The 57671-nt window shown below is 33.5% G+C and carries 46 protein-coding genes (2 of these 46 running past the window's edge); 44 read left to right on the forward strand and 2 right to left on the reverse strand.

All coding sequences use genetic code 11. The features are described 5' to 3' along the window. The 14 genes from CVU84_07260 to CVU84_07325 all read left to right on the forward strand — a co-directional run. A protein-coding gene (locus CVU84_07260) for a hypothetical protein (protein ID PKM95112.1) crosses the window boundary here: on the forward strand, positions 1-982 show its 3' portion. The gene continues 149 nt to the left of window position 1, outside the view; 982 of the gene's 1131 nt are visible here — the last part of the coding sequence; its start codon lies off the left edge, out of view; the stop codon is at positions 980-982. Between the two features lie 250 nt (positions 983-1232). Then, positions 1233-2444: a hypothetical protein gene (locus tag CVU84_07265; GenBank protein PKM95113.1), complete on the forward strand. Its 1212-nt coding sequence runs from the start codon at positions 1233-1235 to the stop codon at positions 2442-2444. A 46-nt stretch (positions 2445-2490) separates the two neighbouring features. Then, the gene (locus CVU84_07270) at positions 2491-3750 is read left to right on the forward strand and encodes a hypothetical protein (protein ID PKM95114.1); all 1260 of its coding nucleotides are present in this window, start codon (positions 2491-2493) and stop codon (positions 3748-3750) included. 659 nt (positions 3751-4409) lie between these two features. Next, the gene (locus tag CVU84_07275; GenBank protein PKM95115.1) at positions 4410-6398 is read left to right on the forward strand and encodes an excinuclease ABC subunit B; all 1989 of its coding nucleotides are present in this window, start codon (positions 4410-4412) and stop codon (positions 6396-6398) included. Positions 6399-6410: 12 nt separating this feature from the next. Then, entirely contained in the window at positions 6411-9248 is a 2838-nt protein-coding gene (gene uvrA / locus CVU84_07280; protein ID PKM95116.1) for an ABC-ATPase UvrA, read from the forward strand. 219 nt (positions 9249-9467) lie between these two features. Further along, entirely contained in the window at positions 9468-11840 is a 2373-nt protein-coding gene (locus CVU84_07285; protein ID PKM95117.1) for a hypothetical protein, read from the forward strand. Positions 11841-12114: 274 nt separating this feature from the next. Further along, the gene (locus CVU84_07290; protein PKM95118.1) at positions 12115-12753 is read left to right on the forward strand and encodes a hypothetical protein; all 639 of its coding nucleotides are present in this window, start codon (positions 12115-12117) and stop codon (positions 12751-12753) included. A 221-nt stretch (positions 12754-12974) separates the two neighbouring features. Continuing rightward, positions 12975-14261, forward strand: coding sequence for a hypothetical protein (locus CVU84_07295; protein PKM95119.1), 1287 nt, complete (start codon positions 12975-12977; stop codon positions 14259-14261). Further along, on the forward strand, positions 14251-14823 hold the full coding sequence (locus CVU84_07300; GenBank protein ID PKM95120.1) for a hypothetical protein: 573 nt from the start codon (positions 14251-14253) through the stop codon (positions 14821-14823). Before CVU84_07295 ends, CVU84_07300 begins: the two co-directional genes overlap by 11 nt. A 55-nt stretch (positions 14824-14878) precedes the next feature. Then, a complete protein-coding gene (locus CVU84_07305; GenBank protein ID PKM95121.1) occupies positions 14879-16552 on the forward strand; it encodes a manganese-dependent inorganic pyrophosphatase in 1674 nt (557 codons plus the stop codon). A gap of 157 nt (positions 16553-16709) precedes the next feature. Next, positions 16710-18164: a spore germination protein gene (locus CVU84_07310; GenBank protein ID PKM95122.1), complete on the forward strand. Its 1455-nt coding sequence runs from the start codon at positions 16710-16712 to the stop codon at positions 18162-18164. Further along, complete coding sequence (locus CVU84_07315) at positions 18161-19309, forward strand: hypothetical protein (protein PKM95123.1); 1149 nt, start codon at positions 18161-18163, stop codon at positions 19307-19309. The genes CVU84_07310 and CVU84_07315 overlap by 4 nt, the downstream gene beginning before the upstream one ends. Position 19310: 1 nt before the next feature. Continuing rightward, the gene (locus CVU84_07320) at positions 19311-19499 is read left to right on the forward strand and encodes a hypothetical protein (GenBank protein PKM95124.1); all 189 of its coding nucleotides are present in this window, start codon (positions 19311-19313) and stop codon (positions 19497-19499) included. 13 nt (positions 19500-19512) lie between these two features. Then, positions 19513-20607 carry a hypothetical protein gene (locus CVU84_07325; GenBank protein ID PKM95125.1) on the forward strand — a complete coding sequence of 365 codons (1095 nt, stop codon included), beginning with the start codon at positions 19513-19515 and terminating at the stop codon, positions 20605-20607. Positions 20608-20644: 37 nt separating this feature from the next. On the opposite strand, the gene CVU84_07330 is transcribed toward CVU84_07325, so the two are convergent. Then, a complete protein-coding gene (locus tag CVU84_07330) occupies positions 20645-21712 on the reverse strand; it encodes a hypothetical protein (protein ID PKM95126.1) in 1068 nt (355 codons plus the stop codon). 215 nt (positions 21713-21927) lie between these two features. Between CVU84_07330 and CVU84_07335 the strand changes: the two genes are divergently transcribed. From CVU84_07335 to CVU84_07360, 6 genes are all read left to right on the forward strand, one after another. Next, a complete protein-coding gene (locus CVU84_07335) occupies positions 21928-23523 on the forward strand; it encodes a DUF342 domain-containing protein (GenBank protein ID PKM95127.1) in 1596 nt (531 codons plus the stop codon). 574 nt (positions 23524-24097) lie between these two features. Further along, a complete protein-coding gene (locus CVU84_07340) occupies positions 24098-25741 on the forward strand; it encodes an ATP-dependent RNA helicase (protein PKM95128.1) in 1644 nt (547 codons plus the stop codon). A gap of 27 nt (positions 25742-25768) precedes the next feature. Beyond that, complete coding sequence (locus tag CVU84_07345) at positions 25769-27643, forward strand: excinuclease ABC subunit C (protein PKM95129.1); 1875 nt, start codon at positions 25769-25771, stop codon at positions 27641-27643. Positions 27644-27702: 59 nt separating this feature from the next. Continuing rightward, the gene (locus CVU84_07350; protein ID PKM95130.1) at positions 27703-28815 is read left to right on the forward strand and encodes an HD-GYP domain-containing protein; all 1113 of its coding nucleotides are present in this window, start codon (positions 27703-27705) and stop codon (positions 28813-28815) included. Between the two features lie 78 nt (positions 28816-28893). Continuing rightward, positions 28894-29847, forward strand: a complete 954-nt coding sequence (locus CVU84_07355) for an HPr(Ser) kinase/phosphatase (GenBank protein ID PKM95131.1) — start codon at positions 28894-28896, stop codon at positions 29845-29847. Between the two features lie 13 nt (positions 29848-29860). Further along, on the forward strand, positions 29861-30817 hold the full coding sequence (locus CVU84_07360; protein PKM95132.1) for a glucokinase: 957 nt from the start codon (positions 29861-29863) through the stop codon (positions 30815-30817). A gap of 195 nt (positions 30818-31012) precedes the next feature. Here CVU84_07360 and CVU84_07365 read toward each other — a convergent pair whose 3' ends face one another. Further along, complete coding sequence (locus CVU84_07365) at positions 31013-31525, reverse strand: ferritin (GenBank protein ID PKM95133.1); 513 nt, start codon at positions 31523-31525, stop codon at positions 31013-31015. Positions 31526-31742: 217 nt separating this feature from the next. Here CVU84_07365 and CVU84_07370 point away from each other — a divergent pair, with 217 nt between their 5' ends. From CVU84_07370 to CVU84_07485, 24 genes are all read left to right on the forward strand, one after another. Next, positions 31743-32171 carry an NfeD family protein gene (locus CVU84_07370; GenBank protein PKM95134.1) on the forward strand — a complete coding sequence of 143 codons (429 nt, stop codon included), beginning with the start codon at positions 31743-31745 and terminating at the stop codon, positions 32169-32171. A 48-nt stretch (positions 32172-32219) separates the two neighbouring features. Continuing rightward, complete coding sequence (locus tag CVU84_07375) at positions 32220-33149, forward strand: peptidase (GenBank protein ID PKM95135.1); 930 nt, start codon at positions 32220-32222, stop codon at positions 33147-33149. A gap of 329 nt (positions 33150-33478) precedes the next feature. Then, positions 33479-34612 carry a galactosyldiacylglycerol synthase gene (locus tag CVU84_07380; protein PKM95136.1) on the forward strand — a complete coding sequence of 378 codons (1134 nt, stop codon included), beginning with the start codon at positions 33479-33481 and terminating at the stop codon, positions 34610-34612. After that, positions 34602-35714: a hypothetical protein gene (locus CVU84_07385; GenBank protein ID PKM95137.1), complete on the forward strand. Its 1113-nt coding sequence runs from the start codon at positions 34602-34604 to the stop codon at positions 35712-35714. The genes CVU84_07380 and CVU84_07385 overlap by 11 nt, the downstream gene beginning before the upstream one ends. Positions 35715-35893: 179 nt before the next feature. Then, a complete protein-coding gene (locus tag CVU84_07390; protein PKM95138.1) occupies positions 35894-37438 on the forward strand; it encodes a hypothetical protein in 1545 nt (514 codons plus the stop codon). An 8-nt stretch (positions 37439-37446) separates the two neighbouring features. Then, on the forward strand, positions 37447-39576 hold the full coding sequence (locus CVU84_07395) for an RNA degradosome polyphosphate kinase (GenBank protein PKM95139.1): 2130 nt from the start codon (positions 37447-37449) through the stop codon (positions 39574-39576). A gap of 64 nt (positions 39577-39640) precedes the next feature. Then, the gene (gene argF, locus CVU84_07400; protein PKM95187.1) at positions 39641-40576 is read left to right on the forward strand and encodes an ornithine carbamoyltransferase; all 936 of its coding nucleotides are present in this window, start codon (positions 39641-39643) and stop codon (positions 40574-40576) included. 26 nt (positions 40577-40602) lie between these two features. After that, a complete protein-coding gene (locus CVU84_07405) occupies positions 40603-41586 on the forward strand; it encodes a biotin--[acetyl-CoA-carboxylase] ligase (GenBank protein PKM95140.1) in 984 nt (327 codons plus the stop codon). 106 nt (positions 41587-41692) lie between these two features. Next, a complete protein-coding gene (locus CVU84_07410; protein PKM95141.1) occupies positions 41693-42019 on the forward strand; it encodes a hypothetical protein in 327 nt (108 codons plus the stop codon). Between the two features lie 54 nt (positions 42020-42073). Continuing rightward, positions 42074-43231 (forward strand): hypothetical protein, encoded by a 1158-nt coding sequence (locus tag CVU84_07415; GenBank protein ID PKM95142.1) that lies wholly within the window; start codon positions 42074-42076, stop codon positions 43229-43231. A gap of 502 nt (positions 43232-43733) precedes the next feature. Beyond that, the gene (locus CVU84_07420) at positions 43734-44474 is read left to right on the forward strand and encodes a DNA-binding response regulator (GenBank protein PKM95143.1); all 741 of its coding nucleotides are present in this window, start codon (positions 43734-43736) and stop codon (positions 44472-44474) included. Between the two features lie 347 nt (positions 44475-44821). After that, positions 44822-47056 carry an ABC transporter permease gene (locus CVU84_07425; protein ID PKM95144.1) on the forward strand — a complete coding sequence of 745 codons (2235 nt, stop codon included), beginning with the start codon at positions 44822-44824 and terminating at the stop codon, positions 47054-47056. Between the two features lie 85 nt (positions 47057-47141). Then, the gene (locus tag CVU84_07430; GenBank protein ID PKM95145.1) at positions 47142-47522 is read left to right on the forward strand and encodes a hypothetical protein; all 381 of its coding nucleotides are present in this window, start codon (positions 47142-47144) and stop codon (positions 47520-47522) included. 330 nt (positions 47523-47852) lie between these two features. After that, positions 47853-48035: a hypothetical protein gene (locus tag CVU84_07435; GenBank protein PKM95146.1), complete on the forward strand. Its 183-nt coding sequence runs from the start codon at positions 47853-47855 to the stop codon at positions 48033-48035. A gap of 514 nt (positions 48036-48549) precedes the next feature. Beyond that, on the forward strand, positions 48550-49026 hold the full coding sequence (locus CVU84_07440; GenBank protein ID PKM95147.1) for a hypothetical protein: 477 nt from the start codon (positions 48550-48552) through the stop codon (positions 49024-49026). Then, positions 49019-50149: a hypothetical protein gene (locus tag CVU84_07445; protein PKM95148.1), complete on the forward strand. Its 1131-nt coding sequence runs from the start codon at positions 49019-49021 to the stop codon at positions 50147-50149. Before CVU84_07440 ends, CVU84_07445 begins: the two co-directional genes overlap by 8 nt. A 17-nt stretch (positions 50150-50166) precedes the next feature. Next, on the forward strand, positions 50167-52176 hold the full coding sequence (locus CVU84_07450) for a hypothetical protein (protein PKM95149.1): 2010 nt from the start codon (positions 50167-50169) through the stop codon (positions 52174-52176). 711 nt (positions 52177-52887) lie between these two features. Next, positions 52888-53175: a prevent-host-death protein gene (locus CVU84_07455; protein PKM95150.1), complete on the forward strand. Its 288-nt coding sequence runs from the start codon at positions 52888-52890 to the stop codon at positions 53173-53175. Then, positions 53168-53422 (forward strand): type II toxin-antitoxin system RelE/ParE family toxin, encoded by a 255-nt coding sequence (locus tag CVU84_07460; protein PKM95151.1) that lies wholly within the window; start codon positions 53168-53170, stop codon positions 53420-53422. Before CVU84_07455 ends, CVU84_07460 begins: the two co-directional genes overlap by 8 nt. 329 nt (positions 53423-53751) lie before the next feature. Further along, complete coding sequence (locus tag CVU84_07465) at positions 53752-54480, forward strand: hypothetical protein (GenBank protein PKM95152.1); 729 nt, start codon at positions 53752-53754, stop codon at positions 54478-54480. A gap of 11 nt (positions 54481-54491) precedes the next feature. Continuing rightward, the gene (locus CVU84_07470; protein ID PKM95153.1) at positions 54492-54929 is read left to right on the forward strand and encodes a MarR family transcriptional regulator; all 438 of its coding nucleotides are present in this window, start codon (positions 54492-54494) and stop codon (positions 54927-54929) included. 9 nt (positions 54930-54938) lie between these two features. Continuing rightward, a complete protein-coding gene (locus CVU84_07475; GenBank protein ID PKM95154.1) occupies positions 54939-55562 on the forward strand; it encodes an SAM-dependent methyltransferase in 624 nt (207 codons plus the stop codon). Positions 55563-55820: 258 nt separating this feature from the next. Then, positions 55821-56591: a pantothenate kinase gene (locus CVU84_07480; protein ID PKM95155.1), complete on the forward strand. Its 771-nt coding sequence runs from the start codon at positions 55821-55823 to the stop codon at positions 56589-56591. Positions 56592-56841: 250 nt separating this feature from the next. Next, positions 56842-57671: the 5' portion of a hypothetical protein gene (locus tag CVU84_07485; GenBank protein PKM95156.1), read on the forward strand. 34 nt of this gene lie beyond the right edge of the window; the window shows 830 of its 864 coding nt (coding positions 1-830); its start codon is at positions 56842-56844; the stop codon falls past the right edge of the window.

A 57671-nucleotide genomic window follows, 5' to 3' on the forward strand; every position in this document is an offset into this window, starting at 1 on the left:
TAAAGAGGCCTCGTTAGAGGAACTAAATGCAAGCCTAGAAAAGATTAATACTGAGCTACAACAAACTTCATTAATTGTTGAAGGTTTTGAAACACAACTCGTTGCGAAGCAGACACAAATTGAGGAAGAACAAAAAAGGTTGGACCAAGCTATTTTGGATCAAGAAAAGTACAAGACACAAGCGATCGAACGTATCAAAGTTATGTATGAATATGGTGATTCTGGCTATATTGATGTATTAATTGAATCAAAGAATATAACTGATTTTTTTACTCGTTTAGAATATTTAAATGAAATAGTTGAATATGATGATCAAATGTTTGAGAAGCTAGCACAGATTGAATTAGAAATTCAAACAACAAAAGCAAAGCTAGTTACTGAACATGCAGAATTAGAACACTTAAAGGCAGAAGCAGAACTACATAAAAATTCACTAGAAGCTTTGGTTTCGCAACAAAATGCACTTATGAAGACGATAGAAAATGATAAAGAATTGCTGTTACAACAACTTGATGAGTGGAAAAAAGCGGAAGCAGAACTTGATCAACTCATTATTAAAAAGCTAAACGAAAGTAATTTAAAATATGCTGGTGGTGAACTAAGTTGGCCAGTTGGAGGCCATTATTACATATCCTCTTACTTTGCTACAAGAATACATCCCATATATGGGTATGTTGAATCGCACACGGGACTAGATATTCCAGCCCCTTATGGAACGAATGTTACCGCAGCTGCAAATGGAGTTGTTATTTCTTCAAGATGGAGCAATTCCTATGGAAATGTAATCGTTATTGACCATGGTAGTGGATATGCTACTTTATATGCTCATAATTCGAAACGTTTGGTTAGCGAAGGAGATACTGTCACGAGAGGTCAAGTGATTGCTAACATTGGTAGTACTGGCTGGTCAACAGGAAATCATCTCCATTTTGGTGTTCAGGTGGGTGGTAAATGGGTCAACCCATTAGATTATTTTGAATAGTAAAGACTTTATAATATTGTGGCATTCAAACAATCAACGGAGTTCTTTGCGTTGATTGTTTTTGTTTTACACTAAAAAAGTTATCAATTTGCAATTGGAAAAGCGGCAGAAGTGTAACGAGGGTTTTAACTCGAGCAGCCTATTTATTAAAATGCATTTACATATAATATGGTATAATAATAAAACGAGAAAAATAAAATGATATAAGTATGGTGCGTCGGCCACTATCTTGTTAAGTGAGGAGAATAAAATGAACAAAAGAGCTTATTTATATGGTATGATGACGGGTGTTTTATTAATGGGGATATTATGGGTTGTTGTTTTAGGAGTAACTAAAATAAACAACAATATTCCAAGTGTGCTTGATGCAGTTGATGAGAAGGAATATGAAGATTTAACGGATAAGCTTGAGGACATTGATAAAGTCTTAGAATCAAAGTATTATGAAGAATACGATAATGATGCGTTAATAGAAGCAGCATACGAAGGATATGTAAGTGGAATAGGGGATCCGTACACCAGCTATTTTTCTAAAGAACAGTTTAATTTGTTTTTAGAGGATTCAGCTGGGAGCTATGAAGGAATTGGTGTCGTGGTTACTTTTGGAGAAAATGGAGAAGATATTGAGGTGCTTTCACCTTTTGCAGGATCTCCTGGCGAGAAGGCTGGTGTACATCAAGGAGATCGTATTTTAAAGGTAGACGGTGCAGAAATATCCGGTATGACGTTAGAGGAAGCGGTAAAGTTGATCAAGGGACCTAAAGGTTCTACAGTTGTTTTGTCAGTTTACAGAAAGCAAGATGATAAGATATTAGACCTTAGTATAGTCAGAGATGTAATTAATATGGAAACAGTAGCTTACGAAATGCTTGAGGGTGATATTGGATATATGAATATAAGTGGTTTTCAAGAAGTTACTTATGATCAATTTATGGTGGCGTTTCAAGCTTTAGAAGAACAAGATCAAAAAGGAATGATTATTGATTTGAGAAATAATCCAGGTGGTCTTGTTTATATTGTTTCTCAAATCGCAGATGAATTGTTGAAGGAAGGACTAATTGTATACACTGAAGATAAAGATGGAAAGAGAGAAGAAATTTTCTCTGATAAAGAGCATCAATTTAGTAAGCCACTCGTTATTCTTGTGAATGAATACAGTGCAAGTGCCTCCGAAATATTGGCAGGAGCTGTAAAAGATCATAAAGCTGGAAAAATAGTTGGAACAAAGACCTTTGGAAAAGGCTTAGTGCAAGGTTCCTATCAATTGGATGATGGTTCAGCAATTAAGGTTACTATTGCTAAATACTTCACTCCAGCAGGTAATTACATTCATAAAATAGGGATTCAACCTGACGTAGAAGTTAAGTTGCCGGATGATATTAAAAATAAATTTAAAATTGATAGAGATAAAGATACACAACTCATTAAAGCGATAGAAGTTATGAAAGGATTGTACAAATAAGAAGTAAAGGTGCATTAAATTATTGGTTACAATGGGGGGACAGAGTATGAATCAGCTATTAGAGATTATTCATATTACGTTAATTGCCATTTCTAAATCAGTTTATAATTATTGGTTTTTGATGGTGGTTTGGACTGTGTATTTTCTAATAAGAAAAATCTACAATACAAACATATATAATATAGAAAACGCTAAGTCGCCTATTGGTTCACTCATTGAATCTGTGCTTCAAGGTATACTAGTAGGGATCATTGGAAGTTTAATCATTATATTAACAGGTTTGCCTGTTAATTCTACAGTATATATAATTTATTTATTGCCTATATCATTAGCGCTGTCCTTAATTCAGGTAAGGTATTTATGTATATCTTATTCTGCAGCAGTTATGGGCCTTTTGGCGTTAATATTGAATGGGCAAATCATATTTGGATATGCATTACCAAATATGAATATGAATGTATCGGGATTAATTACACTAGTTGGTATTCTTCATTTAATGGAGAGCCTATTAATCTATTTTGTTGGTGCAGATGATTGCATGCCTATCATTTGTAAAAAAGAAGGTAAGATTATTCAAGGGCACATCCTTCAAAAATATTGGCCAATACCTCTAGCGATACTATTTGTTACAGCAGGAGAAGCATCTGGAAACGTGATCCAAATGCCTGATTGGTGGCCACTACTGAAGCCCTCTAATCCATTATTGAACTCATTGTTTTTTGGTCTAATGCCCTTTGTGGGTATTCTTGGATATAGCACGGTAACCTTTTCTGAACAACCAGAAAAGAGAGCTAAGAAAACAGGGATTATGTTATTTTTATATAGCATGCTGATTATTGCAATAGCAGTTTTAGGGAAAGAAGACAGGGTACTAATGGTAATTGGGTTGGTTTTAATGGCAGCCCTACATGAAGCAATTATGCTTCTTGAACAAAGACATGAAAAACGGCATGAACCAATCTACACAGTACCAGATCGAGGTATCAGAATTATGAGTATCATCCAAGGAGGTATTGCTGAAAAGGTTGGAATGAAAAAAGGGCAAATTATCAAAAAGATTAATGACTTGGAAGTTGTGAATGCGCAGCACTTTAAAGAGTTGATGGATAATAAATGGACATTTATGTGGATAGAGACGGAAAATTTTAATAGAGAGTTGAATACTCATGAGATAAAGGCGTATCCGGCTGGACTTGATAATCTTGGGATTAAGATATTGCCGGAGAATCCGAGGGTGTTGTTTAAGTATGAGAGTTTGAAGAAGGTTGGAGTGCTTGATTTGCTTAGGTATAGAAAGCGGAGGTAAAAGTTCGTAGGATAGAAGATTGGGTTGTCGATAAAAAGGCGATGTAGTAGAATGTAAGACAGTCAACAAAGAGGTTATACTAAGTGTTTTTTTCGCTCCAACCCGCGTCCATGCGGGTTAAGTCACGCCGTTCCGCATCCTGCTCCACTAACAAACACATAGTATAACCTCTTTGTCTCTACCGATGGTAGAGCCTTTTTATCTCTGTAATGAAGAAGTATAGTTTGCCGATCATTTTAGGATTTTAAAAGGTTTTAGGATTTCACCCCACAGTGTTACTTACTATTTCGTTAAATCGCTATCCTTCTTTAAGACATTGTTCAATATAATTACGCTCTTCAAGGTTGAGGTTCTTACGGTTGCCACTAGTTATTTGTTCTTGCATATGAACTCCTTCCTAGCGCAGGCAGGCAACTTAACCTTTGTTATACTAGAAATGTGTGCAAGACTTAATGTCACTTTTGCTATTCTGAACCAGACATTAATGGTTTTCATTTAAATGATTGATGTACATAATTTTGAATTTGGAACATATGTTTGCATTTGTGAAATTTTGTGATATAATAATAGGCATAGAAATTAGTATGAATGAACAATCATTGGTGATTCTGGTTATAGGGAAGTAAATAATGATGTAATCCGAAAGGTAGGGTGATAAAATGGCGGAATTTAATTTGGTAGCGGAATTTGAGCCTACAGGCGATCAACCTCAAGCGATTGAGGAATTGGTGGATGGGTTTGAAGCGGGGAATATATATGAAACATTGTTAGGGGTTACAGGATCTGGGAAAACTTTTACTATGGCAAATATTATAACGAGGCTTAAGAAGCCTACGTTGATATTAGCACATAATAAGACTTTGGCTGCCCAGCTTTATAGTGAATTTAAAGAGTTTTTCCCGAATAATGCAGTAGAGTATTTTGTAAGCTATTATGATTATTATCAACCTGAAGCTTATGTGCCTTCCACGGATACCTTTATTGAGAAGGATTCATCAATAAATGATGAAATAGATAAGCTTAGGCATTCAGCGACTGCGTCATTATCTGAGAGGGATGATGTTATAATTGTTGCCAGTGTATCGTGTATATATGGGCTTGGTAGTCCGATTGATTATAAGGAAATGGTGTTGTCCTTAAGACCGGGGATGACTAAGGATCGAGATGCGGTACTTCGTAAATTGGTCGACATTCAATATGATCGAAATGATTTGGATTTTTCTAGAAGTACCTTTCGGGTAAGAGGAGATGTTGTTGAAGTGTTTCCGGCTACATCAGATGAGAATGCAATCAGGATTGAATTTTTTGGGGATGAGATAGAAAGAATTACAGAAATTAATTCATTGACGGGACATGTGCTTCGAGATCTTTCGCATGCAGTTATATTTCCGGCATCTCATTATGTTACAGCTCCAGAAAACCTTGATAGAGCAATAAAAGCGATTGAAGAAGAAGCGGTATTAAGAGTAAAGGAATTTAAGGAAGAGGATAAGCTAATTGAAGCTCAAAGAATAGGTGAGAGAACAGGCTTTGATATAGAAATGTTAAGAGAAACGGGGTTTTGTTCAGGAATAGAAAACTATTCAAGACATTTGACAGGACAAGCAGAGGGAGCGCCTCCGCATACGTTGATAGACTATTTTCCAAAGGATTTCTTAATGATTGTTGACGAGTCACATATGTCGATACCTCAAATTAGAGGAATGTATGCGGGTGACCAAGCAAGAAAACAAAACTTGGTTGATTTTGGTTTTAGGCTTCCATCAGCAAAGGATAATAGACCATTGAATTTTAATGAATTTGAATCTAAAATAAATCAAATATTATTCGTTTCAGCTACACCAGGACCATATGAAAAAGAACATGAGCAGATGTATGCAGAGCAAATAATTAGACCAACAGGATTGGTGGATCCACAGGTTGAGGTAAGGCCTGTAAAGGGGCAAATAGATGATTTAATACATGAGGTTAGGAAGGAAATTGAGGAGGGCAGAAAAATATTAATAACTACCTTAACCAAGAAAATGTCTGAGGACTTAACGAATTATTTGAAGGAGATAGGAATAAGAGTTAGATATCTTCATTCTGATATTGATACCTTAGAGAGGATTGAGATTATACGTGATTTACGCTCTAATATTTTTGATGTGTTAATTGGAATTAACCTTTTAAGAGAAGGCTTAGATATACCGGAAGTTTCTCTTATTGCCATTTTAGATGCCGATAAGGAAGGCTTTTTGCGTTCTGAAACAGCATTAATTCAAACAATTGGGCGTGCTGCAAGAAATGAACGCGGAAGAGTAATTATGTATGCTGATAGAATGACAGGTTCCATGGAGCGTGCCATAGGTGAAACGAATAGGCGTAGGAAAATTCAAGAAGACTATAATATTGAACATGGCATAACACCAACGACTATTATCAAAGCAGTAAGAGATATCATTAGAATAAGCAAGGTTTCTGAAGAAAAGAGCAGATATTCCCTTGATAAAGATCCTGAATCCATGAGTATAGATGAGCTAATGGAATCAATTAAAAAGGTTACAACTGATATGAAAAAAGCAGCAGCTGATTTAGATTTTGAAAAAGCTGCTCAATTTAGAGATGAACTTATAAAACTTAAAAAATATTTACAGGAAAACCATTAATGAGGTGTGAAAATGGCTAAAGATGAAATTATCATTAAAGGTGCTAGAGAGCACAACTTAAAAAACATAGATTTAACACTGCCAAGAAATCAGTTTATCGTCTTTACTGGATTAAGCGGGTCAGGGAAATCTTCGTTAGCTTTTGATACATTATATGCGGAAGGACAAAGGCGATATGTCGAATCCTTGTCTTCCTATGCTAGGCAGTTTTTAGGACAGATGGAAAAACCAGATGTCGATAGTATAGAAGGATTATCTCCGGCAATTTCTATAGATCAAAAATCAACAAATAGAAATCCACGATCAACTGTGGGTACGGTAACAGAGATTTATGATTATTTTAGATTGCTATATGCGAGAGTTGGTATTCCCCATTGTCCTCAATGTGGAAAAGAAATAAAAAAACAATCAATAGATCAAATTGTAGACAGCATATTAGAATTGGAAGAAGGAACAAGGATTCAACTATTGGCTCCGGTAGTAAGAGGTAGAAAAGGGCAACATACGAAGCTTTTAGAGCAATCTAAGAAAAGTGGATATGTTAGAGTCATGATTGATGGCAATTTATATGAGCTATCTGAAGAAATTACTTTGGATAAAAATATAAAACATACGATTGAGATTGTAATAGATAGGCTCATAGTGAAGAAAGGTATAGATAGAAGATTATCGGATTCTATTGAAAGCGTAATGAAACTTACTGGAGGGCTCTTAACAGTTGATGTTATTGATAAGGATAGATTAGACTTTAGTCAGAACTTTTCATGTATTGATTGTGGTATTAATATAGACGAAATTGAACCTAGGATGTTTTCCTTTAACAATCCATTTGGTGCTTGTCCGGAGTGTCATGGATTAGGTTATAATATGAATTTTGATCCCGAGCTTATTATCCCCAATTCTCACCTAAGTATTTCGGGTGGGGCTATTGTTGCGCCTGGTTGGGCAGCTTCATCGACGGGAGATAGTTATGTTCGAGCCATGTTTGAAGCACTAGCAAAAAAGTACAGTTTTAGCTTGGACATACCATATATTGATCTTCAAGAGGATATTAAGAATATGCTTATGTATGGTACTAAGGGTGATAAAGTAACTGTGAATTATTCGACAGAAAGAGGTTCGGGCGCTTACGAGATGCAGTTTGAAGGAATCGTACATAGCCTAGAACGTAGATATAAAGAAACCTCATCTGACTATATGCGACAAGAATATGAAACTTATATGACAAACAATCCATGCTTTATATGTCATGGTGAAAGATTGAAGCCTGAAGCATTGGCAGTAAAAATTGGTGATCATAACATTGCTCAAGTGACGAAAATGTCGATATTAGAAATTAAGAACTTCATTGATTTTCTTGATTTAACCCCAAGACAAAAGATGATTGGGGAACAGGTAATTAAAGAAATTAGTGCGCGTATTACCTTTTTAGTTGATGTAGGACTGGATTACTTATCTCTTTCTAGATCAGCAGGGACACTATCAGGTGGAGAAGCCCAAAGAATAAGACTGGCTACTCAAATTGGTTCTGGTCTTGTTGGCGTTGTATATATTTTAGATGAACCATCTATTGGTTTGCATCAAAGAGACAATGGCAGATTACTAACTACATTAAAACGACTAAAAGATTTAGGAAATACATTAATCGTAGTTGAGCACGATGAAGATACAATGTATCAAGCAGACTGCATTGTGGATATTGGTCCTCATGCAGGGGTTCATGGTGGAGAAATAGTTGCCTTTGGTACTGCAGAAGAGATTATGAAATGCGAAAACTCAATCACAGGAGATTATTTAAGTGGTAGAAGAAAAATTGCGATTCCTGCAGAACGGAGAAAACCGAATGGTAAATGGTTATCAATCATTGGTGCAGAGGAAAACAACTTAAATGGTGTTGATGTTAGTATCCCACTTGGTATTTTAACTTGTGTTACAGGAGTTTCTGGGTCAGGTAAGAGCTCTCTTGTGAATGAAATATTATATAAAAGACTTGCGAGAGACTTAAATAGAGCAAAACAGAAACCTGGGAAACATGAAGATATGAAAGGTCTAGAGTATTTAGATAAAGTAATTGATATTGACCAATCTCCAATAGGAAGAACACCAAGATCTAATCCATCGACCTATACAGGAGTTTTTGATCATATTAGAGATATTTTCACAATGAGTTCTGAAGCCAAAATGAGAGGTTATAAGAAGGGGAGATTTAGTTTTAATGTCAAAGGTGGCAGATGTGAGGCTTGTAGTGGAGATGGTATCATCAAAATAGAAATGCACTTTCTACCAGATATTTATGTTCCTTGTGAGGTTTGTCAAGGTAAAAGATACAATAGAGAGACACTGGAAATTAAATATAAAGGGAAATCTATTGCTGATGTATTAGATATGACAGTTGAAGAAGCTTTAGAATTTTTTGAGAGTGTTCCCAAAATAAAAAACAAATTAGAAACCCTAAATGAAGTGGGATTATCGTATATTAAGTTAGGTCAACCCTCCACAACCTTATCAGGTGGAGAAGCACAACGAACAAAGTTAGCCACAGAATTAAGCAAAAGAAGTACTGGTAAAACGATGTATATCTTAGATGAGCCAACGACAGGACTTCATTTTGAAGATGTCAATAAATTAATTACTATATTACAACGATTGGTTCATAACGGTAATTCAGTATTGATTATAGAACACAATCTTGATGTAATTAAAACGGCAGATTATATTATTGATTTAGGCCCAGAGGGTGGAGATAGAGGTGGTAAAATTATTGCTATAGGAACTCCAGAAGAGGTAGCACTAGTTGAGGCATCCTATACGGGGCAATTTTTGAAAGAAATATTAAGGAAGGGTAAATAGAAAAAATATTAACCTCTATAAAAAAGCTAAATTTTGAAATTGTAATGCAATTGACATAAAATAGTTAAATAAACTTAATAATAGAGAAGAAAATAGGAATAAGGGCCTAATGAGATTTATTTGAAAGCTGTTATACTATACTCGAGGGATTTTAAAATAGTTAAATTTTGGTATATTCGAGTAATATATCGCGCAATTAAATCTAAGGAGGTATTTTTGATGAAGTTAAAAAAGAGATTAGTAGTATTTTTAGTAATGACAATCATGGTTTTTAACACCTTTGGGGTTCAAGCTACGAATAACAAACACAATGAAAATAACGGCAAGTTTAAAGATGTAAAAGACGATCACTGGGCACGAGAATACATCGAGCTTATGACAAAGTATGGTATTATTAATGGTTATGATGACAAATCCTTTAAACCTGAATCTGCGGTTTTCAGGGGAGAATTTGCAAAAATGATGGTATTGACCATGCAATTAGATCTAATCAATCCTGGAACAGGAACATTTGAAGATGTAAAAAAAGGTGATTGGCTTTATAAACACGTGGAAACAGCCAAGCCATACTTAACAGGATTCGAATTAAATGGAAAGTATTATTTTAAACCATCACTACAAGCTCAAAGAGAGGATATGGCAGTAGCAATTGTCAAAGGCCTAGGAATTGAGGCGGATAAAACGGACATGAGTGTATTAAGCACATTAAAAGATGAAAATAGTATTTCACCTATGTTAAGAAAGTATGTTGCTGCAGCAATCAATGAAGGAATAATGGTTGGAGATGATAATAAATACTTTAATCCTAAACAAACTTTAACTAGAGCAGAAGCTGCAACCTTATTAGCAAGATTAATTATTGAAAAAAAGGTAGTATTTGACGAAACAAAGATTGTTATAGACGATACATCAGTATCAACAAAGAAGCCTGTATTAACAGCAAAGACTGAAGGAAGTAAAATTGTTCTTGATTGGTCTAATGTTGAAGCAAGCGGATTTAACTACTATAAAGTAGTACTATCAAAAGGTGATTCAACTCCTTCTTATCCCGATAACGGATATGCAAAAGCTATTAGTAGCGTAACAACTTCCGGATGTGAATTAAAAGATGGAGACACCTATAATGGTGGCGACTTAGGCGGAGCAATTAAAGCGGGTCAAACATATTATGCAAGCATAACGGCAGTATATGGAGACCAAAAATATACAAGTAATGTAATTACAATAAAGATTCCAGGAACAAGTGAAGCAGCAGCTCGAACAACGACTTTATCCTCTGCAGTTCAAGGCGATAAAATTGTTCTTGATTGGTCTAATGTACCGGCAACTGGATTTTCTTACTATAAAGTTGTGCTTTCCAAAAGTGATTCAACCCCTTCTTATCCGAGTAATGGTTATGCAAAGGTTATTACGAGTGCAACTACCTCTGGATGTGAATTAAAGGCCGGGGAAACCTATAATGGAGGCGACTTAGGCGGTTCAATTAAAGCAGGTCAAACGTATTATGCAAGTATCACAGCAGTATATGGAGATCAAAAATATACAAGCAATGTTGTTACCATAACCATTCCAGGAACAACCGATGCTACTATAAAAGCTAGAACAACAATTTTATCATCATCAATCCAAGGAGATAAAGTTGCTCTTGACTGGTCCAATGTTGCAGCCACTGGATTCACCTACTATAAGGTTGTTCTTTCTAAAAGTGATTCAACCCCTTCTTATCCAGATAATGGTTATGCGAAGGTGATTACGAGTGTTACAGGCTCTGAGAGTAAAATCGGTGCTGGAGACACATATAGTGGTGGCGATTTAAGCGGATCAGTTAAAGCAGGGGAAACATATTATGCAAGCATTACTGCAGTATATGGTGATCAAAAATATACTAGTAATGTAATTACCATTAAAATCCCTGGAACAAGTGAAGCTGTTGTAAAAGCAAGGACTACTGCTTTAACTTCTTCAATTCAAGGAGATAAAGTTGTTCTTGATTGGTCTAATGTCGAAGCAGCAGAATTCTCCAATTATAAGGTTGTTCTTTCTAAAAGTGATTCAACCCCTTCTTATCCAGAAAACGGTTATGCTAAGTCCATTACCAGTGTAACTACCTCAGGATGTGAAATTAAGGCAGGGGACACATATTATAGTGGTGATATAAGTGGTTCAGTAAAAGCGGGCGAAACTTATTATGCGAGTATAACAGCAGTATATGGAGATCAAAAATATACCAGCAATGTAGTCACAATAAAGATTCCGGGAATAAATGAAGAAACTGCAAGAACGGCAGTTTTAACCTCCTCTACAGTAGATGGCAAAATTAAGTTGGCATGGACAAAAACTGATGCGACTAAATTTACTCATTATAAAGTTGTGTTATCAAAATATAACACAAGTCCTAGTTATCCGGATGATGGATATGTTGCTGTTATTTCTGATAATGAAAATATTAACTATGTCCTTGTTGCAGGAACGGACTATCAAGGTGGGGATGTAGAAACGATTACATCTGGTCAAACCTATTATGCAACAATCACATCAGTATATGAAGATGGAAAGTATACGAGTAATGTTATAACGATTACTATTCCATAAATAAAACATATAGGATGGCTATAGTTTATGCTATAGCCATTTTTTGTTGGATTTTTATTTCATAATTTATAAAGATAGTCTATAATTAATAGTGTATTTGAGTGAACTTAAATATTGGGGAATAATCCTACAAAATATTGCATGAAACTAGAGAAATGCTTAAAATATGGTAGTAAATTACCATACAAAAAATGTAAATTATTCTGTATAATGAGTAGTATATGGATTAAGATGACTTATAGTATAATAGATGGTATATAAGGAGAGTAAAGATATGGAAAGAATTGGGACGGATTTAATAGATATGGAAAGAATTATGAATGGCATTGAAGGGATTAACGCTACAAAAATCATCTACAATGACTATAATGAAATAGAGGAAATACATATTATTGCTGATCAGAATAGAGGAGCTAAACAAATATCCCGAGATATTCAATCCTTACTCATTGCAAAGTTTGATATTAAAGTTGATCATAAAAAAATTAGTGTCGCACAAATCAGTTCCGAGGAAAAAGGAGAAAAAAGCCATAGATTCTCCATTGGAGCAATTGGATATTGCCAAGTAGACAATTTGGTAGAAATAAAAGTAATTCTAAAAAAAGATGGCAAAGAATTTGAATCTACAGTAAAAGGTGCAAATTCTAGAAACAATATATACCGTTTATTTGTACAAGCCACAATAGAATGTGTTCATAATTCACTAGGAATAAACGACATATTTATTGTTGAAGACATTGTGAAGGTAATCGTTGCCAAGCAAGAAGTAGTAAATATTGCAATTTCATTTATATCTAGAGATAGAGAGGAGCTTCTTGTCGGTTGTGCAATACTTAAAAAAGATGATTATGAAGCCATAGCCAAAGCTACTCTGGATGCTGTTAATAGAAAAGTGGTACAACTAGCTATGTAATATTTTTTAGGTCGGTTTTATTTTCATTGATTCATTAGCGAAGCGATATAGCATGCTATCATTAGCGAAGTAGCAGAGCCTGATTAAAAGGAGGCTATATCAAATGAAAACTAAAGCAATCGCACTATTAATGACAATATTATCTTTATTATTGGCATCTGGCGCAACACATAGCTGGAGATAGTTTATAGGCCGACCTAAATTATATATAAGGAGATAACATGATGGAAAAAACGTCATTAAAATTAAAAGTGTACATATCCTTCATTCTTCTGTTAGGAATCTGTTCAGTTATTTTAGGATTTGGTTATTTAACGCGTGAAAACATAACTACATTGTTATTTTTTACAGTATTAGGTATTATCGCAGAATCAGTTGCCATAAGAATGAGTAACGGTATAGCGATTTCAGTAAGTCTTGGGGTAGGTCTATCGGCAGTATTAATATTTCAATCACCTGTCGTATGTATCATATCATTTTTTTCAATGCTTCTTTTCTTTGAATCTGTTGATGGTAAAGTAATCCATATATTTAATAGTTCTATCATTAAAAGACTATTTAGTGGTAGTGCATTTGCAATATCTTTATTTTTTGCAAATGTTGGTTATGATATTTCAACTAAATTATTCTGGAAATTTCAATTTCAAGGCTACAATATTATTGGTATTTTGATGATTATTTTAATATTTAGCATATTAGATACGGGTATTTTTTTGACACTTATATCTTTAATCGAAAACAAAACTATTCATAATGTCGTAAATGAAGAAACATGGTTAGCTCTGTTAGTAGACTTCATAGCGATTACACCACTTGGTGTTATAATTGCTGTAATTTTTAGCAATTACGGTATGTTTGCAGTTGCGCTTTTTTTCGGACCATTGTTATTAGCGCGTTATTCGTTTAAGCTTTATATAGATATGAAAAGAATGTATTCAGAAACAATTGTGGCATTGTCTAATGCTATTGATGCCAAAGATCAATATACATGTGGGCATTCCCATAGAGTGGCGGATTATGCAGTAGAAATAGCAAAACATATGGGTTTAAATGAAACTCAAATTGATAAAATCCGTACAGCTGCCATATTACACGATATTGGAAAGATTGGGATTGATGATATTATACTGAATAAACCAGGTAAACTGGAAGAAGTAGAATATGTTGAAATAAAAAAGCATCCAGAAATTGGTGCTAACATACTTATGCAAGTTGCGAACTTATCAGAAGTAGCGATGATCATTAAACATCATCATGAACGGTATGATGGTTTGGGTTATCCCGAGGGTATTGGAGAAGATTTGGTACCAATCGAGTCGTACATTATATCGGTTTCTGACGCTTTTGATGCGATGACATCAGACAGACCTTATAGAGCAGCTATTGATAATGATGTTGCAATACGAATTATTATTAGTGAATCGGGAAAACAATTTAAGCCAGAAGTCGTTAAAGCGTTATTGCAATACATCGATTATAAGGAGGAACATTTGGTTTATGCTAGTTGAAGCACTTTGTATACCCCTGATTATCGGTAAGTTAAGAGGCGGAAATTTAAAAAATCTATTAAATATTCAAGTGAAAATGTGGTGGCTCATTACTGTTGCGGGATTCGTTGAATTTTTGTCATCTTTTGTTAGAATGCAAGAGATTGGCTCTATTTGGCGAGTAATTGATGAAAATATTTTTTGGATTCATTTGATATGTTATAGTTTATTAATCTTTGTATTGATATTAAACCGGAATCAGAAGGGTTTTGTTTTACTCTTGATAGGTACCATATTAAACTTTAGTGTGATTATGGTTAACGGAGGTAGAATGCCTGTTGAGATTGGATCTGTTGAACATTTGATGTCAGCAGAGACAGTAGAAGCACTTAAATTAGGAAAAGATCTCACCCATACGGTTTTAAATGAATCTACTAGATTGAGGTTTTTAGCAGATGTTATACATTTACCCAAACCATACCCCTTCCCAAAGAGTCTCAGCATTGGAGACCTATTTTTAATTGGAGGGGTTTTTAGATTAATTCAAGCATCAATGGTAACTAAGGCAACAAAGGCTAAATAAACTTTTCAAAATTAGGCTGGAAGAATGTATTTAAAATACAAAGCATTATGGTATAATGAAAAAGATCAAATTAATTATTAGCAAGGAGTTGAAGATATTGGGTGATAGAAAGCCAATACATATTTTCGGACATCTTAATCCAGATACGGATTCAATATGTTCTGCGATAGCTTATGCGTACTTAAAGAATAGGATAGATCCAAGTATGGAATATATTCCTGCAGCATTAGGGATGGTTAATGAAGAAACGGGATATGTACTAAAGTACTATGGCGTTGAAGAGCCTAAAGTTATTTCTCATTTAAAGCCACAGGTGCTGGATATTGAGTTTATGGAAAGTACATGTGTTCATGAAATGGACTCGTTAAAAAAAGTATTGGAAGCTATCATCGGACAAGTGGGTCGTTCGGTACCTGTTGTTGATGATAGTGAAAGATTAATTGGTATAGTATCAATCTCAGATGTAGTACCTATGTTGCTTTCCACAAATAATAGTTTTGATATGAAGAAAGTAAAAATTCCTATAAAAAATCTAATAGAAATCTTAGAGCTTACCCTTCAAAAGGGGAGAATAGAAGAACAATTTATTCAAGGTAATATTTACATGTGCAGTGAACTATCGAAAGAGCAGGATATTACAAGTAATGATATAATACTCTGCAATAAAAAAGAACTTAAATTGGCTAATAAACGTGTGTTTGGAGCGGGTTATATTGTCGTTTGTGATACAAATGATGAAACTCCAAGTATCAGTGAAGATTATAATGGCGTTGTTTTTACATCACCCAAAAGTGTTTTTGAAATAATACAAAATATTATACATGCACTACCGATTTCATCAATTGTAAAAAAAGATCAACTGGAATATTTCACAACCTATGAAACGATTGATGATGTTAAGAAAAACTTTTTAACTTCAAAGTATAGAAGATTTCCAGTTGTAGATGAAGCTGGTTTTATCAAGGGCATGATTTCTAGAAGTAATTTAATGGAAGTTGAACAAAAAAAGGCAATTTTAGTAGATCACAATGAAAGAGGACAATCAATAGAAGGAATAGAAAATATAACGATTGTAGAAGTAATTGATCATCATAGGGTAGCTGATATTCAGACCATTTCCCCTTTATACTTTCGTGTTGAACCAGTAGGAAGTACTTGCACAATTGTAGCCAAAACATTTGAGGAAAACAATATAAAAATACCAAAACAGATTGCAGGTATATTGTTAAGTGGAATTTTATCTGATACTTTGGTTTTTAAATCTCCAACCTGTACAGAAATTGATAAGGTAATGGCTGAAAAGCTAGCAATGATATCAGGGGTAAACATTTATCAATATGGTATGAAGATGATTACCAAAGGTGAAAAGCTGCAAGATAAAGAGCCCGAACAAATTATTACAGGTGATATGAAGAGGTTTACATTTGGACAATATAAGGTTGTAATTTCTCAAATAAATACGGCGGACTTTGCAGGATTATATCAAATGTATCCTAAAATTCTTGAAGCAATGGAAGCAAAATGTAAATTAGATGGGCTGGATCTAGCAGTTCTCATGGTTACTAATATTGTTGTTGGTGGAACTGAGGTTATTGCCACAGGTGAAGCAAGATGGATTGCTGAAAATGCCTTTAATATGACGAAAAGCGATGAAAGCATCTTTTTGAATCAAACCTTTTCTAGAAAAAAACAAATCGTTCCCAAGCTTATGAAAGCAGCACAACTATAAGGGATAAGAGAAATTTAATAGGTATCATATAAATGAGCTCAGCAGGAGATTAAATCTAATGCTGAGCTTTTGTGTTCAAGGAATGTCCAGAATGACTCTATGTGTATGAGATTGGTAGAAAGTGCTAATACTAAGTAAAAATGCAAAGGATGATTATATGACTGGAAAAGATTTGCAAGAGAACATAGCTTATTTTAAAAGACGTTTCAAATCTGATTCTACGGTTATCTTTAGAGATCTTGAAAGTGACTGTGGACAGATAAAAGGTTGTTTGATCTTTATTAAGGGCATGATTAATCATGAAATCATCAGTCGAAGCATCATTTTGCCGATTCAAAGACTAAATCTTGAAAAGAAACAACATAATAGCGACATCCTATCTTTCTTGAAGAAAAGAATTATTACTGCGGATGAGATACAGCTCGTCACAGAGACAGAGTTCATTGTAAAGAGTCTACTATATGGAGATACTCTGCTGATGATAGATGGGTATTCTGCCTGCTTATTGATTCAAACCAAGGGGTGGGAAAAACGAGGTATAAACGAACCAGATACCGAACGGGCGATATTAGGATCAAAGGAGGCTTTTACAGAGTCAATTGTAACCAATTTAACCATGATAAGAAGAAGAATTATCGATTCGGATCTGAAATTTGAAGCCATGGAAGTTGGAACGGTTACAAGGACGAAAATTTTCATGATATATTTGGAAAATGTGGCACCACAAGAATTGATTGATGAAATAAAAACAAAAATAAACTCCATAAAAATAGACGCTGTGTTAGATTCACAGTACATCACAGAGTGTATTTCTAATCAACCCTTATCTATTTTTAGAACGGTAGGGCTATCAGAAAGGCCGGATGTGATTACTGCTAAACTACTAGAAGGAAGAGTAGCAATAGCTTGCGATGGAACACCAGAATTAATTTATGGACCTTACTTATTTTATGAGCAATTTATGGTGAATGAAGACTATTACAATAATTATATATTTTCTTTTATAAATCGAGTATTAAGGATTTTTGCTTTCTTAGTTAGTACAAGTATACCGGCAATTTATATTGCACTCATTAGCTTTCATCAACAAATGCTACCGAGGGAGATCTTTATGAGTATATCAGCCTCGAGAGAAGGCGTTCCTTTTCCCTCATTTTTAGAAGTATTTTTATTGCTAATGACCTTTGAATTAATTAGAGAAGCTGGAACGAGATTACCTAAGAATATAGGTAATGCAATAAGCATTGTTGGAGCCCTTATCTTGGGAGAAGCAGCAGTAGGTGCTCAAATTGTCAGTGCTCCGGTTGTTATAGTTGCTGCGCTAACAGGCATTACAAGTATAATGTTGACGCAAAATATTCATTCATTAATGGTCATACGGTATGGGTTATTAAGCATTTCGGGAATATTTGGAATGTATGGATATATTTTTGGAGTTATGGTGCTATCTATTTATTTGTTAAGCTTAAACAGTTTTGGAGTGCCATATATGACCTTTATTTATAATATGCGAGTCAATAACGATTCGATTTTTCGAAAACCGTTTCAATACAATAGGAACAATGTAAGAACATTGTTAAAGAGAAGTAAAAATGAGGTAACAGACAAGTGAAAAAAGTTATTTTAATAATACTCCTAGTACTTGCTACAGCACTTGAGACAACAAGTTGTGATTATAAACCAATAGAAAATATACCGATGGTTATAGGCTTAGCAGTTGATCCCATAGAAGATGGATATAGATTAACAGCAAAGGTAGTAATACCGGCAGGAAGTTCAAATGATGGCAGTATCAGTGAGGAGATATTTATTCAATCTAGTGGAAAAACGATGTTTGATGCTGTGAGAGATTTCATTATGAAAGAAGGGCAAAAGGTGTTTTGGGGCCAGCTAGAATTCATGGTGATCAATGAAACCATTGCAGAAGAAGATATAACGGGAGTTCTTGATTTTTTTATTAGAGATAACGAAGTAAGAGAAAATATTTGGCTATTAATTTCCGATAAAGAATTAAAGGCAGAAGAAGTATTGATGGCAAGCTTTAGCGAAAAAAAACTTCAATTTTACATTTCAGATGCTTTAAAAAACATAGATTATGTATCGAAATACAGCACAATGAGTTTGATTGATTTTAGTAAAATCTACAGTGACAAGGGCAAAGAGCAAGTGCTCCCATTCATTAAAATTGAAATAAGCCTTGGACAGAAACGAATTATACTAAATGGAGGAAGTGTTTTCAAAGATAATAAAGCCGTAGGTCGGCTTGATGGCAAAGAAATGCAACGATATAGAATGTTATTGGGAGAGAATGCTGGAATTTATGTGATTGATTATAAAGAAAGCGGTAATGAATCTAAAATATCTTTAGAGATTGGTGATACAAAAAGTAAAGTGCGTATTCAAAAAAAGGATGGGAAGTATGTTATCACGGTACAATTAAGCATTATTGGTGTAATAGGAGAAATTGAGGATAATCGGGTTAAAATATCCACAAAAGAAAAATTAGAGGAGTTTAAAAAACATGCTGAAATTCAGTTGGAAGAGGAGCTTGCTGCCTTCATAATTAAAATTCAAAAAAACTTTGGTAGTGACATATTTGGATTTGGTGAGAAATTTAAAAATAAATATCCAAAGGTTTTTAAAGAATTAGAAGATAACTGGAATGAGGTCTTTTCCTCTTTAAATATCGAGGTTGAAGTTAAAGTAAGTATTACAGGAACGGCTCAAAATAAACAGCCGCTTTATAAGGAAGATTAATATGACATTAAGTACATGGGTAATGTTCACAGCGATTGGTTTGTTGGATTTTTTTTGGAATTTAAAAAAAATGAGTAAAAAAGATTTGAGGCTCTATATATTCATTTTTCTTCTCTTTCAAATTTTATATGTCCTAGTAAGTATGGATAAGATACCCCATCACTTTGCTAGTATTGTTAAGGTATGGTAAAGGAGAAAAGTTTATGGCGCAAAAACTGTCACAAAAGCAAGCAGTAAGTATAGTGGTTATGTTTATAGTAGGAACTGCTATGATTTCTGGCGTCGCTAAAACAGCAGAAGAAAATGCATGGATATCCATTATTTTGGCTGCAATCATTAGTAGCCCAATATACTTGATTTATGCGAATTTACTCGAAAGTTTTAAGAATAAAAATATTTATGAGATCTGTGAAATAGTTATGGGTAAAATCATAGGGAAGATTGTTTCAATTATTTTTACCTTCAATGGTATTTATCTTTCAGCTATTTTGATTAGAAAGGTTGCAGAATTTATGAACATTACGGGACTAGATGGAACCCCGATTATGATGATTATTCTTTTGATCGTTCTGGCAAGTGTTTATATGATGAAGAAGGGCATTGGTGTTTTTGGAAAGTGGTGCCAGTTTTATTTTAACATTGTCATCATCGTTGTTGTATTTGAAGTTGTTTTATTAACTCCAATCAGGGAATTGGATGCGTTGTATCCAGTTTTATATAATGGTATGAAACCAGTATTAGAGAGTACAACATATCTTATTGGATTTCCAATGATACAATGTGCACATTTACTGAGTTTTATAAATGAACTTGATGAAAAAGCATCCTATAAAAAGGTTTTTTTGTACGGACTATTGATATCAACGTGTATATTGATTATCGTAACAGTTGATAATATAACCGTTTTAGGACCAACAATGTTTTCTTCAGCCTATTATCCATCCTATTTAACATTTAGACAATTAGCAGTTGGGGATTTTTTAAGAAGAATAGAAATTCTTTCAGTACTAATGTTTTTGATCGTTGGTTTTGTCAAGTATACTTCATCACTATTTTCTGCTGTAATTGGTTTAAAACATGTATTTAATCTACAAACCTATTACTTTACAGTTGTGCCTGTTGCCTTCATATGCTCAATTTTGGCGTTTATTGCTTATGAGGATAGTATAGAAGTAGATACAGTAATTAATAAAATATATATGCCCTACTCCCTTGTTATTAATGCGTGTGTACCAATCATCATTTATATAACTTATTTAATCAGACGAAAACTATCCCTTATTCATGCTCAAAGATAGTTTGCGTCTGATATGCAGAAAGTTTTTATTTGCGGTTTTAAACGGATAAATCAACATGTTGGATCGTTCCGGCGGTACCATCTTCTCTTAAGAAAATACTTGTTTGTTGAATCTTCCCTAGCAGGTTATTAGAAACATCCTTCAATTCATATTCGCTTTGAATTGCATTTAAGTATATAGCACCGATGCCTTTTTGGCCAATGGCAAATAATTGATCATTTCCGTCCTCGTCCTTAGTCCATATTTGTAGCTTCTCATAAATAGGATCACTTTCGTCAATCCAATTATTTCCATCGATATCAAAGGCTCTAAGTTCCATAAAACCATTTCCAGTTTGTGGACCAAATAGCTCACTGCCATTGTTGATTTTGCCATCGTTATTTTTATCAAAAACAAGGAACCCGCTTCCCGATTTTACGAAAGAAAGATTTTCATCTTTGCCATCATTGTCTAAATCAAAGCTTATTTTTTGATTGCTTAAATTTGCGGCTGCTCCGTCGTAATTAATAATAAGAGGGTCAATAAGGGCGTCTCCAGCTTTAAAGCTTACATGACTCTCAGTTGAATAGGTTCTGCTCATGCTAAGACTAATATCTAGTTTAATTGCTTTTCCATCACTAGTTCTGACAATACCTCTTGCATCAAAATCTAAGGTCGAAGCCTCGGAGTAGCTTTCATGTTTCTGGTAATTGATTCCCCATCCTTGCCTTTGAAGAGGTTGCCCTTGGCTCTGTACTTGAATCTTAGGAGCACTGTAGGTTCCTGGTGTAGGTGACTGGATTTTGTGAAAGGCTCTGGGTATATGGAACTTGAATTTTTTTCCTGTCAATGCTTCGAGGAGCTTGTTTAATAGATTGATTTTTTTTTCATCCTCTGGGGTAAGTTCAAATAGATATTCTTCTTCGACTACACTTGCTGAAGAGAGTGTTGCACTTTGTATATCCTCAAGGAAAGTTTTCAATGCATGATTTAACTCATTGGGAATATCACCATGAGCAGTTGGCGATTTGGCATCTACCCAAGAGTTAAGCTGTTCCATTGAAGAATATGTTTTTGTTTGTGTTGATAAGGTTGACATAGCAATATTAGAACTTTCAATCTTCATTTTATCGCCTCCGAATCTAGGATTGAATGGTAAATATTATATCGGCATAATTTACTAAAAAAATTAAATACGTTACATAATTATTGAAATATTAGAGGAAATATATGAGAAAGTTGAGTTAAAACTGCCGATTTACTTACATTATCATTGTATTTGTAAATATTTTCCTCTATAATAATAGATATAAATGAGAAACTCATTAGGAGGACTAAATAGTGTTTGAGAATATTATATTTGCAAACGATTTTATCCAAATTATACTAGAAGAAGAGCAAATATTTATTAAGGTTCTAAAAAAGGATTATCCGATTCAAGCCTTAAATGAAATATTAATAGAATTTCCAAGGATTTCAATCACTAATTTTGTTGCTTTAAAATCAGCATTGATGAATTGTTTGTCATCACCAATTAAAATTGGAGAGTTGAAGCCAAAGCTAGAATTACTCGTCAGCAGTGATAAGATGCTAGCGCAAGGATATATTCGCTTGACTCAAAATGAGTTTAATGAATGTAATAAAAAGCAATTAGTTGGAGAAATTATAGATTTAGCAGTGAATAAAGAAATTTCATTTGGAATAGATATTCAAAGAGTGATTGATGATCTCAAACCTATGGAGAAGTTTGATGTTGCAATTGGAACCGTACCCATTCCTGGGGAAGATGCATCTGTTACAATGTATGAAGTGAAAAAGACAGAACCATTGTTATATCAAGACGGAAAGGTTAATCATTATGAACTTAATCTGATTAACAAGATTGAAAAAGGCGATTGGCTAGGAGAGAGGATTGATCCGAAAGATGGAGTTTCTGGTACTAACATTTTTGGGGAAGAAATTGAAGCTACATTAGGTAGACAAGAAAAGTTAAGATATGATAAAGCAACAGTCGATGCTATCTATGACATTGATAAAGGTATCACTACCTTAATTGCAAAAAGAACAGGAGCAGTAGTATATGATCAAGATGCAATTAGTGTAAGTAATTTTATAGAAATTACGGGAGATGTATCGTTTAACACGGGAAACATTGATTTTGATGGTTTTGTCGATATTAAAAAATCTGTTGATGATAATTTTTCTGTTAGAGCAATTAATGATATTCAAATATTAGGTGATATGGGTGTTGGTGGAGTTGACTTTATCGAAAGCAAACAAGGAAATATTTACATCAGGGGTGGAATTGCAGGTAAAAATAAAGCAAGGATAATTTGTCGAGGAGATCTATATACTAAGTTTGCAGCAGATTGCACCATCGAGTGTGAAGGAACAGTTAACATTGGTTATTATGCTATGAATTGTAACATTATTGCAAAGGAAGTGATATTAGAATCCGCAGCAAGCAAAATTATTGGTGGAAATATTGAAGCTATGGTAAAGGTTGAGGTAGGAGAATTAGGTAGTAAAGCAGGTGTTCCAACAAGAATTTTGATTCATGGATTTAACAGAACGAAGCTTAAGGAAGAATATGACCTTATGGGTCTTTCTATTGAAAGAACCAAAGAAAAAATTGAAGCACTTAAGAAAAGTTTATCTAGGTTTAAGGGAGAGGCTATAAATGTTGAAGAACAAACAAAATATGAAGCCCTTGAAAAAGAATACCTAGATGCAAAAAATAGCCTTACAACTCTATATGACCAAAGAAAACGATATATTTCTTATCTACATGCGAAAGGTGAAGGTGAAGTAAAGGTGAAACGAATCATCTATCCAGGAGCAGTTATTAGAATGAGAGAAGAGGTATTGCATATTAGAGAGGTAAGAACCATACAAACATCTTATTATATTGATGAAGGTCAAATCAAAGAGGACTAGACAATTAACTTGCAAATAACGTAGAAACGTGGTATGATAGATAGATTGTGATTTAGTAAGGTAAGAAAATCGGTTTCGCTGAGTAAAAAACCTCGATATATATATGCCACTTTTCAAATTGCCTAAGCAAAATATTGCTTACGGGCAAGAAAATCGGTTTCCCTGAGTCAAAATCTTCGGTATATATATGCCACTTTTCGAATTGCTGGTGCATAGCCTAGCAAATAAGAAAATCGGATTCACCGAGTTAAAACCCTCGTTAGTTATCTGCTGTTTTTCTATTAAAAGAAAATCGGCTGAGCTGAACTGAGCCCTCGATATCTATCAGCAGCTTTTAAATTGCTCATGCAGAGCATTCCTAGTAGCAAGAAAATCGGCTGAGCCGAATGAAACGCTCGCTACATGATCTGCAACTTTTTAAATAGCTTATACAGAACATTCCTAGTAAACAAAAAAGTGGCTTTGCCATTTTAAACAGATAGGATGTCAAGCCCCATGTATTGAGGACTTTCCTAGTCTATAAAATGTTAATAGCTACTAAATTATAAAATTAAAAAAAGTAGGATGGTAAAGAATGATTTTTAAAGAAATGAATGTGCAAGATGAAATAACAAGAGCAGTTGAGGATATGGGCTATACAGAGCTTACGACTATTCAGCTGCAAACGATACCACTAATATTAGAAGGCAATGACATCATCGGACAATCTCAAACAGGAACAGGCAAAACGGCAGCTTTTGTAATTCCTATTTTGCATAAAGTTGATATGCAAATAAAAAAACCTCAAGTTCTCATATTATGTCCAACAAGAGAACTATCTGTTCAAGTAGCCAACGAAGTAAGAAAGCTAACTAAATATTTACCAGGAATAAGGTCGGTTGCAGTTTATGGTGGAGAACCTATCAATAGACAAATAATGGCTTTAAGAAATGGAGCTCAAATTATCATTGGAACACCTGGTAGAACTATGGACCATATTAGAAGAAAAACAATAAGAGTAGAAGGCATTCACACCGTTATCCTTGATGAAGCAGATGAAATGCTAAAAATGGGATTCAGAGAAGATATTGAAATCATTTTAAGTGATATCAATGAGGATCGCCAAACGATATTGTTTTCAGCTACTATGCCAAAGAGTATATTAGATATTACGAATAAATATCAAAAAGACCCAAAACTGATTAAAGTAAAATCAGGTGTAATGACTGCGGATACAATCGAACAAGAGTATAGCGCTGTATCAGGTAAGCATAAAACAGAAGCATTATGTAGAATATTAGATGTGAACAAGCCTACAAGATGTATCGTATTTTGTAATAAGAAAAAAACAGTAGATGATGTAGCGGATGCACTACAACTTAGAGGTTATACATCTGAAAAGATTCATGGCGATTTAAAGCAAGAATTAAGATTGAGTGTATTATCTAAGTTCAATGAAGGTATTGTAAAAATACTTGTAGCGACAGATGTTGCAGCTAGAGGATTAGATATTAAAGAAGTAGATTTAATCATAAACTTTGATGTTCCTGACAAAGAGGAATATTATGTTCATAGAATTGGTAGAAGTGGTAGAGCAGGAAGAAAAGGCCGTTCTATTACCTTAGTAACAAAACCAGAAAATAGACTGATTCAAAACATTATGCAATATACAAAAAAAAGTATTTCTAAGAATCAAATTCCAACCTTAGATGAGGTGAATGAAAGTAATATTGAAAACTTTCTTGAAACTGTAATGGAAATTGCTTCGGGAGAAAACTTAAAGAAATATGTTAAGATTCTTAGCCAAGTGGATAAAGAAAAATATTCTCTTGAAGAAATAGCAGCAGCACTCATTAAAATGAACTTAGAACTACATGATAAAACAGACTTAAATGACATAAATGTTCAATTTTCAGATGCAGCGAGAAGTACATCTTCAGCATACGGAAATAGAGAAGGTACAAGTGCACCAAGAAGTGCTGGCAGAAAACGCGGCGCCAAAGGTATGACTCGTATGTTCATTAACATTGGCAGAAAAGATGCAGTTAAACCTAATCATATTTTAGGTGCAATTATTGCTGAATTTGGAATTAGTGCAGATAAAGTTGGAGCAATTGATATATTAGAGAAGTTTTCTTTTGTTGATATAGACGAAGAAAGCGCAACTAGAGTATTGAAAAAAGTTAAGAGTCTAAAAATTAACAATAAGAAAGTTAATGTAGAGCTTGCAAATAGTTAAATAGTATTTATTTAGGAAGTGAAGGACATGTTTGACATTAATGAAGAGCTTAAAAAATTGCCCTTAAAACCAGGCGTGTATTTAATGAAGGATGAAAAGGACCATATTATCTATGTGGGGAAAGCCATTTTATTGAAAAATAGAGTGAGACAGTATTTTCGAAATTCTGCAAATCACACAGCGAAGATAAAAAATATGGTGGCTCAAATTAGATCTTTTGAGTATATTGTAACCGATTCTGAACTTGAAGCCCTTATTTTAGAATGCAATTTGATTAAGAAACATCGTCCAAAATATAATACGATGCTGAAGGATGACAAAATGTATCCGTACATTAAAGTCACTGTAAATGAAGCATATCCAAGAGTGATTTTCACTAGGACAATGCAAAAAGATAAGGCAAAGTATTTTGGTCCTTATGCAAGTGCGTTTGCTGCAAAAGAAACGATTGAATTAATGAGAAAAATATGGAGAATCCGTTCTTGTAATAGAAAATTGCCAGAAGACATTGGTAAAGAAAGACCATGTCTTTACTATCATATTGGGCAGTGTGATGCACCTTGTCAAGGGTACATTAGCTCCCAAGATTATAAAGCCAATATCGATGAGGTAGTTGGCTTTTTAAGTGGAAAATATGAGCCAATTACTAATATGCTTGAAGAAAAAATGCTTCAAGCTTCAGAAGATTTGGACTTTGAAAAGGCAGTAGAATATAGAGACCAGCTTACAAGTGTTAAGGCCATTGCACAAAAGCAAAAAATAATTAATTCGGCAATGGAAGATCAAGACGTTATTGCATTTGCAAAAATAGAACAGGAAGCGTTGGTGCAAGTATATTTTATTAGAAATGGCAAGATGATAGGAAGAGAACATTTTCATTTGAATGATGTTGAGGACTTATCGGGGACTGAAATCATTACTACCTTCGTAAAACAATTTTATTCTGGTACTCCATTTATTCCTAAAGAGCTTATCTTACAAGAAGAGTTGGAGGAGGCTTATATTATTTCACAGTGGCTTTCTGACAAGAGAGGCCAAAAGGTGTATATTAAAGTACCCCAAAAAGGGGAAAAAAATAAGCTGATAGAATTGGCTGCAAAAAATGCGATGTTATCATTGCAACAATTTGGCAACAATATGAAGCAAAAGGAAGTCAAGACGAAAGGTGCCTTAATGGAGCTAGCACAGCTCCTTGATTTTGAGGATTCGCTGATTAGAGTAGAAGCCTACGATATTTCAAATACCCAGGGTTTTGAATCGGTTGGTTCAATGATTGTATTTGAAGAAGGGGTTCCGAAAAGAAGTGATTATAGAAAGTTCAAAATAAAAAGTGTAATGGGACCAGATGATTATGCAAGTTTAGAAGAAGTATTAACCCGAAGATTTACGCGAGCGTTGGAAGAGCAAAAAGAAATTCTTGAAAAAGGCTTGGAATCTGGCTATGGGAAATTTACAAGACTACCTGACTTAATCCTTATGGATGGTGGCAAGGGTCAAGTTAATATAGCTCTCAGGGTTATGGAGAAAATAGGGTTAGAAATACCGATTTGTGGTATGATTAAGGATGATCATCATAATACACGAGGACTCATTTATCATGACCAAGAAATAGTTTTATCGAAACATTCTGAGGCTTTTAAGCTGGTTACAAGAATTCAAGATGAAGCTCATCGCTTTGCAATTGAATATCATAAAAAACTAAGAGCAAAAAACCAAGTTGCATCAATACTGAATACGATTGAAGGTATCGGCCCAACTAGAAGAAAAAATCTACTACTTCATTTTGGTTCAGTTGAAAAGATAAAGCATGCATCGGTTGAAGAATTAAACAAAGTTGATGCTATGAATAAAAAAACCGCAGAAATAGTCTATCATTTCTTTCATATAGAGCAAGAAAAATGACGGGATGAGTTTGATAATATTGTAAATATTAGAAATCTGAGTTATACTTATAGTACAATATGTTGATCGGGAAAATCATGGGAATTTCATCAATATCTTTCGATGGGAGGTATTTTATGAAAAAGAAAGTTGTTTTTTTAACAAAATGTAAGGTGGGAGATGTTATTGCGGAAGACCTTTATAATGGAGAAGGTATATTAGTTGCTCCCAGAAATACAGTGTTAAGTTCAAATAATATTAACAGATTGATAGAAATGGGCTTTGTAAATGCAGAAGTATTTACATCTAATGAATTGCATTCTCCAGAAGCGGAGGTGTTCACTAAGCATAGAGAGTACGTGATTAAGTATGAACACAAACTCAAAGGTGTAAAGGATATGTTAGCTGGAATTGCTACTGGAAATCCATTGAATTTACGAGCATTGGATCAAATATCAGATGCAGTATATTCTGACTATAAGAATAAAGATAGTATATTAAAATGCCTTTTGGAGATGAAGGAAACTGATAATTATACATATACGCACAGTTTGAATGTATCCCTTTATGCAATGCTTGCCAGTAAATGGTTGGGCTTAGGTGACGAAAAAACAAAAGAGTTGGTGAAGTGTGGACTGTTACATGATGTGGGTAAAATGAAAATCCCCCTAGAAATACTAAATAAAAAGCAAAAACTAGAAGATTGGGAATTTGAAGAAATAAAAAAACATTCAGTTATTGGATACAAGCTATTGGAAAATCTTTCGGATGTAGCACCTTGCATTAAGATGGTGATCCTTCATCATCATGAACGCATAGATGGTTCGGGCTATCCTTATGGATTATTGGGAGAGGAAATAGACTACTACTCAAAAGTTATCGCTGTTTGTGATGCATATGATGCGATTACTTCAACTCGTGTATATAAGCCAAGAAGAAACCCTTTTGATACCTTCAAGATTTTTGAAAATACAGGTTATGGACATTTCGACTATACGATTATGAATAATTTCCTGCAGCATATTGCAGTGTATTATATTGGATCCCAAATAGTATTAAGCAATGGTATGCAAGGAGAAGTAGTAAGTGTATTGCCAGGTAGTATATGTAATCCAATTATTAAACTTAACGATGAATATATCAATTTAAGTGAGAGATCAGAACTAAAGATTATTGATTTAAAGAAAAAGTAGTGCCATACTAGATTTCTTATGTTAGAATGGTATTAATTTCAAAGACATTAATGATGATCAACCGTGGAGGTATTTATTATGACTGCTGTACGTTTAATAGATATTATTGAAAAAATGAAGTTGACCAACTTATCACCCAATATATCCGTCGACAACATTAAAATTGGACAAACTGATGTAAATAGACCAGCACTTCAACTAGCTGGATTTTTTAACTATTTTGACTCTGAACGAGTCCAGATCATAGGGAAGGTAGAACATACTTACCTACAAACTTTAGAGCATGAAAGAAAAGTAGAAGTACTAGAAAAGTTGTTTTCTAGTAAAATACCATGCTTGATATTATCAAGAGAACTTGAACCAGTACAAGAAATTATTGATGCATCTGAAGCGCATCAAGTTCCATTGCTTCAAACCAATAAAGCGACCTCTTATTTTATGTCTGAATTAATTCGATATTTAAAGGTTGAGCTTGCTCCAAGAATATCCATTCATGGAGGTTTGGTAGATGTTTTTGGTGAAGGAATTCTCATCATGGGAGAAAGTGGAATTGGAAAAAGTGAAGCAGCATTAGAGTTAATCAAAAGAGGGCACAGACTAGTTGCGGATGATGTTGTAGAAATTGCAAAAGTATCCGATGATACTTTACTTGGTACATCTCCTGAAATTATCCGCTATTTAATTGAGTTACGTGGTATAGGTATCATAGACTGTAAAACATTATTTGGAGTTGAATCTGTTAAGGAAAGACATTCCATTGATTTAGTAATAAAGCTTGAGGATTGGGATCCCAAAAAAGAATATGACCGTTTGGGTTTAGAACAAGAATTCACGGAAATTTTAGGAAATAAGGTAATTTGCCATACGATTCCTATCAGACCAGGTCGTAATTTATCAATTATTGTTGAATCTGCAGCGATTAATCATAGGCAGAAGGCGATGGGTTATAATGCAGCTCAAGAATTAAATGATAGAGTTATGGGAAATTTACAGAAAAAAGCATTGGAAAAAGAACAACAATTATTAGAATAATTTGGAGGCTTATATGTATAGTATAGGAGTAGATTTAGGTGGAACAAATATAGCAGCTGCAATCGTTTCGAAGGATGGTAAAATAATTAAAAAAGCATCTGTCCCAACATTAAATGAAAGAAATGACGAAGCTATTGTTAAGGATATGGCACTGCTATGCTTGAAAATTGTAGAGGAAGCAAATATCTCAAAGGATGAAATACATTCTATTGGTATTGGTAGCCCTGGAATCGTAGATTCTCTTAAGGGAGAAATAGTATATGCTAACAACTTAAATTTTAAGAATTCACCTATAGCAAAAATATTTCAAAAATATTTTGATAAACCAGTATACTTAGAAAATGATGCAAATGCAGCAGCATATGGTGAATATATCAGTGGAGCAGGTTCCGTGTATAAGGACTTGGTTGCGATTACCCTTGGAACAGGAGTAGGTGGGGGCATAATCCTTGACGGAAAGATTATAGCAGGAAGCTATAATGCTGGAGCCGAGCTTGGGCATATTGTTATTTCAATAGATGGAGAATTATGTACCTGTGGAAGACATGGTTGTTGGGAAACGTATTCCTCTGCAACTGGTCTAATTAGAGAAGCAAAAAAAGCGGCTAAAAATAACCCGCAGTCCTTATTAAACAAACTAGTAGGAAATGACCTTGTTACAATGAATGCAAAAATACCCTTTGATGCAGCACAAGCAGGGGATATAGTGGCTCAAGAAGTAATAGATCAATACATTAAATATTTAGCGGTTGGCTTAGTGAATGTTATTAATATGATACAGCCTGAGATTATTGTATTAGGTGGGGGTGTTTCCGCACAAAGAGACAATCTACTCAAACCACTAAAGGAAAGAATTGTAAGTGAAATTTATGGTGGAGCAGAAGCTCTTAAAACAGAAATAAAAGTTGCAGAATTAGGGAATGATGCTGGAATAATTGGTGCATCTATGCTTTATAAGCTACATGTATAGAGTTATATAGATAGCAATAAAAAAGCGACTAGCTTTCATAGCGTAGTCGCTTTTATTGCTTACTAGTTAAGTTTTGCATAAGCAATTGGAAAAGCGGCAGAGGGGTAACTAAGATTTTAACTCAGCGTATAAATAACAAAGTTATTTAACGCGGCGTAGCCGATTTTCTTGTTATGACATTGAAATACGATTGTTTTACAATTTGATTTTTCTAATATCATCTTTTAAGCGGTTAATATCATTAATCCAATCTTCGATGTCATTTTCATGCTCAATTTCATCAGACAAAATTGTTGTAGCCATTTGATAAGTAATATGATCTTTGCCATTTGTGAATTCAGCAATTTGCTGATATCTTTCAATAGCACATCTTTCGCCTCTTAGGTTTTGCTCTAAAATAGCTTCGACATAAGGGTCTGTTGGCGCTTCATAAGCACATTTAGCAAACTTTGTCCAATCTTCAGGAGTAAGTACTGGTGTACCGCCAAGTTGAAGAATTCTTCCTACAACAAGCTCAGCATGTCCAAGCTCTTGTGTTGCATGCAATAGTAATTCAGGCTCTATTTCACTTCTCATAGGACCTTCCATTAATCTAGCACCAACCCAATATTGGTAATATGCTAACCATTCCTCAGATAAAGCTTCGTTTAGCATTTGTATTAATTCATCAACATTTAAATGTGAAATCTCTCTTCCTATTTTGCCCATTAAATACCTCTTTTCTTAGGGATTAACCCGAACTTTTGTGAATAGTCTTTTCTGTAGTTCAATGTCTAACAATTATAATTGTATCACATGCGAATGTTCAGTGGCAATATTTGTTAATATAATTTTATCCAAAGAATAGTCCTTGCAAAGAGTGAGTTTTTTTTGTAAAATGAAGAGAAGACCTATGTTTCATTCTATATCAGAAAGGAGAATTACAATGGACTATTATATTATATGGTTAATCATAATGGTTGTCTGTCTTATAGTTGAGGCGCTCACATTGGGACTTACAACGATATGGTTTGCAGGTGGGGCCTTTGTAGCTATGATTCTTTCGTTTTTAGGAGTTCCTATTGGTATTCAGATTGCTGCATTTCTGGTTATCTCCATAGCTTGTCTGTTTTTTATTTATCCAATTGTGAAAAATAAAATCCGACCAGGCAAAGAAAAAACCAATTATGAGAAAGTAATTGATAAAATAGGTGTAGTCACCGAAACAATCGACAATATGAATGCCCATGGACAAGTAAAGGTAGATGGTCAAATCTGGAGTGCTAGAACTACAGATGGTGGTGTTGTTGAAGTAGGTAATATGGTTATGATCCAGGAAGTAATAGGTGTAAAACTAATCGTTAAAGGAATTTAACCGAATGCGTAGGTTTTGTAACATTGACAAAGTGAGAGGAGCAAAAAAATGGGACCAGAGATATTTATATTATTTTTTTTAGTACTAATATTTATTTTTATTACAATTGCTAACATTAAATTTGTACCCCAGGCACATGCATATGTAGTTGAGAGGTTTGGAGCCTTTCAGGCAACTTGGTCAGTGGGGCTACATTTCAAAATACCATTTATCGATAAAATAGCAAAAAAGGTGACACTTAAGGAACAGGTAATTGATTTTCCGCCACAGCCTGTTATTACAAAAGATAATGTAACCATGAGAATAGATACGGTAATTTTTTATCAAATAACTGATCCAAAGGCATTTGCTTATGGTGTTGTTTATCCTTTGGCTGCAATAGAGAACCTAACTGCGACAACACTTAGAAATATAATTGGTGATTTGGAATTAGATGAAACCCTTACCTCAAGAGAAATTATTAACACCAAAATGAGATTAATATTAGATGAAGCAACTGACCCTTGGGGAATAAAAGTAAATCGTGTTGAGCTTAAAAACATTATTCCACCTGCAGAAATTCAGGACGCGATGGAAAGACAAATGAAAGCAGAAAGAGAACGTCGTGAATCGATTTTAAAAGCAGAAGGTGAAAAGAGATCTGCTATTCTTGTTTCAGAAGGTAGAAAGCAATCAGTAATATTAGAGGCTGAGGCTGAAAAGCATGCAGCAATATTACGTGCTGAAGCAAAAAAAGAAGCAGCAATTAGAGAAGCAGAGGGTGAGGCAGAAGCAATACTAAAGGTTCAAACAGCTGTTGCAGAAGGTATAAAGAAAATAAATGAATCTAACCCAAGCCCACAAGTCTTAACGATAAAAAGTCTTGAAGCCTTTGTAAAGGCAGCAGATGGTAAAGCAACAAAGATAATAATTCCCTCAGATATTCAAGGAATTGCAGGATTGGTTAAATCTATAGCAGAAATAGCAAAGGAAGACTAAAACAAGTGATTAAGGTCAACAAAGGTTATTCGCCTTGAAGTTGGCCTTAAGTATTTAAATATTCTGATGATCCTATTTTTTCGAAGAAAGTATGGCCCGGCGTATTGATACCATAGGGGAAGTTGGTATAGAAGGGTATTAAAATGAAAATACTAGGTCTAAGAATCTGTTGGATGCTTTAAAATACATACTTGATAACAACTTGATTACTTGAAATTAATAGTTCAATACTTCTTGTTGACGAGGAAAGTTCTGCATAAAGATTAGAAGAGCGGCAGATGAGTATCGAAATATGAATCGACTCAAACCAATTTTCTCAGGAGACTACTATGAAAAGTAAAGTCATAATATTTACTGCATCCACTGGGCATGGCCATAATCAAGTTGCATTAGCAATGAAAAATGAGCTTGTTGCCCAAGGATGTGAGGTGTCCATATATGAGCCATTTAAGGAAGTAAGCAAATCTTTAGATATTTTATTATCTGATGGTTATAGAGTACTTGCCACTAAAATGCCTAAATTTTATGGAAGAATATACAAGATGAGTAACCAACAATTTCTAGGAAAACCTGTTGAGATATTCTCAGTAAAAGTAATTGAAGACAAGTTGGAAGAAATTGTTGATCATGTTCAACCGGATTTGATCATTAGCACTCACCCTTTAATTGTTAAGGCAATGTGTAGTTTGAAACGAAAATCAAAATATCTTGGCCCTTTTGTTTCTGTTATTACAGACTATATGCCACATAAATGTTATATTAGCCCAATAGTAGATGCTTATATAGTAGGAAGTCAATATACCAAGCTTAAGGTTATTGAAAAAGGAATTTCTGAAAACAGGGTATTTGTTTATGGAATACCTATTCATAGATCATTTAGGGAATGTGATAATAAGATGGAAAAATCTAATCAATTCACAGTGCTTCTAATGGGTGGGAGTATGGGCTTAAGTGGAATCAAAAAAGTTTTCAAAGAACTATTAAATATTCATGCACCTATTAAAATCATTGTTGTATGTGGCAATAATATGACATTAAAAAAATATTTAGAAGAAAGATATTTGTCACAGGTATCAAATAAGGATATAACAATACTAGGTTTTACAAATGAAATATCTCAATACATGGAAGTATCTGATGTTATTGTCACAAAGCCAGGTGGTTTAACGGTTACAGAAGCTTTTGCTAAAAACATTCCAATTATTATTCCTTTTTATATTCCCGGTCAAGAAGAAGAAAACGCAGAAATGCTAATTGATATGGGTGTTGCAGTTAAAGTGGGAGGTCCTAAAGAGTTAGGTACTTTAATTGAATCTTTCATTCAAGAGCCAAATCTTTTGAATCATTTAAAAAGAAATATGTACAAAGTTTCTATTGATCACTCCTTGGATGATGCAATTAATTTATGTATAAAATTTATAGAAAGTCAAAATGACGATATAGGGATAAAATATGCAAAATAAATTTGATGTCTTAATATTAACAGCTGGATTTGGAACAGGGCATGTTGCTGTCTCTCAAGCGCTTAAAGAACATATACTTGCTGAAAACAGTGGTTTAAGAGTACACATCGTAGATTTTTACGAAATCATTCATCCGGTTTTCCACAAAATAATGTATAAAGGCTACGAAGTACTTGTGAGGCAAATGCCTCAATTATATAATAAATATTATTACGCAAAAGAAAAGCATTTTTTCCTTCTAAAGCTTGATACAACTTCGCGGTACAGTATCAAAAAGTTTGATTCTTATATGCGCGATATAAATCCGAAGGTAGTGATTTCAACCTTTCCAAGCTGTACAGGATATTTAGCTAAATATAAAAAAGAATACAGAAGTAAGATGCCATTACTCACGTGTATTACAGATGTAGTAGACAATAATGAGTGGTTATACAAAGAGAATGACCTATACTTTGTTGCAGATCCACTATTAAAAGAAGGTTTAATGAATAAAGGAATTTCGAAAAATAAAATAGTAGTAACTGGGATACCTATACGAACTAGATTCATTCATAATGAAGAAACCCAAATATTGAAAGAACAATTAGGTTATAAGCCAGAGGACAGAATAATATTATTAATGGGTGGAGGCCTAGGGTTACTGCCGCGGAATGAAATTTTTTATAAATGGTTAGGTAATTTGAAAAATGTGAAGATTGTCGCGTTAACAAGTAAAAACAATGGTTTATATCATAAGCTTCAAGAGCTTCAGGATGTAAATATTCGATTGTTTGAGTATTGTGATAAGGTTCCTGAGTATATGAGAATTGCGGATATTCTTATAGGAAAATCAGGTGGAATTACCATGTTTGAAGCAATAGCATCGACGCTACCAATCATTGTTTATAAGCCAATACTTGGTCAAGAAATTGAGAACTGCAACTACATTAGAGAAAAAGGTATCGGGTATATAGCAGATGACATTAGAGGTTTAAAGCAAACAATACTTAATTGCCTTGATGAAGATGTTAGAGATACACTGATGAAGAATTTGCAAGGATTACAACAAGCCATTGATATGAAACTTCTTGGGGAAAAAATTGTAGAGTTTCTTGATAAATGAATAAAAGTAGGTATGAATTAACTTTCCTAAATTATAAGAAGAGGCATAACAACCAGTTTCTTGTATGTTCAGCTACATTCACTTGTACTGTGTTAGGAAAGTTTTTAAATTATTTAAATATATGTTATAATATGAGAAATATTAAAGTAGAAAGTATCCCGTAAAGGAGGGTTTCATCAGTGCAAAAAGAAATTATAGCAGCAATTGATGTTGGTTCACATGCTTTAAGAATGAAGATTGGTGAATTGAAAAATAATGGTGACTTTAGAGAGCTTGAAAATTTTAGAAGAGTTGCTGCGCTTGGCCATGACACCTTTACAAATTCAAAGGTTAGCTTTGAATCGGTAGATAAGGTGTGCGACATCTTGAAAACCTTTAAAAGTACGATGAATGATTATGGGATAAAAGTTTATAAGGCTATGGCAACAAGTGCTATAAGGGAAGCCTCAAATAGAGAATACATTGTAGATCAAATTAAGTTGAAAACGGATCTAGATATATCTGTTATTGATAATTCAGAGGAGCAGTTTCTTACTCATAAAGCAATCAAATATAAGTTAGAGAATTTTGATCAAATCATAATGGAGGGAGCAGTAATTGTTGTTATAGGTGCGGGCAGTATACAAATCACCCTTTATAAAGATGGTCACCTGATCTCTAGTCAAAATGTAAAAATGGGTGCCTTAAGAATCAAAGAAATCATAGGTGCACTTGAAAATGAGACGCTAAAATATAATAAAATACTAGACGAATATATTAATGTTAATTTAGAAGGCTTGGATTTTTTCAAAAAGGGAATGCCTTACCAGCATTTTATAGCTGTAGGTGGCGAAATGAGTAGTATTAAAAAGCTTATTTCTTCTAAGGATTCCAATCATATCACTCAAGAAATCATGCAAAAGAGCAATTTCAGGAAGCTTCTAAATAATATAGCTAGTAAATCTACAGAAGAATTAAGTAGGGAGTACTCTATAAAAAAAGAACGTGCAGAAATTCTTATTCCATCTATGATGTTATTTAATAAGTTTTTAGATCAAATTGAATCTGAGGTAATCATAATCCCTAATATTTCTTTAAATGATGGTATTGTTAGAGATATATATGAAGATTTAAATAAGCTTAATAAAAAGGACAAAGCAATAGCGGATATTATTACCAATGCAAGAGTGATTGCTGAAAAATTTGAATACAACAAAGAACATGCTGAAATCGTAGAAAAGAATGCATTGATTCTATTCGATAAGCTTAAGAAGCTACATGGACTTGAGAATGAACGAGTTTTACTTAAATGTTCGGCCATATTACATGATATAGGAAAGTTTATAGGTTTGGATAAGCATTATCTACATTCTTATAATATCATTCGATCCCTAGAAATATTCGGACTTTCAAAGGAGCAAATGGAGCTTATTGCAAATGTTTGTAGATATCACAGCAATCAAGTTCCAGAGCAGCAACAAAGCTTTAGGTTATTACCAGAAAAGGATAGAGTATTGGTATCTAAGTTAGTTGCTATTTTAAAGCTTGCGAATTCTTTAGATAGAAGTCATAAGCAAAAAGTAGTTATTCAATCCGTTAAGTTAAAAGATAAGGAACTTATGGTAAGAGCAGTAGGAAATGAGAAGTCTATATTAGAGGAATGGGAATTTAAAGTGAAAGCAGCATTTTTCCAAGAGGTTTTTGGTATTACACCCGTGCTTAAAGTAAAAAATGAAATAGAGTAGGTGATTAAATGAAGCAAGTACAGTTAAATAATTCCCAATATTATGAAAATAGAGAACAGAGTTGGTTAGAATTTAATCAAAGAGTTTTAGATGAAGCAGAAAATAATGAAAATCCATTATTTGAAAGATTAAAGTTCTTATCAATCGTGAGTTCTAATTTAGATGAGTTTTTTATGGTAAGAGTAGCTTCCTTAAAAGAGCAAGTAAATGTAGATTATGAAAAAGAGGATTTCTCAGGATTGGCACCTAAAGAAATTCTAAAAAACATTTCTGAACGAATACATAGAATGATGGATGAACAAGCACATCATTTTAAAAAAACACTCATTCCGTTGCTAAAAAAGGAAGGAATCTTTATCAAAGAAATCGAACAGCTGACACCAATTGAAAATGAATTTCTAGAGGATTATTTTACGGATATTTTGTATCCAGTATTAACACCTTTAGCAGTTGATTCTAGCAGGCCCTTCCCACTTATTTTGAATAAGAGTTTAAACATTGCAGCTTTACTTTGTAAAAATAACGAAGAGGTTTTTGCTACGGTTCAAGTTCCAGCAGTTCTGCCTAGATATGTGAAAATTCCAAGTAAGCAAGATGGGGTAACAAATTATATTTTAATGGAAAACATTATTATTAAATTTATTCAAAGACTCTTTGTTGGTCATGATGTGCGCTGTGCGTTTCCATTTAGAATAACAAGAAATGCTGATTTGTCTATTGACGAAGAGGAAGCTCATGACTTACTTCTTGAAATTGAAAAATCAATTAAGAAAAGAAAATGGGGAGAGGCAATACGTCTTGAAGTACAACATGATATGGATGAAGAGTTGGTTAAAATTCTGATCGAATCCTTAAACATGTTTAAGAAGGATGTCTATTATATAGATGCACCATTAGATTTCACGTTTTTAATGAAGGTGTATTCTTTAAAGGGTTATGATAAGTTGAAATTTAAACCATATGAGCCCAAAATACCTAAGGATCTGTTAGGAGAAGAGGACATTTTTGAGGTTATCAGTAGAAAAGATGTTTTTTTATCTCACCCTTATGAGAGTTTTGAGCCTGTGATTGATTTCATTAAAAAGGCAGCAAAGGATAAACGGGTTCTTGCGATTAAGCAAACACTATATAGGGTAAGTGGTCAATCACCAATTGTAAGAGCGTTAGCTGAGGCTGCAGAAGCTGGAAAGCAAGTAACGGTTCTTGTGGAGCTTAAAGCAAGATTTGATGAAGAAAATAACATTCAATGGGCTAGAAAGCTAGAAGAATCAGGATGTCATGTTATTTATGGTCTTGTTGGTTTAAAAACCCATAGTAAGGTTACCTTGGTAGTGAGAAAGGAAGAGGGCAGCATTAAACGTTATATTCACCTTGGTACAGGCAATTATAATGATATTACTGCAAGGTTCTATACAGATATGGGGCTTTTCACTTGTAATGAGAAAATTGGAGCAGATGTATCCGCAATTTTTAATACTTTATCTGGATACTCAGATCCACCGAAGCTTCATAAAATTATTTTGGCACCTACAGGACTAAGAAAAGCCTTCAATAACTTTGTGGAAAGAGAAATTGAATTAGCAAAGGAAGGGAAAGAAGCCAAAATAATTGCAAAAATGAATGCTTTATGTGATGCGGAATTAATAGAATTGTTATACAAGGCTTCGGTTGCAGGTGTTAAGATTGAGCTTATTATTAGAGGAATATGTTGCTTGATTCCAGGTATTCCTAATGTAAGCGAAAATATTACAGTAAAAAGCATTGTAGGGAAATATTTAGAACATAGTAGAATATTTTATTTTTTAAACAATGGTCAAGAAGAGATTTATTTATCTAGTGCCGATTGGATGCCTAGAAATCTCAATAGACGAGTTGAGCTCCTTTTTCCGATAGAGGATCAAAGGATTAAAGAACGCATAAAAAATGAATTGAATATATTGCTATCAGATATAGTTAAGTCGAAAATTAAGGACTTAAGCAACGCATATCATCGCATTGATAGAAGAGGAAAGACGATTGTTAATGCACAAGAACTATTTGAAGATTTAGCGACAAAGGCTGAAAAGGATTATACTCAAGAAAAAGAATTGGAAATGTTTATTCCTATTAAATCGGATAAGAAGCTACTTGACAAATAAGATCATTAGTAATAGAATAAATATTATTATTAATGAATAAATATGCAGAGGTGAAATTATGGCAATTAATTTAAAAGGAAGAAGTTTACTAACCCTAAGGGATTTTACTCCTCAAGAAATTGACTATTTATTGGAGCTTGCTATGGATTTAAAGGCAAAGAAAAGAATGGGAATCAGGGGGGAGCTGCTTGAAGGTAAAAATATTGCATTAATATTTGAGAAGCCTTCAACTAGAACAAGATGTGCTTTTACGGTTGGTTGTGTTGATGAAGGGGGACATCCTGAATTCCTAGGGAAGAATGACATTCAATTAGGACATAAAGAATCGATAGAAGACACAGCGAGAGTATTGGGACGTCTTTTTGACGGAATTCAATTTAGAGGCTTTAGCCAAGAAACGGTTGAGAAACTAGCAAAATATAGTGGTGTACCAGTATGGAATGGTTTAACAGATGATTATCATCCAACTCAAATATTAGCTGACTTAATGACGATCAAGGAACAATTTGGTGTTCTTAAAGGGTTAAAGTTTGTCTATGCCGGAGATGGTAGAAATAATGTAGCAAATAGTTTGATGATAGGCTGTAGCAAGATGGGCATGCATTATACCTTATTAGCTCCCAAGGCTTTGTGGCCAAAGGATAGTTTGGTAAGCGTATGCAAGGAATATGCAAAAGAATCTGGAGCTACAATTACAATATCTGAGGATCCAGGCTGTGTAAAAGGTGCAGATACAATTTATACAGATGTATGGTGTTCAATGGGTGAAGAAGATAAAGCAGCAGAAAGAGTTGCCTTGTTAAAACCATATCAAGTAAATGATATGCTTATGACAAAGACTGAAAAAGATAACTCGATTTTCTTGCATTGTTTACCAGCAGTTAAAGGAAATGAAGTGACTGAAGAGGTATTTGAAAAGCATTCTAGAATTGTATTTGATCAAGCTGAAAACAGAATGCATACAATCAAAGCAGTGATGGTAGCAACTGCAGGTAAGTAAAGATTAATAAGGTGGATGTGGAGAATATGAAACAAAAGGTATTAGAATTGTTGATAGATGCTGAGCATTTCCTTTCGGGTGAAGAAATGAGCCACTCACTTGGCGTTTCTAGAACTGCAGTTTGGAAGCACATAAAGAAACTCCGAGAAGAAGGATATTCAATAGAATCTATAACCAATAAAGGGTATAGACTTACGATGCAACCCGATCAGTTAGATGCATATGAACTTGAACAGCTCTTAGGGAATCAAAACATGGTAGAACGGGTTTTTGTATTTAAAACAATTGATTCAACGAACAAGGAAGCAAAAAGAAGGGCTATGGAGGAAAGAATTCATACCGCACTTTTGCTTTCTGAGGAACAGACGATTGGTATAGGAAGAAGAGGACGACAATGGGTGTCAAATAAAGGAGAAGGGATCTATATGTCTCTTCTTCTGAGACCTTCTATTAAGCCTATTAATGCATCGATGCTAACTTTAGTAGCTGGATTGGCAGTTAAAATAGCGATTAAAGAAATTACGGGATTAGATAGTAAAATAAAATGGCCGAATGATTTGGTGATTGGAAATAAGAAAATTTGTGGCATTTTAACTGAAATGAGTTCAGAAATAGACTTTGTAAATTATGTTGTGATTGGAATTGGTATTAATGTGAATAATCAACAATTCGAAGAAGGAATTCAAGAGGTTGCCACTTCCTTAAGCTTAGAGGGGGGGGAGAGCTATCCCCGTAAAGGGTTAATCGTTCAAATCATTAAAGAATTTGAGAAGCTCTATGAGCAATTTTTACGAGAAGAATCACTCGGGTTTATGGCTGATAGGTATAATATGGAGTGTGTTAATATTGGTAAAAAGGTTAAGGTAGAAGTAAATGGTAAGGACTTTATAGGAAAAGCCATTAGAGTGAACTATGACGGAGCTTTGCTTATCTGTGGTGAAGATGGTAAAGAAGTGACGGTTAACTCAGGAGAGGTATCGGTTAGAGGATTATTTGGGTATGTAGATTAATGAGGTATTATGTAAAAGCGTTGAAGTGTTGACTTGAAGAGGTTAAGCCTTTATGTTATGCTTATTAGAATATGAGATTTTAAATACATAAGAGAAGGGAGCCAATATGTTTGACGAAACAATTGTACTAGCAGCAGCTAGTACCTATGATAAAAAATATTACTTTAATGATGAGTTCAATCAGCTTCCTCAAAGTATTAAAGATGAACTGAAGATTGTATGTGTGATGCATACTGCCGATGTAGGTGGAGTGATCACAATTTCCTTTGATGAGGAGGGCACTCTTCTTATTGAAGCTTCTGCAGATGAAGAGGACGTTTTGTATGATGAAATTGGTAGCCATCTGAAGGTTAGGAAGACTCAAGTAGATAAGAAAGAGCTTTGGGAAGCATTAGAGACATATTTCAAAGTGTTTTATTTAGGTGAAGAGTAAAAGACTAGCCATGCTTGAATTAGAAAAAAATTCTTTGTGTGAGAGCAGGTGCTTATGGATAACAAATTATTGCGACTAAAGATGCATCCAAAGCTTAATATAGTAGTTTTTATAAATCTTTTTGTTATTCTATTAGTGATCATTTTTCATAGTAAAATTGAGGAAGTAGATAATATATTATTTTATTTAATATTGATTATCTATGTTTTTTTTAATGGACGCTATATTCAAAAGGTTATTTTAAATGAAGCGAAGTTAATGGTTGAGGTTCAGAAAGAGCAAGATATGTCAAAGTTGATATTAAGTTCGGTTCCAACAGCAATTGTAGTTCTTAGAAGTGATGGGGAGATATTATATGTTAATGATTCCGTTGGTACGGTGCTTGGATCAGTTAAAACGGTGGGTCAAAATATTTTAGAGTTTGATACGGTAATGAACTCTCCCTTATTTGATGCAATAAATCGTGCGATCAAAGGTGAAAGTGTAGAATTAAGAAATCAAAATTACACCTCGTATACTTCGAGGCAGTTAAAAACACTAAATATTTTGTGCAGACCACTAAATGATCAAGAATTAAGTGCTAAAAACAATGTTATGTTATTTATGTCAGACATTACCTATGAAAATTACTTATTAAATAAAACAGAAGAGCAGTTTATATCTATGTTTACTAGTTTTGCTAAAATAATTGATGCCAAAGATACCTATACAGGGCACCACTCACAAAATGTAACGAAGTATGTCCAGCTTATTTTGGAGAATTATGATTCTGATGAAGTATTTGCTACTAATATGAAGATTGCAGCAACACTACATGATATAGGTAAAATTGGTATACCTGATTATATTCTTAATAAACCTGGAAAATTAACAACAGAGGAATATGAAAAAATGAAAGAGCATCCAGTAATTAGTTGGGAATTGCTCAAAGATATTGAGGATTACAAAGAAGTGAGACAAATCATTAAATACCATCATGAAAGATGGGATGGTAAGGGATATCCAGATGGACTTGTTGGAAATGAGAGTCCGATTGGTTCGCAAATAATTGCTATAGCAGATGCATATGATGCTATTGTTTCAGATAGAGTTTATCGAAAAGGTCGCTCGCCAGAAGTTGCAATTGGTATTTTATTAGAAGAAAAAGGACGTCAGTTTAATGGAGAATTAGTAGATGTTTTTGTACAAGCGTTAAAAAAACAGCATTCTTAACCAAATGGAAAAGGTAAGTGGTGTGAGCGATTAATTCAATATTAGTAATGAAAAATACTGCGGTGAATTGTTGGTAATAAAAGACAGTGACCGTGGTTTTTTATGCCATAATAAGAATAAGATTATGTTGAAAATATCAAGTTGAAGAAACCATGAAGGGATTGTTTTCAAGAAAGTATGGGGTGGGATCACTTACTTAAATATTTATCTCTATCCCCGAAGACATTATTCATAGTTAACCCCTTATTTCTTTTTTGATAAAATATACATAAAGTGAATCGAAAATTTTTTAAAATCTTAGCTTGTAAAATAAAGAAGCATAATGTATAATTGTGTAACATATAGAGAGTAATTTCGAGGGTGAGAAAAAAGACGTTAAGAAAAGTTGGAATTTATAGTAGGTTTATGTTATTGAGAGAATAGCCCTCGGTACAGATTAGAATTGTTTGTTAAAAAATAGACGAACAGTTCTTGGTTTTGTATTCGAGGTATTTTTATTTTAATGAAAGAGGAGAGGAAAATGGGGAAAATATTGATTGTTGAAGATGAGGTAAACACACGGGATGCTATAGTTAAAATTGTTAAAAGTATTAATGAAGAGCTTGCGATTTATGAGACTGGAGCTGCGGGAGAAGCATTAAGGACAGCCAAGACAGAAAGAATAGATGCTTTTTTTCTGGATATCCACCTAAAAGACTATTCAGGTATTAAATTAGCAAAACAAATACGAGAAATGGATATTTATAAATTTACACCTATTATATTTATTACAGGGGATCATTTTTGTGAGCTTGAAGCATTTAGGAATATTCATTGTCACTCCTTTATTATGAAACCATTTACAGAAGATGTAGTTGTTCAAGTGTTTCAAGAGGTTATTACACATGGAATTATTGAGGAGCAACCAGATCCAAAAATATTTCTTAAGGAAAAACAATTTAATTATGTAATTAAACAAGAAGATATAATCTATGTTGAGGCAATGAATAATAACTTATTAATTAAAACACATTATGAAGAATTAGATATTAAAAAATGTTCGTTAACTAAGTTTTCCAAGCAACTAACAAACCAATTTATACGATGTCATAAAAGCTTTATAGTTAATTGCTCTCAAATAACAAGAATCGATAAAGTAAATAATATACTATATATTAGAAAAAAGAATACCACCATACCCATAGGAAGAAAATATAAAGATATTATATTTAAGTCGTTGAACGATCTGTTTGAGACTTCATAAATTGTCGTTTACATACCTACGAATGTCGTTTACATCAAAAGGGTTGATTTTATTTGCTTTATTTGTATAATGAGATAGAGGTTAGTTGAAGAAACATAAGGAACAGAGATAAGGATGAGAGAGTGGGAAGTTAATGCAGAGTTAAAGAATTATAGATAAAGATGATAAATATTACTCTTAACTATTTCCCTAAATTTATAATTAAATAAAGTTAATACAGTTTATCTGTATGTCAATTAACATCTATATTTGTAGTATTTAATTGGTATTATTAATTGATAATTTTATTATGAAGTATTTAGTGCTTCAAGGTTACTTAAATTCTAATGATATTAAGGGTGAAAACAATGAGATATACATTTGTTAAACAACATGATGCAACAGATTGTGCGGCTGCTTGTCTGGCTATGGTATGCCTTCATTATAAAAAAGAAACAACCATTACCAAATTACGTGATATGATGGGAACCGATTTGAAAGGAACAAATCTAATTGGCTTAAGTAAATGCGCAGATGAATTGGGATTTACATCTCAGGCGGTACGAGTTGATAGGGAAGGTTTCTTAAGTAAATATACGCTTCCTGCAATAGCTAATATTATAACGACGGAAGGATTAAGTCATTTTGTTGTTGTATTTAAAATAACTGAAAAATATGTAATTATAGGTGATCCAGCAAAGGATTTACAGCGCTTGGAAATTGATAAATTCTACAAGGATTTTACAGGAGCATTATTATTGCTTATTCCAAATCAGGAATTTGTATCAGGCAAAGTAAAAGGAGATAAGACCTTTAATCGCTTTTTAAAACTATTATTGCCACAAAAGAAGTTGTTTATTTGTTCCATTTTAGCATCTGCCATATTAACTGCTCTTGGTATTGTGTCTGCACTATTTAATAAAATTCTAATGGATGAAATATTACCTTATAAATTAAAAAATATGTTGGTTCTTGTGTTAATTATATTTTCGGTTATAAGCGTGACGCAGGTGATGGTAGGCTATGTAAGGCAGTGGATGATGATATATTTGTCGCAGAAAATAGATATACCCTTGATGTTAGGGTATTTTGAGCATATTTACAAATTACCCATGAAATTTTTTGCAACAAGGAAAACGGGTGATATTATCACAAGGTTTTCAGATGCCTTTACAATTAAGGACATTTTTACTAATATTGCACTAACACTAATAATGGATATATCAATGGCATTGGTTACTGGTGTAATTCTTTTTAGAATGAATATGCCGCTTTTTGTAATTATACTTTTTATGATGATTATTAGTATCCTTCTGGTCTTTACTTTTAAGCAGCCATACAAGAAAATTAATGAGGAGCAGATGCAGCAAGCTTCTGTTCTAAATTCACAAATAATTGAAAGCCTTAGAGCTGTAGAAACAGTAAAAGGAAATGCAAATGAAGAAACCGAATTAGAAAATATTGAGAGGGAGTATATAAAATCTCTTAGGATTTCCTTCAAAGAAGGTATGTTGTCTAATGTACAAGGTTCAATATCTGGCTTGGTTTCTACAGTAGGGAATCTAGTTTTGATGTATTTTGGAATTATGCAGGTTATTAATGGGGAAAATACTCTTGGAAGTATGATGGCTTTTATGACCTTGTCAGGTTATTTTATGGATCCTATAAGCAGGCTTGTAGGACTGCAATTGCAGATTCAGGAAGCAAATATTTCAATGAAAAGGCTGACGGAGATATTGGATTATGAAAAAGAACAGGCTGGTGAGGGGGGGGGTATATATCAAGAGTTAGATGAAGTCGATGGAGACATAACTATAAAAAATGTGACATTCCGTTATGGAAATAGAAAGCCAGTCATAAATAATATTAGTTTTACTATTCCAAAAGGTAAAAAGGTAGCATTAGTAGGAGCCAGTGGTAGCGGTAAATCAACCATAGCAAAGCTTCTGCTTAAATATTACGAGCCGGAGACTGGGGAAATACTGGTAGATGGGGTAGATATTAAGGAGTATGACAATTATTCTATCAGGAAAGCTATTTCATATGTACCTCAATCGATAGAGCTTTTTTCAAAAAGTATTTATGACAATATAAGAGTCAGTAAAATGAATTCTACATTGGATGAGGTAAAAGAAGCAGCAAAAGCCGCGGATGCTCATAATTTTATTAAAAAGCTTCCGATGCAGTATTATACATATCTTGAAGAAGCAGGGAATGGTTTAAGTGGTGGAGAGAAACAAAGGATAGCCTTGGCTCGAGCTTTCTTGAAAACGAATAATTTTTATGTGCTTGACGAATCGACCAGTAATCTTGATTTTGCAACAGAAAATATCATATTTGATATGATTTACAATAAATTTAGAAAAAAATCCATGCTGATTATAGCCCATAGATTGGCAACGGTAAAGAATTGTGATGAAATAATTGTTATTGATCAGGGTGAGATTGTTGAAAGTGGAACACATGAGGAATTATTAAGAAAAGAAGGCTATTACTACAGACTTTGGGAAATGCAGCAAGGTAATTTTGTGATTAGGGAAGAGGAAAATGAGAAAAAAGAGACATTAGAGCTATTTGACGAGAATGAAATGGGATATGTCTAATATGTATGTAATAAGCTTTTACATAAATTTAAGTACTTGGTCGCGAACTAGTGCTAAAAAAAATTAAAATTAGGAGGAAAAAGTAATGGAATTATGTTGTGATATGGTAATAAGTATGCCCAGTAATTATGTAGAAATTGATAATGATGAAATGGTATATCTTGAGGGAGGACTTAGTATTACGCAAAATAGTGCAGGTTATAAAATAACATTATCTGCAAGAAACTGTGGAGATTTAGCTGCACTTGCTGCTGGTGGATCAATTTCTGTAGCATCAGTAGCAGCTCTATTGGGATTAAGTGGCGTTGGAATTCCATGGGCCATTGCTGGTGTGATATATGCGGGTGTTTTGGGAGTAGGATCTTCATATATGTGGATTTGTTCAAATCACAACGGAGCAACGATGCAAGCATTATTTGCTGGAAATGCTTTTTTAGGCTTTACACCGCCTATTATAAAATGGTAAAAGGCTTGTAAATACTTAATATCTAGACCTACTTGGAAAAGCATTATCACTCCAAGTAGGTTTCTGAATATAATTATAATAAAGCTGTAAAAATATTTTAATTAATTATTTTTATGATAAATAGTAGTATATTATTTTTAATGATATTGAAAGTTAAAGACTAAAAAGCGAATATACTTAAAGAACTGCAGTGAGTGAAATATCGAAATAGTTTTGACAACTTATGCTAGGCTTACTTCATCTATAATATAATTATAGAATGATAAGAGATCGAGGTCGCATTTCTCATAACATGTTGTGCATAAAATTTTCGAAAGGAATGATATATTAATGAATAAGATGATTTTTCTATTCGGCATAATTGTATTAATTTTAAATTCAATTATGCTGCTAATAGTTTCCCAAAAAAGCAAGATATCTTCGTCATTTTTTGATTTTTTAATTATTTTTATTGGGGGTGTAATGCTTATTGCATTAATTGTGTTTATTATAAAAATAATAAATATAAAGTGAAAAAAATTTAAATACTGATATTAATTTAATATGTTGGCAAAACTTGTTTTATAAAGCGAAAAATACTGTTGTTTTATTGGTATTCCAATATTGTGAATGCATAGATTCCAGGTTAGTTCAACAACTTTATTAATTTGATACAAAGTTCGCTTTAGGTGCGTTGACAACACAGCAGTTATACATGAGGCTCGTGATTTTTATAAATCTATTTTATCTTAGCATAGACTGTTTATTTAGGAATAAAGTAATGATTTCAATATAACCGTTGCTAAGTTTAAAAGAAGAAGCTTAGACTTTATAGAACAAGTTATCATTATTAGAAAATTTATGACTTTACTGATATCGAACGACAAAAGTATATTAAGATGAGTTGGAATAAGGTAAGTTTATAATCTTTATCGTTTAACTACGTTGTATCTAAAAATAAAGGTTTATATTTATTATGCTATAGATGTTTTTGAAACTTATCAATAATAGGATGTTTGCACTACTATAATTTGTGAAAGAGGGACATATGAAAAATAACAAAATTCAAATTAGTAATAATAAAACTCTAAAATTAACTAATGTGTTAATAAAAGAGGTGAACATAAAAGAAAGTGAAAGTTTTGAGAAGGAAGTTTTTCTAATGGAAAACTATTTTAAAAACAAAGGTGCTCAACCTAATGGCCCGATTATTCAATATACCACTATAGAAACAAATGACTTACAAGAGCCAAAAATTATATACAAACTACTAAGGCAGTCAAATACATACTTACATAATGTTGAAAAACCGTTTAAAATGGAAGCGCAAATAAAAGTGAAGAATTGCATGTATTCAAGATACGTTGGAGCTGAGAAAAAGCTCAAATTTGCATACGATAAAATTAACTTAACTGCTTTTGAAGAAGATATTCCTTTGAAAGGTGATAGTTATACCATTTTTGTAGCCCAAAATGATGATGAGATTATTGTTGATATATTTATGGAGCGCTCAGATAATGAGTAAACATATAAAAACAATGGAACAACTAAAGGACAGCAGACTTCTTTACGAAAAGAAGCTGCCTGCCTTTGGCTATATTCTTTTGTTAATAATAACACTTTTTCTGGTAGTTGTTGTCGTATGGAGCATAAAAAGTTCGAAAACATATATTATTTCTTCCCCTGGCTCTGTACAAAGTACTAATAAAAATTATGTAATGTCACCATATAGCGGTAAGTTGGTCACAATCAATATGACAGAAGGTGCTAATGTAGAGAAAGGAGACGTGCTTTTTTCAATTAAAAGTACAGATCTTGATTTGCAAGGTGAGCAATTAGAAGGACAAAAAGCAATTTATGAAAAACAGATTGAACAATATGATAAGCTGGTTGAGTCCATAAAAGACGGAGCTAATTATTTTGATGCTTCAAACCCTGATGATAGTTTATATTATAACCAATATGAAGCATATAGCAGCCAGATAGCACAAAATGAATTAGATACAAGTACATTTAAGGCTTATGGTTATACGGACGAGCAAATTGTAGTGGAAATGCAAAAAAACCAGAGCAAATTAACAGAAATCTATTATGCAGCAATAAGATCTGCGGAAGAATCCATATTGCAATGTCAGACGCAAATGGGCCTAATCGATGCACAGCTTTCAGCAGTTGGAAGCGGACAAGCTGAATATGAAGTAACAGCCAATGCAACAGGTAAAATCCACATGATGGCGGAATATAAGGAAGGTATGGTGATTCAGGCAGCTTCTCCGATTGCAAGCATTGCATCGGAGCAGGATGAGTACACCATTCAGGCAAGTGTCAGTGTATCGGATGTTCCGAGAATACATATAGGGGATAAGGTTGATATTGCAGTGGCAGGTTTAGCACAGGCGGTGTATGGAACAATTTCTGGAAAAGTTACAAGAATAGACAGTGATGTAACTAACACGCAAAGTGAAGATGGAAAAAGCTCCAATTCTTTTTTTAAGGTTGAAATTGTGCCTGATTATACATATCTAATAAGCAAAAATGGGGATAAAGTCAACATTTCAAACGGTATGGCAGTAGAAACAAGGATACAGTATGATAAAGTGACATATTTTGAATATGTTTTAGAAGGACTTGGAGTTTTATCTAGATAAGCATATGGGAGGAGCAGATGAAGAAGAAAAGAACAATTGGTTTAAAATATTTGCTGACAGCCATATTGTTGGCCTGTCAGTGTGCTAATGTCATGGGAGGAATTTACTTAAATGCTTGCTATGCATCAGAAATTCCAGAAGAAAATGTAGAAGATGAAGAAGATGAAGGCTCTGCGAATATAGATGTTACCGATATTGATCTTGGTGATTATCAAAAAGTGATGAAGGTAGGAGGTAATCAATTGCTTTTTGTAACACCAATCCCTATCAATGCGACAAATCAGACAATTAATTATAGTTCAAGTAACGAAAGTATTGCTACAATCAACGGACTTGGTAGAATTACTGCTGTATCAGAAGGATATACAACTATAAGTGTAGTATGTGGTTCTGTTATAAGAAGTTTTCAATTATCGGTAGAAAAAGAAAAAGTAATTACAGCTTCAGAGATAGATATGGGAGATTATAAAGCTGAGATGACGGAAGGGGATAAACAGAATATTTATGCATCAATTTTTCCTTCAAATGCATCTAATTTGACTATAATTTATTCCTCAAGCAATACAAAAGTTGCCACAATCAATTCCATGGGTAGAATAACAGCATTAAAAACAGGAACTACGATAATCTCGGCAAAATGTAGTGGGGCTTCGACAAGTTTTGAACTAATAGTTAAAGAAAAGATAAAAGCAAAGGAAATCGACTTGGGAGATTTCCAAGAGAAAATGAAGGTAAAAGACAAGCAGATGCTAGGTGCAACGGTGATTCCAACAAATGCCGTAGATCAGACAATTACTTATAGTTCAAGCAATGATTATGTTGCAACAGTAAACTCCCTAGGTAGAATAACAGCCCTATCTGTAGGCACAGCAATTATAACAGTAAAATGTGGAGTAGCAGAAAAAAGTTTTGTACTGACTATAAAAGAGGAAGATATTAAATATGTTACGGATATTGAATTAGGAAATTATGAGAAAGAAATATATATAGATAAGACACAAACCTTGTCCGCAACTGCATTACCAGCAACAGCAGAAAATGGTGCTATAAAATATTCTTCAAGTGATCCGTCTATCGCAACCGTATTATCAAATGGAGAGATCAAAGGTATCTCAAAGGGTAAGGTTATAATTTCTATAAAAGCAGGAGATGTAACAAAAGAAATAGAAATTACAGTGAAAGCATCTACTAAAAAAATTGAACTTAATAGTACTTACTTGGTTTTAAAAAAAGGAGATACTATTAAGTTGAATGCAAAAGCAATGCCGATGGATGCTGAGCAGGAAATTACATATCGAGCAGTAGATGCCTCTATAGCAGATGTAACACCAGAAGGGAAAATAATTGCAGAAGATGTTGGGAATACATTTATTATTGTTTCCAATGGAGATATAAGTAAAGCTGTAACTGTTATTGTAAATAAGGTTGGAACAGTTTCCCGAGAAGCTGATATAGTGGAAATAATTAATGATGATGAAGTTGCATATGCAGATTTAAGTGATAAGGATAAAGAGCTAATTTTAGGAATGAAATATCACGATGAATTGTTGGTTGAAGCTAGGGAATATAAATTAGTTTCAAAAGAAATATTAAAAAAATTATTAGAAACGTCATCAAAGCTTACAATAAAAGGCGAAAACTACTCAATGACGGTTAATGGTAGCGAAATTATTAACTTTGAAAATAAATTGGAAACAAATATTGAGCTTATTAAAAAGGCTAATGGACTAAGCTTTGTATTAAATAACGGGAATAACTTGCCATGTAGTGTTGCAGTTTCTTTTGAAGGTGAAGCAATAGAAGGCAGATTTGTATATTTATATAATGAAAAGAAAGAAAAATATCAATTACTAGAAACAAATAATATTAAAAACATGGTATTGGATGAAGCAGGAGAGTATTTATTAACAATTGAAAAGATATCAAAATTTAAATTGAGTATTGTTTTGCTTATGATTGCAGGGGGAGTAGCCGCGATTATTGGGATTATATTTATTTTAATGAAGAAAAAATATTGGTTTTATTAAAAGTGAACTTGCTATATTAATAGTCATTTGAAAATATGATGGAATTAAATCAAAGACATTGGAAGACATTGGAACAGTTCCATTTCTTTAAGAGAATAAATAGGGGGAGTAAATATGAATATTGATAAAAAAAGCACTCACTAAACGATATTGAATTGAAATTACAAAACGTTTTTTCTTAGTATATTCATTATTATATACCCCTGTATTTGGGTATACAATTAACAAGGAGCTAATTTGTTTTTGGTATCTAGTCGCTCTTGGTGGTGGTATATTATTGTTTATTAAGATTAGATTGATAAAATCAGTAATTAGAATGAAAATTATGTTAAGTGAAATTATTGTAACAGGTTGTCTGACTGTATGGATGTTGGCAGATTCAATCTCTGTACTATTATTATTAGACAGATTGTATTTTTTGCAGTGTTAGTAAGTTTTTTATACATTTATTTCAAATTGTTGTTCGAAGGAAGTCTTGTGGAAGTTAATACTTAAGTTTAAGTAAATCGTTAGTATATTAGAAGAAGGTTAAACTAAAGTACGTTGGTTTGAATCTTCTTTCGTGTTATAGTATCTTGAATTGTAATAAATACGATTAATTAGCCTTGATAGATGAACTAAGTAAGTAGTATAATTTATTAGTTGAAGTTAAGATTAAATATCATAGGGAGTATTTCATGAATAATAAGAAGCGATTAAAAGGATAATTGTATGCCACATATCAGACCAGTTTCAGTTTTAAGAAACAACTTTGCAGATATATCAAGAATAGTACATGAAACAGCAGAACCTGTATTTTTGACTAAGAACGGACATGGTGACATGGTTGTAATGAGTATTGAAGCCTATGAGCGTAAACTTTTTGAAAGCGAAATTTATCTTAAATTGAAAGAAGTAGAAATGGAAGCTAAGTCTACAAACATTCGTTATTCACATGAAGAAGTATTTTCAGATCTACGAAAACGAATAGCTGAAAAGGCTAATAATTATAATGTATAGTTTAAGATATTTATCGTTAGCTCAGAAGGACTTAATGAATATTGTGAATTACATCTCTGATACGCTAAAGAATCCAATGGCTGCATTGGATTTGGTAAATGTGTTAGACCATTCGATTTCTAGGCTTACGCAGTTTCCTTTTTCATGCAGAGTTTATCAATTAGATAATTATCTTGAAGTTGAATATAGGCTATTACCAGTAAATTATCTTGTGTTTTATGTTTCTTTGATCCAACGTTCTTTGTAAAAAGTATCGTTATCAAACTTCTCATACAAATCCTACATCAGTAACCAAATCAAACACTCAAACGATGAGCATTACATATACGATTATTTTTTCTTAGGATATACAACTAATGGAATAGAACGTTTTAACATGGGGCATCTTAGGAGGTCCTTTTTACATTTATATCTATTGTACCGTTCATCAATAGATGAAGCAAAGGTAACGGAACCCATTAGCGCTAAAAAACACAAACCATTGACAGGAAATAGGTGCAATAAAATAATTGAAAATAATAGTTGCAAAATGAAATAGTTGTATGATACAATTAATTAAAATTACAGGAGGTAACTATGGATTACAAGGATCAATTAATCGTCGTTACAGGTTCAAGTTCGGGAATAGGTAAGGCCTGCTCGGAGTTGTTGCTAGAAAAAGAAGTTGAGGTTATTGGTTTGGATACAAGTAAAAGTACTATCAACCATAATCAGTATCATCATTTTGTAGTAGACATAAAAGATGAAAAGTCAGTATCTTCTATTATGGAACAAGTAGTAAGTAGTTATGGTCAAATATATGGATTAGCAAATTGTGCAGGTATTTATGGAAACTGTAAACCTTTCTTTGAAATAACTTTAAGTGAGTGGGAGCAAGTTCTTTCAACGAATCTTACAGGTTTGTTTATCATTTCAAAATATGTGGTTCAAAAAATGATACCATACAAGATGGGAAAGATTGTTAATATCAGTTGTGTTCGTTCTAGGATTTTTCGAGAAAATATGGCTGACTATGCAGCAACTAAAGCAGGTGTGGTTGCTCTCACTTCTGCAATGGCTTTAGATTTAAAGAATCATAATATTCAGGTTAACTCGGTGGCACCGGGCTTTACTTATACGGGTATGACTTCGAAGTCATTTGATGATCAGGAGATAAAAAAATTTTCAGAAAGCATTATTCCTGTTGGTAAAATTGCTCAACCTGAGGATATCGCTAAAGTGGTATTGTTTCTGCTTTCAGATATGGCTGATTACATTAATGGAGAAACAATATTTGCAGATGGTGGCTTTAAGATTTCAAAATAGGAGGATGAATAATGAGTGAAGTAAATTCAAAACAGCTTAGAGAAATGATGCGTTTTTTGGAAAGGAGGCTTGGTGGTCTCGATGAGTATCAGAAAACCTGCTGCGAAGTAACCATGGCACAATGTCACGCGGTTGTAGAAATTGGACGAAAGGAATCTATTGCTCTTATCGAACTTGCTGAATTATTAAAGCTTGATAATAGTACGATGAGTAGAACAGTTAATAACCTGGTTAATAAAGATTTAGTAAAGAGGGTAACTAATCAGAAAGATAGAAGATATGTAACCATTTCACTCACAGAGAAGGGACAAAATGTATATGAGTCTATCGAAAAGGATATGGATTCTTACTATGAAAAAGTCTTTAAAGACATTCCTGAAAATAAAAGGATTCAACTGATCGAAAGCTTACAAAATCTGATTGAAGCGCTAGATATTAATAAGAGATGAGGTGTTAAGATGGATAGTACAAGGTATTTTGAAGAAGTTGCAGAACAATGGGACACGATGAGAACAAATTTTTTTACAGAAGTAGTTAGAGAAAAGGCTTATGATGTCGCTAAGGTTGAAAAAGGGAAAATTGCTGCAGATATCGGAGCAGGCACGGGTTTTATAACTGAAGGATTATTAGAAAGAGGCTTAAAAGTAATCGCTGTTGACTTATCTGATGAGATGCTTCAAATACTTAAAAGGAAATTTAATCAATATGCTCAAGTGGTTTGCCTTCAAGGTAAATCGGAAAGCTTACCTATCGAAGATCAAAGCGTTGATTATTCCATGGCGAACATGTATCTACACCATGTTGAAGACCCTCTTTCAGCTATTAAAGAAATGAAAAGAATCCTAAAAACTGGGGGGAAGTTGGTTATTACTGATTTAGATACACATGAGTTTGAGTTTCTAAGAACCGAGCACTATGATCGATGGATGGGTTTTAACAGAGAGGATATAAAGCGTTGGTTTATTGAAGCAGGTTTGAAAAATATTTCAATAGATTGTGTGGGTGGAGAATGTTGTACAACATCAATTGAAGGGTGTGAAGAGGCTAAAATAAGTATTTTCATTGCATATGGTGAAGCTTAAAGGAAAACAAGCTAATTTTTAGTAATTCTTTACCTAATTATAGCTTTTTTGAGGTCTCCACCCACATTGTAACAGGTAACATGATGTTTGCTGACAATACTTTCACTAAATACTTATTGAAAGCATAAAGAAATCCATATTCTAAACATCCGCCAAGAAAAAATACTTTTATTTCTCACTTTTATCTGATATAATAAAGCTAAATTATGAAATCAAATGTCTTGTATCCTACAGGAACGAGAACAGGAGGATTAACAAATGCTATTTGTAATAGATATTGGTAACACGAACATAACCCTTGGTGTATATGACAAAGATACCCTTTTAGGAAGTTTTAGAATGACCACCAAAACCCCAAGAACATCAGATGAATATGGATTGTTTATTCTTTCTTGGTTAAAGAGTAGGGGCATAGAAGTTGAAATGATTAAAGATACGATTATTTCATCAGTTGTACCTACTATAATGTATTCCTTTAACAATGGTATTAAAAAATACTTGAAAAGTGAACCAATCATTGTTGGTCCCGGAATTAAAACGGGTATCTCAGTTAACACAGAGGCCCCGAAGGATGTTGGAGCTGACAGAATCGTTGATTTGGCAGGTGCATTTTACACCTATGGTGGCCCAGCTCTCGTAATTGATTTTGGTACAGCAACGACATATGATGTTGTAACCGAAAAAGCTACTTTTGAAGTAGGGGTAACCTCACCAGGAATTAAAATAAGTGCTAACGCTTTATTTCAGATGGCAGCTAAATTACCGGAAATCGAAATTAGAAAGCCAGACAGTATTTTAGCCAGAAATACAATTACAAGTATGCAGGCAGGTCTTGTATATGGGTATATTGGGCAGGTTGAATACATTGTAAAGAAAATGAAAGAAGAATTAGCCATGGACATGAAGGTAATCGCAACTGGAGGACTCGCAAGAATTATTGTTGATGAAACAGATGCAATTGATATATATGATCCCGATTTAACCTTTAAGGGATTAAAGGTAATCTACGAAAAAAATCAAAAGAAATAACGATGGCATCTGAATAGAGCCATACTAGCACTGAATTATTATATTCTGCTTTGATCTTAAACGACAGAGACAGCACAAATTGCTTTTTATTCATTTTAAAATGTGCCTTTTTCGTTTGGAGTAAACCAGATGAAGGGGCTTTTTTAGTTTCTGACAATATAGAAGGCTTATAACTATTGTAAAAGAGGAGTATTGGTATTGTGTATTTGCTCGGTGCCATCGATTCTTGATATATATTGAGGTGAAGAAAATGAAGATGTCTTTTATAGGCGCAGGCAAGGTTGGAACATCATTAGGGTTATATTTTAAGAGCAAGGGCTTTGTAATAAATGGCTATTATAGTAAGACCTATGCTTCCGCCTTAAATGCGAGTCAACTGACTGAGAGTACAGCATTTCATAGCTTAGAAGAACTTTCAAGTGAGTCTGATATGATTTGGATAACTACAAACGATGATTCAATAGATGAGATAGGACGACAATTAGCTGCACTAAAGGTACTATCAGAGGGAACAATTGTAGCTCATGTAAGTGGAGCACATTCATCAGAAATATTAGTAGATCTTAAGCAAAAAGGTTGTTTCATCTATTCCATACACCCCTTACAAGCTTTTGCTCAAATTGATACATCACTCAAAGAATTACAGGCTACCGTGTTTTCAATTGAAGGGGATGCAGAAAAACGTTTGGTAGTAGAAGAAATATTTAAAAAGACAAACAATCCTCATTTCATGATTGAAAAAGAAGGCAAAGCTCTGTATCATGCAGGCGCATGTGTATTGTCAAACTATTTAATTACCCTGTTGGATGCTGCTTTCAATTTATTTCAGCAATCAGGGATGGAAAGAGATAAAATATTTGAGGCAACGCTACCACTTATAATGGGAACACTTAAAAATATAGAAACAAAGGATACTGTGAATGCACTCACGGGACCAATTCAAAGAGGCGACGAACAGACGATTAAAAATCATATAAAAGCAATTGGCGATCAGTTACCACAAGAAAAGGAATTTTATCAATTTATGGGGCTGAAAACGATCGAGATGGTTAAAGAACACAAGACAAAAGAACAAGTAGA

The organism is Firmicutes bacterium HGW-Firmicutes-1 (assembly GCA_002841625.1).
Taxonomy (GTDB): Bacteria; Bacillota; Clostridia; order Lachnospirales; family Vallitaleaceae; genus HGW-1.

What these genes read in the sequence shown, in the direction of transcription:
- CVU84_07265 (PKM95113.1), top strand. Translation starts at nt 1,233, where the DNA reads ATGAACAAAAGAGCTTATTTATATGGTATGATGACGGGTGTTTTATTA.
- CVU84_07270 (PKM95114.1), top strand. Translation starts at nt 2,491, where the DNA reads ATGAATCAGCTATTAGAGATTATTCATATTACGTTAATTGCCATTTCT.
- CVU84_07275 (PKM95115.1), top strand. Translation starts at nt 4,410, where the DNA reads ATGGCGGAATTTAATTTGGTAGCGGAATTTGAGCCTACAGGCGATCAA.
- uvrA (PKM95116.1), top strand. Translation starts at nt 6,411, where the DNA reads ATGGCTAAAGATGAAATTATCATTAAAGGTGCTAGAGAGCACAACTTA.
- CVU84_07285 (PKM95117.1), top strand. Translation starts at nt 9,468, where the DNA reads ATGAAGTTAAAAAAGAGATTAGTAGTATTTTTAGTAATGACAATCATG.
- CVU84_07290 (PKM95118.1), top strand. Translation starts at nt 12,115, where the DNA reads ATGGAAAGAATTGGGACGGATTTAATAGATATGGAAAGAATTATGAAT.
- CVU84_07295 (PKM95119.1), top strand. Translation starts at nt 12,975, where the DNA reads ATGATGGAAAAAACGTCATTAAAATTAAAAGTGTACATATCCTTCATT.
- CVU84_07300 (PKM95120.1), top strand. Translation starts at nt 14,251, where the DNA reads ATGCTAGTTGAAGCACTTTGTATACCCCTGATTATCGGTAAGTTAAGA.
- CVU84_07305 (PKM95121.1), top strand. Translation starts at nt 14,879, where the DNA reads ATGAAAAAGATCAAATTAATTATTAGCAAGGAGTTGAAGATATTGGGT.
- CVU84_07310 (PKM95122.1), top strand. Translation starts at nt 16,710, where the DNA reads ATGACTGGAAAAGATTTGCAAGAGAACATAGCTTATTTTAAAAGACGT.
- CVU84_07320 (PKM95124.1), top strand. Translation starts at nt 19,311, where the DNA reads ATGACATTAAGTACATGGGTAATGTTCACAGCGATTGGTTTGTTGGAT.
- CVU84_07325 (PKM95125.1), top strand. Translation starts at nt 19,513, where the DNA reads ATGGCGCAAAAACTGTCACAAAAGCAAGCAGTAAGTATAGTGGTTATG.
- CVU84_07330 (PKM95126.1), bottom strand. Translation starts at nt 21,712, where the DNA reads ATGAAGATTGAAAGTTCTAATATTGCTATGTCAACCTTATCAACACAA.
- CVU84_07340 (PKM95128.1), top strand. Translation starts at nt 24,098, where the DNA reads ATGATTTTTAAAGAAATGAATGTGCAAGATGAAATAACAAGAGCAGTT.
- CVU84_07345 (PKM95129.1), top strand. Translation starts at nt 25,769, where the DNA reads ATGTTTGACATTAATGAAGAGCTTAAAAAATTGCCCTTAAAACCAGGC.
- CVU84_07350 (PKM95130.1), top strand. Translation starts at nt 27,703, where the DNA reads ATGTTGATCGGGAAAATCATGGGAATTTCATCAATATCTTTCGATGGG.
- CVU84_07355 (PKM95131.1), top strand. Translation starts at nt 28,894, where the DNA reads ATGACTGCTGTACGTTTAATAGATATTATTGAAAAAATGAAGTTGACC.
- CVU84_07360 (PKM95132.1), top strand. Translation starts at nt 29,861, where the DNA reads ATGTATAGTATAGGAGTAGATTTAGGTGGAACAAATATAGCAGCTGCA.
- CVU84_07365 (PKM95133.1), bottom strand. Translation starts at nt 31,525, where the DNA reads ATGGGCAAAATAGGAAGAGAGATTTCACATTTAAATGTTGATGAATTA.
- CVU84_07370 (PKM95134.1), top strand. Translation starts at nt 31,743, where the DNA reads ATGGACTATTATATTATATGGTTAATCATAATGGTTGTCTGTCTTATA.
- CVU84_07375 (PKM95135.1), top strand. Translation starts at nt 32,220, where the DNA reads ATGGGACCAGAGATATTTATATTATTTTTTTTAGTACTAATATTTATT.
- CVU84_07380 (PKM95136.1), top strand. Translation starts at nt 33,479, where the DNA reads ATGAAAAGTAAAGTCATAATATTTACTGCATCCACTGGGCATGGCCAT.
- CVU84_07385 (PKM95137.1), top strand. Translation starts at nt 34,602, where the DNA reads ATGCAAAATAAATTTGATGTCTTAATATTAACAGCTGGATTTGGAACA.
- CVU84_07395 (PKM95139.1), top strand. Translation starts at nt 37,447, where the DNA reads ATGAAGCAAGTACAGTTAAATAATTCCCAATATTATGAAAATAGAGAA.
- CVU84_07405 (PKM95140.1), top strand. Translation starts at nt 40,603, where the DNA reads ATGAAACAAAAGGTATTAGAATTGTTGATAGATGCTGAGCATTTCCTT.
- CVU84_07410 (PKM95141.1), top strand. Translation starts at nt 41,693, where the DNA reads ATGTTTGACGAAACAATTGTACTAGCAGCAGCTAGTACCTATGATAAA.
- CVU84_07415 (PKM95142.1), top strand. Translation starts at nt 42,074, where the DNA reads ATGGATAACAAATTATTGCGACTAAAGATGCATCCAAAGCTTAATATA.
- CVU84_07420 (PKM95143.1), top strand. Translation starts at nt 43,734, where the DNA reads ATGAAAGAGGAGAGGAAAATGGGGAAAATATTGATTGTTGAAGATGAG.
- CVU84_07425 (PKM95144.1), top strand. Translation starts at nt 44,822, where the DNA reads ATGAGATATACATTTGTTAAACAACATGATGCAACAGATTGTGCGGCT.
- CVU84_07430 (PKM95145.1), top strand. Translation starts at nt 47,142, where the DNA reads ATGGAATTATGTTGTGATATGGTAATAAGTATGCCCAGTAATTATGTA.
- CVU84_07435 (PKM95146.1), top strand. Translation starts at nt 47,853, where the DNA reads ATGAATAAGATGATTTTTCTATTCGGCATAATTGTATTAATTTTAAAT.
- CVU84_07440 (PKM95147.1), top strand. Translation starts at nt 48,550, where the DNA reads ATGAAAAATAACAAAATTCAAATTAGTAATAATAAAACTCTAAAATTA.
- CVU84_07445 (PKM95148.1), top strand. Translation starts at nt 49,019, where the DNA reads ATGAGTAAACATATAAAAACAATGGAACAACTAAAGGACAGCAGACTT.
- CVU84_07450 (PKM95149.1), top strand. Translation starts at nt 50,167, where the DNA reads ATGAAGAAGAAAAGAACAATTGGTTTAAAATATTTGCTGACAGCCATA.
- CVU84_07455 (PKM95150.1), top strand. Translation starts at nt 52,888, where the DNA reads ATGCCACATATCAGACCAGTTTCAGTTTTAAGAAACAACTTTGCAGAT.
- CVU84_07460 (PKM95151.1), top strand. Translation starts at nt 53,168, where the DNA reads ATGTATAGTTTAAGATATTTATCGTTAGCTCAGAAGGACTTAATGAAT.
- CVU84_07465 (PKM95152.1), top strand. Translation starts at nt 53,752, where the DNA reads ATGGATTACAAGGATCAATTAATCGTCGTTACAGGTTCAAGTTCGGGA.
- CVU84_07470 (PKM95153.1), top strand. Translation starts at nt 54,492, where the DNA reads ATGAGTGAAGTAAATTCAAAACAGCTTAGAGAAATGATGCGTTTTTTG.
- CVU84_07475 (PKM95154.1), top strand. Translation starts at nt 54,939, where the DNA reads ATGGATAGTACAAGGTATTTTGAAGAAGTTGCAGAACAATGGGACACG.
- CVU84_07480 (PKM95155.1), top strand. Translation starts at nt 55,821, where the DNA reads ATGCTATTTGTAATAGATATTGGTAACACGAACATAACCCTTGGTGTA.